Raw genomic sequence first — 47,477 nt, 5'->3', positions numbered from 1 at the left:
GATCCGTCAGCCCCTCCAGGCCGCTGTCGTTGTAGCGCGTGAGGATCTTGTAGCCGGTCTTGCGCGAGATATCGAACTCCCGGCAAAGCACGGCCATCTTCTCGCCGTCCAGCAGCCGGGCGATGAACTTCAGCCGCTCATCCATGACGTTACACTCCTTCCAAGGCACCTTGCTCTCCTTGCAAAGGGCCGAAAGTGTAACCCATCTATCCGGAATGAACTGTCACCCATCTCTCGGGAAGGGCACCAAAGACTCTACGCGGGCACCACACATGACGTAGTGGGTTTGCCGTGGTTGTGACTGGTCGGCTAACCCGTACGGAGCTGCGGCAGCGACACCTCTGGGCAGTGCCGCTGCCGTTGTCGCAGCTAGGCGGCTATCCCACCGCGGCCTGATTTGGTACCACTCATCCAGGGCAGCGGAGCAAGCGGCTCCTGCAGGATCTTGACGGATCTCGCGAAGCCAGCGACGGCATCGCGCGCGACCGACAGTGGTATCTGGCCATCGTAAGCACGCTGGCAAGCCCGGAAAGCCGTTTCGAAAATCGGGCCCCGCCGCTCCCGCGGCCACTCGTCCAGGAAATCGAAGGCATCCTCAAGACTTCCTATTTCTTGAATGAACTGGCCATCCTTGACCAACACCGGTCGATCGAACGTCCTGTCGTCCATGTAGTCCTCCATTCGGTTGAACGAATTGGTTTGCCGATTCAGGTTTTCACCAGACGGCATGCTCAGGCTCCGCGAACATGCCGCCATCCCCACATCTGGGCGGAACGCCGGCATACGCGGGGACCGGCGGCGGATCATCGTCATCGTCATCTCGCCAGGGGTACCGTATCCGCCTGGCTTCGTTGCGACGTCGGTCTGAAGGCGGACTGCGTTCAACCGGTGGCCCGGCCGGCGGCTTGCGCCCGATCTCGTCCAGGGTGTGGAGCGCACGAAGAATCTCGCTGAACTGCGCAATGGCACCGCTGTCCAATTGGCGTAGGCCGGGATTGTCCGGAACCGCATTGGCGTCCGAAGCCCAGAAGGCGAGCAAAGCCCTCTTTTCGTCGATCGTCATTTCTTCTTTCAGGACGTCCTCCGGCGTACGCACGGCAGCGAATCCCGCAACGTGATCAGCCAGTTTGGATTCATGAAAACAGTAAGCTTGCGATCTCATCTCCATTCTCCGCGATCTGTGCCTCCCGGCCGAGCCGGGAGGCGGACCACAGACTGAGGTTCCGGTATCAGGCCACCTTGCGTTGCGGCTCTGAATCTATGGACTGCTTGTTGCCGCTGTCCTGAAGCGGAACCGCTCTGGCTTCGGAGCCGATCTCGATGCGCCGAGGCTTGAGTTCATCGGGCACTTCGCGGACCAGGTCCACCGACAGCAGGCCATTATGGATATTGGCCGCCTTGACCTTGACGTGGTCCGCAAGTTTGAACACCTGCTTGAAGTTTCCTGTCGCAAGGCCGCGATGGAGGATTTCCCGATTTTGCTGATCGGGCTTCCTCTGTCCGGTCACGGACAATTCAGGGCCGTTCTGCACAAGCTCGACTTCGTCAACACCGAAGCCGGCGACGGCCATCGTGATACGATAATCGTTGTCGCCATTCTTCTCGATATTGTAGGGAGGCCAGTCGGAGCGCACGCCGTTTTCGAGCATGTCGAACAGTCGGTCGAAGCCGACCGTGGTGCGGTATAGAGGGGAATAATCAAAGCTTCTCATAGCCATATCCTCCGTGAAGCAACATGGGTCGCGGCAGCGCCGCCGCGACGAACTATGTCGAGCCGAAGCCTCGACGGAAAACGATCTGGGAATCGCGTTTTTCTTGTTCAAGAGGTCGCCCGAATTTTTTTCGGAGCGGCACCACGGTCGTTCATGATCGACATACGTCCGACTTTCGCGGCGAATTTTGCGGCGAAGCGTTCGGTTCGAAGCGGGAATATGGTTTCTGTGATGGATCGCCTGCCCGTGCAAGTGCGCGCCAGGTTCGGCCTCTGGTCAGGAGCGGTCTTGCACACGCCCCGCCACCTCTCGCGTGATGAGAGGGTTCTAAGCAGCCGCGCGGCGTGCGGAGCGGACTTGCTCGGTGAAGACCGGCGCAACCTCACGGGCAACTCAACGTGCAATCCGGACGCCTCTCCATCCACGCTCACAAAGCGCCTGAGCTCGCTCTGCAGCCGCACGCCGGTGTGTACCAGTGAAAGACATTTCTTTGCGTCGAAAACGAAACTATCGGGAACGCAGCGAGAAGCGCGGCGTTGGGATCGTGAAGGGACGGCCGTCCCTGCCACCGTAAGGCCGGCATCGGACAGGCAGTTATCGGAGTATCCATTATGCGAACTCTCATCGTCATTGCGGCGTTTTCGCTGCTTGCCGGCCCCGCGTCGGCAGCCGATCACCTTTTCACCGCCACGTCGGCCGGCGGCCTGACGACCTCGAGCCAGCCGTTCATGAACGGCATAAACAACAGTGCGCCGACGGCCGACGCCGTGCCGGGCCAGGGCAGTCCGCTGTCGGGCGACGAGCATACCGTACCGGCCACTGATACGCAGACCGGTGCCTCACTCAGGACCCCGCCGTCGGTGACTCAGGGTAAGACGGCACCATCGGCCAAAGCCCGGTAACAGCCCTGTCGCCTGGCGAACGCGCAAGGCGGCACCCATCATCGGCGAGTGCCGCCCTCGGGTCCTAAGCGGACTGCACCGCCCGAAGGTTGATCGTCACTCGCAGCCGCTGACCGGAATTGGCCAGGCGCGCGGCACGTTTTTTCTGCCCGATGGACTGGCTCCAACTGGTATTGCTCTGCGGCGCGGGCTCTATGGCCTGGACCTCAATACGCTGTCGGCAGGCGGTGGCGGTCTGCTGCTGATCCCGGCAGTGACCTTCCAGCAGGGGCGCAAAAGGCGATCAATAGGCCATCTCAAAGGATTCGCCCGCGACGATTTTCTCTAACAGCCGCGTTACGGCGTGGGAGCCGCCGTGATCTGCAATCCACCTGCTTACCCGGCAGGCAGCTTTCGCGTACAGGCTGGCCGATGCCGCACTTTCAATCCAGGCGCTCCTCGTCGTCGGCAGCGCGCCATCCGGTTCAACCAGGCAACGATCGGGCGATGATACTGGCTTCAGGTAGCGGTCGTCATCCGAAACCAGGACCGCAACGCCCTCATCAAACCATTGCGGCACATCACGACGGAAAGTCTTGATCAGCCCGATCCGGATATGAAGTTCGATGTGCGACATCTCGTGTGATGCAATGGTAACGGTCACGCCTTCGGGCGAGAGGAACAGCGCGAGATTGAGGACAGCCATGCCGCGCGATTTGCCTCCGCCGATCTTGCGGTAACAATTGTCGTAACCGCAGACGAAGATCTCGGGATTACTTTCTGTCGCCCCGTAGAACTGGCGAAGCCGTTCGCGAGCGATGGCGATTGTCTCAAGCGCTGCTGCCTGCTGCTGAGGCGTCATCCCCTCCTCGACATAGACTTGACCCGAGGCCTTTTTGAACCCCAGGCAGCTCGGGCACGCTACAGCGGCCGCCGTGGGATATGCGACCGCGAGGCCGGCGGCTGTCGTCACAATCAGAAGGATTGCGAGTGCGGTTGCTTTCATCGATCTTGACACCATGCTCCTTCCAGTCCCGCGCGGGTATGAGCTTATACAGTGGCTTTCGCGGCGATGCGGGTTGGCGAGCCATCACGAAGCACAGAAAGCGGAGAGCGCTAGGACCCGGCCGCATCGCCGACGCCGGACGAAACGGTGTTCAACTGAGAACGCGCGAGCAGATAGAATGCGGTGAGATGTGAGATCATCTGCAACGGCATATAGATGATCAGGAACGCGTACATGGCGCCGAGCTCGCCCGCGACTGCAGGAAGATTGACCTGGACCGCGTGGTAGGAGTCGAGGGCAATGTCCGCCACCCCAACAAGGTTGAAGGCGAGCACGAACAGCCAGAACAGCGGACGCATCCTGATCGCGAGCAGCGCCAGCATGGATAACGCCCCGGTCGCGAAGTTGCCATAGGCCGCGAACGTGGCGAAGCCGCCAGGCAGGTTGGGGCCGACGACGCCGGGAAGGAGAAAGGCAAGCCCGATGACGCGGAAGTTGTGCACGGCCGCAATAGCTCGTTGCGCATCGAAGTGATCCATCGCGTTGAGCCTTGGCCAGATGTACGCGCCGAAGAAAAGCAGCCACGGGACATACCCCAGGACGAGATGGGTTAGGAACACGGTTTGCGGCGACATGTGAGCTCCTATAAGCTGGTTTCGTTCGTCAATCCGCCGGCGGCCTCGAACGTTGCATTCGGTGGCCGAGCAGCCTTCCTCGACTAAAGGGTCCGAAGGAAGTCGATCATTGCGGCGTTCACCTGCGGCGCACGTTCTTGCTGGGTCCAATGACCGCAGCCCGGCAGCATGACTGCGGGCCGGAGCTTGGGAACCATTGCCGACTGTTTGGCGATGATCGGTTGAAATAGCTCCACGATCATGTCGTGTTCGCCCGCAATGTAGAGCGCCGGAACAGTCACCACCGCCTGGCTGAACGCGGCCATGAGCTCCCAACCGTGATCGATGTTGCGCCACCAGTTCAGAGGGCCGCGAAATCCGCTGCGCGTGAATTCCTCGACATAGATATCGATGTCGGCCTCACTGACCCAGGAAGGCAACGACACCGGATTGGTCAGGAAATCTCCGTTCCGGGGCACCATTCCGGCGGCAAATCCCCCGGCGCCTGCCGGTGGCGGGCTGTCGCCCGAGAGCGAGTAGAACATGGAACGGAAGGTGCGACGCAGGTCGCCTTCGAGCGCCGCCTCAGCCTCCGGGGTCTGGAAATAGAGTTGATAAAACAGGGCGTCCTTGGTGTGTGGCATCAGCGTCGTCGGCGGCCCGGAGTCGCCGAACCCTCGCGAGCGGAACGGCGGGATGAGCGCGACAACAGCCCGGAAACGATCGGGGCGCAGAAGCGCTGTTTGCCATGCTATCGCGGCACCGATGTCGTGGCCGGCGATCACGGCTTGTCTGGCGTCCAGGGCGTCGAGGAGGCCCACCACGTCGCCGATGTTATGGAGAATCGTATATTCCTCCACATCCTCCGGCCGGTCGCTCCGCCCGTAGCCGCGCAAGTCGGGCGCTACTGCACGGAACCCGGCGTTCGCCAGCGCGCCAAGCTGGTGCCGCCAAGAATACCAGCATTCGGGAAAGCCGTGACAGAGGATGATAAGCGGACCTTCCCCCTGTTCGGCCACGTGCAGCCGGATGCCGTTTGTCTCGATCATGCGATGCCTAACGTCGGGCATCGTCGGATCCACCCACGACGTCGGCTCTGGGCCGCCTACGGCGAGTTGAGCGGCAGCGGCTTTAAGTGGCTTTGCGAGAGTAGCGCCGACTGTCAGCGCGCCCCCTGCCAAGAGCACCTCGCGTCGGGAAAATGTCGCGTCTGCCATTGTGTGTCTCTCTCTTGACCGTCGCGCATCTGGAGCATCGACGACGTCGCAGGCTCTCGAATTGCGGCGCGAGTCCAGATTTCCACGGCAGAGGTACCGCCGCTCCCTGCGATCGACTATTGGCGATAACGTCGATGAGCTATGAAGTAGAACTTCACAATCAAGCGCTGAGCGCCGGACTCGCGCCTCGTTCGGGCGTGCCGTGAATCCCGTAATTTTCAATGGACAGATCGATCCAGACCGATCCGACAGGATTGTTGGGCCCGGCAACATCGGGCGCGCAAATGTAAACTTCGGCACCGCTGGGAGGCAGCAGACTTGCGTTGAGGGATATGTGCGGCCGCGTTTGAGATGGATACGGGCTCGGACTGCTTCGCTCAGAGGGGTCGGCGCGCTCCCCTCGCCGCCCGGCCGCTGCGACCGGCTTCTGATAAGTGGTTCCGTAAGCAATTCCGGACGGAAACCGCTCACACCTTTCCTGGAATTGCTCTTCCTGGAATTGCTCTGGTCCTTGCCACAAGGGCCAGTATCAGCACGGCCGGCATGGTCAGCATCGTCGTCTTGGCGCTTATGCCGACGCTGGTGGAGTTGATCAGCAATGCGAAAAAGAGCGGCAGGATCGCGCCACGGCCGCCGACCCGCAGCATCTCGATGAACCAGCTCAAGATGCCCAGCCACAGAACCGACGAGAAGACGAGACCATAGCGCAACAGGTGGCCAGCCCACGCGTTCTCGATACCCTCGCTGAGGCCGTTTATACGTACACTGGTCTCCAGCTCGTCCTGATTAAATCCGATGAGCAGTTCGCGCAGCCCGAAATTGTCGAACAGGCGAAACAACTGAATGCGAGTCGCCGCACTGCCGCTGTCATTGGTAAAACGCGCGAGGAAATTGTCGAAATAGCCGAATTGGTACATTGCCGCGACAGCGACTACGCCAAGCGGTGCAAGAACGAGAATGGCGAGCAATGCGCGCACTGAAATCGCGCCGCCGCGCATCAGCTTCAAAATGAAGAGCAGGCCCATCACCGCCGCCACGCCATAGACAACAGCAAACGAGGTTCGGGCGCCGAGAAGCGGCATCGTCGCCATGCACAGGAGTATGATGGGCAGGCGCCAGCGCGGGCTCAGCCCGCGAACATCTTTCACAGTCATCAGGATCACCGCGTAGACGCCAGTGACCAGCGCACCGGCAAGCGGGTGGCCAAGCAATGCCGTGGCCCGATGATCCCAGGTCTGGACCCGATCCTCAATGATGAAGGGAAACAGTCGCCACGACGTCAAGCCTTCGGTGATCGCAATCAGGCAATTGAGGACCATCAGCATGTGAAGGCAACGGGCAGCATAAAGCCGCAGCTTCTCGCCCGAGTCGCAAAACAGCATGGTAATGACGGCTGCGACCATCAGCGCGTCGATCACGAAGGAGGCGGATTGATCGGGCTTGTAACGGGAGATGAAGTACCAGAGCAGCAGGCAAGCGGCGAGCAGGCTGGTCGATCCGGCGCAACGAACGAGAAGGGAGACCGCGTAGCCGACCGGGTTTCGATTGGCGAGCACCGCTAGGACCAGCGCCAAGCCAAATGTGTAGGTTGCCGGATGGATCTTGGTGACGATCGACCCGCTCGATGAATCATACGGGATGCCGAGAAAGTCGAGCGCATAGTTTGATAGGGAGAATAAAAGTACCGTGGCCAGCAGAATGAGCGGATCGACCAACTGCCGCCAGGACGCAGCGTCGCCTTGCACCTTTAGAGGGAAATCAGCCACGTTCAGCCGATACTCTATTGATCCCATTGTCATTGACTTTCAGTGGCCGCGTCGGACCGATGAATGCCTTTCGCCGCGACGCAATTTCTTGGCCAGGGGAACCTCATGCGGCCTGATCGATAGCCACGTCCTTCTCAACCGACACCACCGAAACATCCATGTCGCCATCGCCGGCCAACGCATTTAAAGCCTGGCGTTCGCGTGGACCAAACACACCGTCCCGCACCGCCAGCACCGACCGGCTGGAATATCCGGCAATCACATCGGCCATGGGACCGGGGCTGGCCTCGAGTGTCCCTCCATTGACAACGATGTGGTCATATTCCTGAATTATCGCGCCAAGGACCGCGTCCACTTTTCCGGGCGACAGGCGCGCGACAGTATCCTTGCGCCCGGCGTTGAGCATCTGAAGTCCCGATTTACGGCCGATCCGGATCGCTTTCGCGACCGGGGATTCACCAATTGCTAGTTCTGCAAGTCCGGCTATGTCGGAAGGTGCATCAGACGCGAGATCGATGAAAATGACCTTCTGGTCGGCCGCCATTGCGTCTCGCGCCAACTCGAACGCGGCCTGACGGGCAAGGGCGGGATCATGGATGGAGACGACTGTTACAAGCCCGCCGGTGATGTCCGCCTTGGCAGGCTCCAAAGGTTGAGCCTGAGGACGCGCGGCGGGCGCGCCGGCAGCCAGATCCCGCAATATCGCGGCAAAGACGCCTATGAACAAGCCCAACAGTCCGGCGGCGATAAGCAGCGGCAACTTAGGTGGATACGAGGACGAACTTGGAACCGCCGCTTCAGCGATGATACGGGCATTGGGCGGCGAAATATTTTCCTGCTCGGCGGTTTCCTTGGCGCGGACCATAAACGCCTCGTAGACGACCTTGCTGGACTGCGCCTTGCGCTCAAGTTCACGCAGTTTGATCAGATCCTGGTTGGTATCGAAGGAAGCTGTCTTGGCGGCATTTAGGTCTCCGGTGACCTTGTTCAGGGTGTCAACAGCTGCGCGATAGTCGTCTTGCGCGGCTTGCACCAGCCGCTCACTTTCCGCACGGATTGTCGCGCGAGCTTGCATAACCTGCCCTTCGGCAGCCGTGACGCGCGGATGACGTGGTCCGAGGATCTGCTGGAGCTCGGCCAGGTTTCGCTGCGCCTCGCCAAGCTGGGTGCGCAGGTCGACCATGGCGCTGTCGGTACCGGTGATGACCGTGCTGACATCTCCGCGCGTCTTCAGCGCGGCCTGCATAACCTCGAACCGGGCCTTTGTTTCGTTGACTCGCGCAGCACTAGCCGACTGGCGAGCCGAAAGGTCCGTCAGTTCGCGATCGCCGAGCAATCGTCCGTCCGATTCCGAAACATTGTGGTCGCGCTTGAAGGCTTCGACCTCTTCCTCCGAGCTATTCAACTCGCTTTGCAATTGTGCGAGGCGGTCACGGATCGACGTGCTGGCGTCGCGTGCGGTACCGGAAGTCGTTTCGGCCTGATAGCCCAAATAAGCGGCAGCCACGGCGTTCGCGAGACGAGCCGACTTGATGGCTTCTTTGCTGGTGACGCTGATCTGAAGCACGTAAGTGTTTTCGGGCCGCACGACCTTGGTCGCTTGCGCCAGCGCTTCAAGCGCAACGACTGAGGGATCTTGCCCGCTTTTGATGGCGGATATGAATTCGGGATCCTTGGCAAGACCGCTGCTCTGGACAACCCGCTTGAGCACCGCTTCCGAGGTGATCACCTCGATCTGGCTTTCCACCAGCGCCATGTCGGAGCCGAAGCCTTGCTGCACCACCTCGTTTTGCATGACCCGCTGCTCACGCGGGTCGATAAGGATGCGCGACGTCGCTGTATACCGCGGCGAAATCAGGAACAACGCCAACAGTCCCAATGCGACGAAGGTCAGCGTGAACGAAAGAACGATCCAGCGCCGGCGGATTAGCGTATCGGCAAGGCCGAGCAAATCCACCGAGGTATCGACCTGCGCTCGCCTGGCGGCAGATCGATCGCGTGAAATGCCGCCCATGGAGGTCGCCATAGTCTCGTCTCCACCGCACTAAAATCATCGTGCGCATATCGCCAATAATCCATGCGCGGATATGCTTAATATCGGGTTACAGGATATCCCTCAGCCGCGATGCCGGAGCCACCCTCATCGGGAAGACGCCGGTCAGGGCGAGGTCTCAGTCCGGGATCTGACTTACATCTGGTCAGCGACGGATATGCTCCCAAGGGGAGGCCGCATGCGGTTCCTCAATCGTGCCGTAATCCGTGGAAGCACCCTTCGAAAATCCCCGTCCGGCATAGGCTGGACTTGCAATTTTAGCTTGTCCGTTGCTTGAAGATTGCATCAGTTCGGCCACGCTGGCGTGCAGTTCGGCGAGCTCGGCATGAATGCTGTGGATTGTTTCAGCGGTATTCTCATCCTGTCTTGGAATATCTCGTTGTCATGAGGAAAGTAGTCCAGTTCCAGTGGGTCGAGGAGCCGTAGTCTGGCAGGCGAGCCGGCAAAATCGTCATCCCCGTAGATCACGCCGGTCTGTGAAGCCGCTAGATTGCCGCTCCTCTTGTGCAGCAAATTGGTGATCAAGGACAGCAATCTCAATTTTTTCTCGCTCGACGGTGGCAAATCTGAGTTTTCACCCGGCCTGGCGGCTGTGTTTCGCGCGTTGGACATTCCGCGATATCCATGAAGATAAAAAGCCTCTCCCAATTGGTATGCCAGTTTGGGAAATAAAGAATTAAAGTGCCGGCTGTCGATTGGCCGCCGAGCAGGCCCCAAGTCCCTACCGCCCATCGGCGGCGGGGCTTAACAACTGTGTGACGTGCTCGACAAGCCGAGAGCGTGCATGGGCCGGCGTCAATGTATGATCGGCGGCATCCAGACGCACGAGAGTGACACCTTGCATGCGCCTCAAACGCTCGCCGTCCGGCCCGAAGTGGCGGGCAATTTCATCCAGGCTCCGATCGTTTTCGGCGCTTACCACCAAGACGCGCGTTCCACGCGCGGTCAGATTTTTCATCCAGGTTTCCACGGATTGGCTTCCCGAACCGCGCCTGCGCCAAAAGTTGGACGTCGTGGATTTCGACAATTCCAGGCCGAAGCGCAGGGCGCGCCCGCCAAGTCTGGACAGGAGCGCTTTCAAGCGCGGTGATCTCAAGGCCGTTCCGTGTGAATGCGGCTCAGCCACATCCGCCCCGCCGGCGCCGTCCTCTGGTTTGAGTGAGCCACGCGCATTGTCCCTGACTTTCGACAGTTCCATGTCCAGGGCATATGAACTGTTCCATGCGAAGCACAATGGATTGACCATGGTCAGCGAGGCAATACGGCGATCGAAACGCGCGGCATGGAACGCCTGATAGGCCCCGGCGCATGTGCCGATCGCGCTGACCTGATCAAATCCATGCTGCTCGAGCCAGTTTACAATACGCAGCATGTCATCGCGGCCCCGCTCATCGTAGAGAAACAGCCGCTTCTCGTCCGGCGTCCCGCTCTGGCCGAGGCCCGGCAGATCGACCCTCAGCGAGGCTATGCCATCTCGGGCGAGTGAACGCGCCATGTCGACCGCGCCACGTGCCCAACCGATATGCGGTATCGCGCCGGCATTGAGGATAAGGGCGACCTGTCCCTGGGGCTTGGCCTGGGCAGGCATGCACAGCACGCCGCAAATCTCCGGCGCGGGCGCGAGCACCAGTGGCCATTCGTTATATCCACCCTCCGCCAGAAACACTGGCGCGGTGGCCACCGGCTCGTGGGAAGCCGCGCCGACGGGCTTTCGGCGCTCGACTGCCCACCTCACGACCATCTCAAGGGTGGATTGCGGGATGTCGTTGGCGGTCGGGTTGCTCATCAGCCGGGCAAAACCGGCAAACGTCTCGATCCGCGCGCTGCCACCGGCTGCGGCCACGCCTTCGGCGAGCGCCGAATGCGACGTGGCGGGTTGTGTCGTCACAAGCAGAATATCCTGGCGCAAGGAACCGGCGAGTTCACGCCACTCAAGCGTCCGCAGATCCGCGATCGTCTCGGCGCTCATCCTGAAGCCGGCGGTTTCGATGCCGTCGAATGGCTCGACCTCAGTGCCGTATGGCGGCAGGGCTGCGTCGATCATTCTTGCCAGGCCTGCCATCTCGCGCACATAGGCCTTGCCCGATATTGGCGGCGCAAGCAGTGCCAGACCGGCAACGTCATCCCGTCCGACTATGGCCGATGGACCAAGGAGAGCACCGAGACGGAAGCCGATCACCAGCACATCGGTTACGCCGGTTTCGGCTTTCAGCCGCCCTATCGCCGTCTCGATGCTCGACACCCAGGCAGCCACGCGATGGGGCTCGGTGTGATCGCCGGTGGCATCTCCACAGCCTGGATAGTCGAATTGCAGAACGGGTAGACCAGCTTGGGCCAACCGCCTTGCCATCAATGTGAGAAAACGCCGGCTGCAAAGGTCTTCGAAACCGTGCGCGCCCGCTATAACCACGCCCCGGCTGCCCCCTGCGGGGTGAACCCAGCCGACAGTCCTTTCGAAAACGATCGGCCTCACGAAATGCCCCTGGCTGCACCCATTTTAGGGAACGGCTCGGTCAGGTCGAAAACAACAGGTCGTTGCGCATTGAGGGCTGTAACGGTCCCGGTAGGCATCGGTGCGCCCGTCAGCGCGACCAGCCGCACTGTTTTTTCGCGACCAGGCAACAGATGAAAATAATCCTCTTCGGCCCGATAATGGGGACCGCCGACATGGACATAATACGCGGCCCTGTCGCAGGCGAGCCGAAGCCGCCAGCAATCGCTGCCAGGTTCGATCCTGGCGCGAAGGCCGACATCGCACCGTTTCGTCATGACATTGGGCAGAACATGGAAGGCTTCCGCCAACTGGGTTCCCTGCGAATCCGTAAACTGCCCCACGCTCAACTCATGCGCAACCGGACCGAAGCGGTAGGCGTAAGAGATATCGAAGAACGCACCGAACAGCTCGAAGGCCGAAACCGTCACGGCATCATGCGCCGCAACCGCGATCTCGCGTTTGCCTGTGACGACCGGTGTCAAACCATAGCGCAGGCAGGTCAGGGTGAGCCTGCCTTCAACCAAGTCCGGTCCATCGTTGATCACATGCACATGGAGGCCGTTCAAGCCTTCATCGCTAAGGATCAGGCGCAGCGGATGGAAGGCCCGCTTCATCGCATGCCAAACCGATTTTGGCCGGCCGGTCGCATCGATCGCGCCCCAGCCGGCGCCGACGGCCAGATCTTTCCAGAACAAAGTCAGTGCACCCGCCGTCGGCGAGGCCGGTCGGCGCCATTCGTCAATCGTGCGCTCCACAATCTCGGCCGTCACGGCACGCGAGAGGTCGAGGTAGCGTGCACCGTCCTGCAGCCTCAACGCACGGGCGTCGACGCCGAAGACGTTTTCCAGATAGTGGTCGCGTACATCCTCGAAATCCCAAGACGCTCCAACGTCCCTCGGTGTCGCGGCTTTCCAGCGTGGGTCATGCACGGGCGCAACGGGCAGGAAGGCGTCCAGCGTCTCCTGATCCGGCACGTTGGCGAAGGCAAGACACTCGCTGGCGAAGCGGACCTCGGCACGGCGTGCATCCTCCAGCGGCCGGCAATAAGCGCCCACGCCGTAATAATGCACCGGTCCGGCTTCAGCGGTGAAGGGCAGGCTGCCGCCATGCGGCGAGGAAGCAACCTGCACGAGATCAGGTCTAATGGCGCCCGCAAGCGGCCTCACCACCGTGTCGAACCATGGCGTCGGGTCCATGGACGCTGGAATTCCCATCATCGACGCCTGCTGGGCGATTTCGCTGCCGCCGCAAATCACAGCAAGCGAAGGCGAGTGCCGCAATCGTCGCAGCAATGCTTCTACCTCCGCCGCCAGCGCAGCGCACCATTCGTCATCCCGGGCGGGATAGTCGAAATTCGCCAGCATCAAATCCTGCCAGACGAGTATGCCGAGTTCGTCACACAGGGCATGAAAGGCGTTGGATTCATAGACGAAGGGGCCGGCGACACGCAGCATGTTGACACCGGCATCACTCGCCAGGCGCAAGGCGGCATCCAACGGCGCCGCGCTCCCGTCCAAGGACACTATGTCCGACGGTGTCCAAACCGCGCCGCGACAAAAGACCGGGATGCCGTTGACGATCAGCCGAAAGTCGCGCCCGTCACGGCCGCGATCCAGCTCCAGGCGTCGAAAGCCGACACGTCCGAGGTTTACCTCGTTACTCCCGATGGTAGCGCTGACACCATGAAGATCCGGCGTTCCATGGCTGTGCGGCCACCAAGCCGCGACGTTGGCGATGTCAAGGCGCGCATTCAGCTTCTCGCCATCGCTGATGAGCGTCGCGGTTTTTCCGGCACAGCTGATAAAGGCGGTTTCGCCACCGACAAGCGGCGTGAAGAGCGTCAGCTCGACATCGAGCTTGCCTGTAGTCCCTTCGAGATCGGAACGCATGTCGACGTTAGCGACGCGCGAAGCCAAATTCTCGCGCACCAGCAGAACCGGCCGCCATGCGCCGACGACGTCGAAGGCCGGGCACCAGCCCGGCATGTGGCCAAGCAGGGTCGTGCGAACGAGCCGCAAGCGCTGATCGTCAATCATGCGCGCCTTCCAGCGGGCCCGCGGACCCTTGAGGCCGTCCATATAGGCGTCAAGACTGCGAAACGCGATGGCAAGCATTTCGCCGCCTTTCAGCGTCAGCGACGTCTGACACGGCGCGAACATGGAGGTGGAGACAAGGACCAATCGATCGTCGATGTAGATTTCGGCAATCGTCGCAAGGCCTTCGAAGACAAGCCGCACCGGCCCGCTGGCTTCAAGGCGACAGCGATACCAGATGTCCTTGTCGTGCAATGGCATCGGTGCTTGCCGATCCCAAAGGCCGCCCGCCTCGAGCGCCGCCGCCGCGGTACCAGGACATGTGGCGCTCAGCCATGTTGCCGAAGGGTCAGCATCGCTCGGCCCGCGCCATGCGCCAGCCGGCGTCAGGGCAAGCTGCCATCCTGCTTCCAGCAACTCAGCTGAATCGGCGACGGAGATCACTGTCGTCATGGATCTGATCCAGGCTACGGCAGGCGAATTCCGCTCGCCGTTCAGGCCGCCTCCGCCAGGGTTGCCATGCGCGCGTCAAGCACGTTGATGATAACATCATAAGCGCTGGCCATCGGTTCCAGCGTTGCCTCCAGGCCATCGAAACGCCCGCGCGCCATGGCCCTGGCGAGTTTGAACTGCATGACCTTGGCGCCTTCGGCGATATCGCCGGCGGCCTTGGCCGCTTGCTCGAAACCCTCGCGGCGATCTTTCCCGAGCCACTCCAGATGGCTGCCGAGAAGCTCGAAATTCGCGCCTAGCTGCCGCAACGTGTTGAAGGAGTAGATATGAAAATACTCCGGCGGGCGGTGGACCAGCATCTCGACATGGCGGCCGAACGCAGCAGCGTAGGATCGCAACGGATTCTGCTTCGGGCGGCGTGACAGGTGATGTGAGAGCAGTGTCGCGGCTGCTCGTGCCATATCTTCCGGCGGCTGCGTGACGCCGAATTTCACGAACTCCGCGTAGGGAAACAGCGGCAACGAGCCGGCCCTCGCAAGGTCCGCGCCGCCGAAGATGCCTTCATAGTCCTCACCACCCAGCGCGAAGACACCATCATTGTGAAAATAGACCATCCGCTGCGTCCGCGGATCGACCTCATTGATACCGATGGTCGTCTTGGAATGGGCCGCGCGATAGGTGATTCCCCTTGTGTCGGGCAGGTAGAAAGCATCGACTTCCACCAGCGGCAGGCGTCCGAGGTCGATCTGTGTCGCAACATGCGTTTCCAGCCGGTCGAAGATCGCCAGTTCCTGGATATCGAGACCCGCAAGCCGCTGCAGATCGGCGATCGGAAACTTGAAGAAAGTGAACTGATCGCCTTCGAAATCCTGGGCAAGGGTAAAGCCGAGCGCGGCCACCGGGTCATGGCCGGTCGCATGCATGACTTCAATCAACAGGTCGACGTAGCAATTTGTCTGCGGCCAGCGTCGTTCGGCGCTGTGCAATTCATGCGGCCTGTAGCCCGCCGGGTCGAGACCGGGGATCACGGCGTTCATGTCAGGCATCCCAGAGAACCGCGCGGACAGCCGGCGGCCAGGCATTAACGTGGGGGCCATGATGACGAAACAGCGCCAGCGCCACACGTTCCAGGCCGAAGCCGACGCAGGCCGAATGGCACAGGCTGCCATCGGCGAACTTCAATCCCCAGGTCTGGCCGAAATGATCCTGGTGATAGTTGAAACTCAGGCAGGCCGTCGGCTTTTCCTGGCTGCTCACCGGTATCAGCAGCTCGAACTTCAGCCCCTGGTCGCGCTGGTTGTTGGCCAGCATCTTGCCGCCGCGGCCGAAGAACGGGTCGTTGGCGAGATCCAGCTCACAAGGCAACTCCAGCGACTCGATCATCGCCTTGCCACGCTCAAGCCAGCTCTGGCGAAACGCATGCACATGATCGGCCGTACCGATGCAGACGAATTCCCGCATTCGGAAAAGCTGCATGCGGGCCGGGTCCTGCGATGGCTCATGCCGGAAACAATAGGATGAGAGTTCAAACAGGAGACCGTCCATCGGAACCGGTCCGCGTGCGGCGACCGTCGGATAAAGCGGATAGCAGGCGGCAGGCGTCAGCGCCAACTCCGTTGGCTGCTGCAGTTCGGTCCAGTCCTGGCCGGCATCCATCATGCCAAGCAGCTTGGCATGGCCGCGCTCGTCGCCCATGAACGAGTGCACGCACCCGGCAAGCTGCGGAAAGCTTTTCATGTAGCCGCTTTTTTCCAGCGTCGCGCGGCTCATGCCTGGCGGAAAGTGGATACGGGTAGGCTTGTCGACCGCGCCGAGGCGCGTGACCAGGCGCTCGAAACGTTCGATGACTTCCTCGAACATGCCGGAGCGGCCATAGAGGCCGTCGACGCCGGTCTCAAACAGGATGCCGTTATCGAACAGCTTGTCGAGCAGGTCCTTTGAGGTGAATGTCCCGGTATCCATCTCAACCTCCCAGTCTGGCATCGAAGCGGCTCATCAGAAGCAGCGTCGACGTGTTCGCATGAATGCGGTCGTTCGAAATCATCACTGTAGCCGAAGTGATGTCGCGCAGATGCCGGCCGACGCTGAACGGAGTGCCGTTCTTATAGCCAAGGATGCCGCAGATCAGCATTGCGAGCCGCACGATTTCGCCCGCCTTTTCGCTCGCGGCCACCTTCAGCGCGTTGATTTCAGCGGCAAAGCCTATCGAGGAGAGATCGTCCTCATTGCGTTCGGCGATCTCGAAACGGCGGATGGCGGCAACGAGATGTCCCTTCATCTCCTGCAGCTTGGCGGCTGCCTCCGACAGGCGGAGCGCGCCTGGCGGCGTCAGGTTTGGCTGCTTGCGGGCGGCTTGCTTGACGAAGGCCTGGGCACGCGCGAAGGCATCGGCCGCAATGCCAAACCATGTCGCTGCCCAATAGATGTGCGAACTCGCCAGCATTGATTGGGCAGCGATCTCCGAAAACGGGTTGGTGAATATCTGCGCGGCATCGCCGGTTGCGGTCAGCAGAAAGCCGTCGGAACAGGTGCCGCGCATGCCGAGCGTGTCCCAAACGGACTTGCGCTCCAGCGTGCGGTTGGCGTCGGCGGGTATGACGATCATGGACTGGTCGGTGCCGGCTGCGTCCGGTGCCCGGCGCGCTGTGGCCAGGATGGCGTCGGCAAAGGCGCCGTAGGAAATCACGGTCGCGTCCTTGGTCAACGAGAAGCGGCCATCGATGACGTTGAGCGCGCAGATAGAATTGCGAAGATCGCCACCAATGCCCGCCTCGGAGGTAGCGGATGCCATCAGCAGCTGCTCGCTGGCAATGCGACGCATGTAGGCACAATGCCATTCGCTGCCAGTCCCATGGCTGGCCAAGCTCGCAATCTGAATCTGGTGCATGCCATAGATCATCGCACTGGAACCGCAGGCCTGCGCCAGCTGGACGATCAGGTCGGCAACAGCGGCATGGCCCATTCCCTGGCCGCCGAATTCAATCGGCACAGCCACGCCAAGAAGGCTTTCCTGCTTCAATGCATCGAAGACTTCGTGGGGGAAACGGGCGTCGCGATCGACGGAATCGGCCGCCTTGGCCGCAACCTCGGCAACACGGGCCATGCGCGCCGTTGGGGCGTCACTGTGCATGCCGGCAGGGGCGACGCCAATTGCTTTCGCGACATTCATGGTCAGACTGCCTGCTTCGCAAGTTTGGAGACCGCCTCGGCGATGTTGGCAAGCGAGGCGAATGTGCGCCGTGTCAACATTTCCTCTGGAAATTCGGTGTCGAATTCCTCCTCGATCGCCAGCATGATCTGGACGGAGGCGAACGACGTCATCCCCGCATCATAAAGGTTGTCATGATCGGAGAGTGTTTCGATGTTGAATGAAAGCGCCTCGTTGCGGGCGAAAAGTGCACGAATACGATTGATCATCTGTCCAAGTCTCCCTGTCTGGAAGATACGCTTCAACTCTAGCGGCGCAGTTAATGCGAAATCGTATCCGCGATTATGCTTAACCAACGACTTCCAGATCCATTATAATGCCAATGTTTCACCCCGACGCACCATCAGGCATCCAAGGATGCCGACTTGGCGGGCGCAGTGGAAAGGTCACGATCGCGAAGCAACGTGCCCTTTTCACCGCACGTCCGGCCAATGGCGAAGCGGGTGAACCCGATATAGACCACCGTCTGCAGTGACCAGGCGATCGCGCGGGCTATAACGATGCCGAGAGCGCCGCGATCTTGCAGAAACCACGTTGCGATGATGAATGTCAGCGCCCATCCAGCCGTGATCGAAAGCCCGGTCCACATATAACCGGAGGACACCGGGACCTGTCCGAGCGGCAGGGCGGCGGCGATCATGGCGGCCGCGAGCACCACGATCATGAAAATCGGCCAGTGCTGGGCGGGATCGAGCTTGAACAGCACAAGGAACCAGTTGCCGAAGGTCATCATGACCACGACGAAGCCTATGGCTATGGCTATATTGGTGCCGATGCCCATGCCAAGCACGTTGATCACACGCCGGCGGTCGGCCTCGCCGAAGCCGGTCGACAGCATCGGGATAACCACTTGCACCACGATCTGCGGCACGAACAGCAGCAGCGTCTCCAACTGCATGGCAATGAAGTACAGGCCGACCTGGGCAAGACCGTCGGGATTGTTGACCACCATCGCCGTGCAGATCCAGTTCACCGGCTCGTACAGCAGGCTGGCAAGCAGCGCCGGCACCGCATAGCGTGTAACCAGCCGCCACTGCGAAAATGCCTCCCGGAACGCAATCTCAATACCGCGCCGCCGAAGCGCTGCCACTACGGCCGGATAGGCGATGAGGCATCCACCCAAGTAAGCGCAGCCCAAGGCGATAAAGCTGCCCGAGAGGCCGTAAAAGTAAAGCCCGACAGGCACCAGCGTGATCATCAATCCACCAAAGATCACGTTGAGGCGAGCGATGGTCCTGAAGGCCTGGATACCGCTCAGGATGGCCGTCTGGACCGTGTTCATCGCGTTGACTACAATCACAGGCGCGATGATCTGGAGATAGAAAGCGAGCTCCGGTTGCTTCAGCAGCCGACCGGCGATCTCATGCGCGAACAGGAAGATCATCAGGCCGATCAATGCCGCGGCGCCACCGGTGAGGAGGAATGCCATGCCGGCCAGGCGGCCCGCCGTGGCGGGGTCGTTTATCGAGTAGGCGGCGATATTGCGCGTGGCCATCAGGCTCACACCAGCGGATGCCAGCAGGCTGCTCGACATCAATGTGCCGTAGGTCACTCCGAATTTGCCGACGAATTCAATGCCGAACCAGTGTGAAATCAAAATGGTGGTGATCATCGGCGTCAGCCGAACGATCACCGTTCCAAAGGTCGACCAGAGCAGCCCGGCGCTGAATACCCGAATGTCTGCGGATCGACCGATCAATGTTCTGAGCGACGCAATCAATTCTCGTCCTGTCGATTGGATAATTCTCGCCGATCGCTAACAGGAATGTATGAGCTAAGCGATTACCGCCGAGGCGACCGGTTCGAAAGGTTAACGAACTCTCTGCGCTTGCCTCTCCGCCGCCCGAGAAAACGCGATCCATAGGGTATGAAGAACGTCTGTCTGAGGTATTATAGAGGATTGCTAGACCATTCCTTAAGTCGTGCGGGATAAAGTAGATTTGGAACCTGGCATGCATACCCAACAGTTTTCTCAACGCAGATTGCCAGCAGCCGGCGCCAAGGGTCGCGAGAATGAACTCACGGTTGAACACGGCAGCCGATGGAGAGGCACAGGCTGTCCGGTCCGACAGACCTTGTGGTCGTTTCGAGGTCGCGGCTTTTACCAACCCTTCGGATATCGAGCGCGAATGGCGCCAACTCGAGTCGACCGGCGTGGCAACGATCTTTCAGCGCTATGATTGGGTCGATGCCTACGCCCGGCATGTGCTGCCAAAGGAGAAAGCCACGCCAGCCGTAGTGTTGGGGCGGCTCGACGGCAGTCCGGCCTTCATCCTCCCGCTGGCGACCTCGACGTTCGGACCCGTTCGCGTCGCGACCTGGATCGGCGGAAACCACTCCAGCTACAATTTCGGCCTGTGGAGCCACGAAGCCGCGGCGGTCATGGCCAGCATGAGGCGCACCCAGATTGAAGCCATGTTGCGCGCCGCGCTCGATGGAGTGGACTATGCGGTGCTCAGGAGAATGCCCAGGATCCATGACGACATGGCTCAGCCGCTCGCCGCGCTGTCGCGCGGCCCATCGCATACGGAAGGCTACTCCTTCGCTCTTGCCGGGGGATTTGCGGCTGTGTTGCAGAAAAGAAACGGCGGTTCGCGCCAACGCAAAATCCAATCGAAAGAGCGTAAAATGCGAGAGGCAGGCGTGCTGGAATACGGCACGGTTCGGTCTCTCGAGCGCGGCAATGCCGCTCTCGACTTCTTTTTCGAACAGAAAGCCTTGCGCCTTGCCGAGCAAGGCCAGCTCAACAGCTTTGGTGCCCCAGGGGTGACGGATTTCTTCCGCGACCTTCTCGATCGCTCCCGGCACATGAGCGAGCCGTTGCTGGAAATGGCGGAGCTTCGGGTGGGCGGCAAGATCTGCGCCGTCATCGGTTCGGCGATACATCGCAAGCGGGTCAACGTATATTTCATGACCTTCGCCAGGGATGAATTGGCGCCACAAAGTCCGGGCCAAGTGCTGACTTTCAGGCAAATCGCGGAGTGCTGCGAACGCGGCATGGCCGCCTATGACCTGGGCGTCGGCTTCGAAGACTTCAAGACCCATTGGTGTGACGTCATCCATGAACTGGATGATGCCTATGTGCCGCTCACATCACGCGGCAAAGCCGCTATCGCGGCGATCCAGCTTGGTCGGGCAGCGACGGATCAACTGCGTCGAAACCCATTTCTGTGGCAGCGCCTTAAATGGTTGAGGGCATATTTGGCGCGCCATGCGGTCGCAGGGAACAGATGACGGTCTTGGCCTCGAAACAATCCATCGCGACCGCTGACGTGATATCGCCACAGCAAAGTCCGCTGGCTGGAGTCCGCGTCCTGTTCGTGGCGCCAGACGACTACCCGGCATTCCGTGTCGATCTGGTGGAACTGTTTTCAAACCATCTGGTTGGCCGTGGGCTGACGATTGACTGGAGCCTGAGGCCTTACACGGATGGTCCCAAACGCGTCGACGTGCGCGGCGCCGAGCGGTTCTATATCGCTCGTCGCCAGATGACGGAGAAATTCGGTTCGCTCCGTTATATGATGGCGGAAACCCGGCTTCGCCTGAAGCTGGCTTGGCGGGCAACGCGTGGCGAATACAACCTGATACAGATACGCGATCAGCCGCTGTGGGGCATCGTGTACGGCATCGCGGCCAGGATCTCCGGTACGCCCTTCGTGTTCTGGATGAGCTATCCCGTGCTGGAAGCGCGCATGCGTATCGCGCTTCACAATCTCGTGCCCATGAGTCTGCCGGCCCGATTTGTTCGACTTGCCTATGCCGTTATCGGCAGCGCCCTCTTCTACCGGGTCGTGCTGCCGCTGTCGGACCATGTCATTGTCCAATCGAAAAGGATGCTTGAGCGCGTTGCCGAACGAGGCATACCGACGAAGAAGATGACGCCGATACCGATGGGGGTCACGGTTGAGCGCTATAATCCCGCGTCGATCCCTGCCACTGACGACCCGCGGCTCATCGGCAAAAAGAGCATGGCTTATATGTGCGCCGATGTTCTGAACCTGACCACCCGCCTGACATTCGAGGCATTGGCCCTGCTGGTAGCCAACGGTTACGACACGGTGCTGGTGATCATTGGGGCCGTTGCGGCGCACGAGCGTGAACAACTTGCCTCTCAACTCGACAGGCTCGGCCTGTCCGAGAGGGTGATCTTTACCGGACGTCTTCCCCTGGTCGAGGCGCTGGGCTGGGTAAAGCGTGTCGACGTCTGCCTGTCACCGTTCGAGATGGATGCGGCCCAGCAGGTCGCCACGCCCACAAAGCTGGTTGAATATATGGCCATGGGACGGCCGATCGTTGCCACCGTCCACTACGATCAGAGCGAGGTGGTCAACCGCAGCGGCGCCGGTATCGTCACGGCATTTTCGGGCGAAGCAATCGCGGAAGGTGTCGCGCGATTGTTCGACGACCCGGTAAAGGCCCGGACGATGGCCGCCAAAGGGCCCGTGTGGGTCAAGGCCAACCGTGACTACGCCCGTCTGGCAGACGAAGTTGAGCGCGTCTATACCAGCCTGCTTGCCCGATAGTGGTCGCGGGAGTTGAGGCTCTGACTCTTGTTTTTACACAATCTTGGACGGACCCGAGCTTCTCCTGGAATTGTGCTGGCAAGCATCGCTGCGGCGGTCTCAAGGCGGCGATTGCTTTCAGCATGTCGCGGCGGACAGGACTCGGTCGACCTGCCGTAAGCTTCTGATTTTATGCATGTCGTTATCCCGGAACCGAGGACACTTCCGGGCGACATGCATTAGCCTGGCATCCCCAATGCCTCGACGATCGAAGGATCGATCCGGTTGTCGTCGGCCCGCTGAATACCAAATTCCCGGCCGTTGATTTCCCAGAGCGCCCAGCCAAATCCCTGCGTCTGCGCAATGCCTGTCACATCCGAAAGCCAGGCCCGGCGATAGGTCGGCTCGGCTCCCGTGAAAATCCGATCGCGCCGCGTCACCCCGCACTCGCCCATCACGATGCGATTCCTCGCGATGCCGTTACGATCTGCCCAGTTCGCCACACGCACGAAGTCTTTCTCGATGCGGGCGCGGTTCCAGCCGTCGGCCAAGAAACCATCGAGAATCCGACGCGCATCGGCCATGGCAGCCATCTTTGCAGCCTGGTCAAGCGCAGTGTTGGCGGCAATGCGAGCTTCTATTTTCGCCGATATCTCGTCGGGCGAGACAGCGTCGTAAGGATAAGGAAGATCGACGACGTAGGGCGAAGAGGGGGCGTCCGGCGTCCCAAAATCGATGCCTTGATGGGTGAAGCTGAGTGGCATGTAGTAGTGGTAGGAAAACAGCGTATTGCTATCGATGAATGGTGATGGATCCAGATCCGTAAGCCCACTGATGCCGCCATAGTCGGCGCCGGTCAGCAGGATCGGCAGATCGACCGCCGCCCGCCGCGCCGCATCGTGCAGAACCAGCTGCGCCGCGCCCCAGACTTGGACCTGGGTTCGATGACTCGCCTCCCCGACCACCGGCTCATTCATGAGTTCCAGCGCGACCCGCTCCGACCGCAGTTCACCCAGCAGAGCCGCCAGCCGGCTGATCATCGCGGTGTATTGAGCAAAAAGCGGCACCTCCAGATCCGCCAGGATTGACTGAACCGAATAGGCCGGCACCTGCTCGACCGGATGGCAATCCACGATCACCGAAAGCCCGAGCTCCTGGAAGAGTTGCAAATTGTCCATGAGCTTCCGCTCCAGCGCGTCCCTGTCGCTGCCCTGCAACTGAATGAACGGGCCAACGTCCAAGGTGAGTCGAATAAAGTCGAATCCGGCCTGCGCAAAATCGCGCACCAATTCGGCTGGGAAGGCGTTTCGGGCCGTTTCGAACGGGCGCGCCAGATAGTGTTGTGGATCGCCGTCGCGCAACGCTCCCCAATTCATCATTGTATGGATCGAACCGCCGTGTTGAAAACGGGAATTCGTTTTTGGCGCCGCGGCAGCACGCACCGACAGGGCCGTCAGCGCGGCAATCGAAGCTGACAGAAGCTGGCGTCGTGAGAATTCCATATGGCGGCGCTCCTGCGAGGCCCTGCAAGCCCGCGCCTATAAAGATACGGTACCCGGCCGGTGCGCGCGAGGACAACGCGACAAAGATGCCGATTAAGGTTAGCGGAGCCGTCTACCCGATAGCCTGCTGATGTTAATCTCAAAGCAATGGCAGTCCGTTAGAATCTGCTCCATGTTGAGACGTTTGACCTGGTATGCACGACGGCTTGCCGTGATGGAACATGGCGAGGTCCGTCATCGGTTTCGTGAGCAGTTGGAGCGCAGGCGCGCGCGGCGCGAGCGCCACAACTGGTCCGACTTTGCAACGGCCGGTGCGCGACCCAAGGTGTTGCCGCTGTTTGCGCCCCTGTTCGAAGCGGACTTGCCGCTGCCCGTCGCACAGCAACTGCAGACCGCCGCTGCCGCGTTTCGCGCCGGCCGGCTGAGACTGCTCAATCGCGATTGGCCTGTATCGATGCTGGACAATAGCGGCCGGGTCGATCCGGTGATCTGGCGGCTGGACCCGGTGAGTGGCGCAAGCTGGCCTGGCGCCGAGCGATCGACCTTCGACATCAATTTCCGCTTCGGCGAGGAGCATGGAGACGTCAAGTACGTGGCCGAGGCAAACCGGCTGCATTTTCTGGCGGCGCCGGCAATCCATGCCCGCCGGGAAAACGACGCAAGCCTTGCCGACGCCATACTCGGCTCCGTCTTCTCGTGGATGGAAGCGAATGTTCCCGGCCGCGGCATCAATTGGTATTCAGGCATCGAGGCCGGCTATAGGCTGATCTCGCTGTCCATCATCATAGCGTCGCTCGATCCATGGATCGACCGGGCTGCCGGCGAGCGGCTGGCATCCTTTGTCTGCGCTCACAGCCTCTGGCTCGCCAGGTTTCCCTCACTCCATTCCTCGGCCAACAATCACCTCGTCGCCGAGGCGATGGGCCTTGTGCTTGCCGCGCGCATGCTGCCGGACCACTCCGACGCCTCACGCTGGTTGACACACGGTCGGACGCATCTTGAAGACAGAGCGCTGGCCCTGTTCCATAAGGACGGCGTGGGCAAGGAGCAGTCGCCGGCCTACAGCGCTTTCACGCTCGAAATGCTGCTCATCGGCTTCAGCGTCTTGGGCGGCGCCACAGAAACCGCACGTAAGCGCATGGCTGAAGCCGCCCGCGCCTTGAACTTCTTTCTCGATGATGCCGGCCATACGCCGTTGATCGGCGATGACGACCAGAGCCGGGTCCTGTTGGCATTCGGCAGCGACGAGCCGCGTTATGTCGCGTCCATCGTCGGCGCGATTGCCGGTTTTCTGGATCAGCCCGAACTCGGACCCGCTATACGCGACCCGCATTGGCGGGATGCTGTATTCGCCACCCCATCGTTGACGCCAGCGCCTGCCGACGGCGCGGTTACCCTTGAAGAGGGCGGCTATACCATCCGGCGCGGTGCCATAAAGGGCCGCCGTGTCCATTTTGTCTTCGATCACGGACCGCTTGGGTTTGGCGCCTTGGCCGCACATGGCCACGCCGACGCGCTCGCGGTATGGCTCTCGCTGGATGGTCTGCCGCTGCTGGTCGATGCGGGCACGCATCTTTATCACTCGGAAGGCGAAAGTCGCCGGCGCTTCCGGGTCAGCGCCGTACACAATACCCTTACAATGGACGGCGTCAGCCAAAGCGAGCCGTCAGGTGCTTTCAACTGGATGCCACGGCGTGCCCAAGCAACATTGGACGCCAGGTCGCAAGCGTCCCGGCTGAAAGTATCCGCCTCGCATGATGGCTACATGAGGCGCTTCGGCGTCATTCACCATCGGGATATAGAAGAAACCGCCGAGGGTTTTCTGATCACGGACCGGCTGGTTGGCACGAAGCCGTCCGGGACGGTCGAGATCGCTTTCCTGATTTCGCCGGAACTCAGCGTGTCGATCGAGGGCAATTGTGTGGTGGCACGCCGCAACGGCCGGTCGGAACTCAGCATCGTGGCGCCCGAAAGCGCCGAGATCGAGATTGTACGCGGCGACCAAGCATCCGGACGCGGTCTGCGGTCGGCTGGATTCGGGCTCCTCGATGAGGCGGCAACCGTTGTTTTCAAGGTGCCTGGCCACCGCATGCGGTGGCAAAGCAGATTGCTGATCGGTTTGCTAACCTGACCTTTACTTGTCTTTTTTATGTTCTTCGAAAACAAGCGTGAAGGTGGCTCGATCCGCCTTTCGAAAGAAAGAACAGGACGGGCGAGCTATGAAGGTTTCCATCTTCGGGTTGGGATATGTCGGTACTGTTTGTGCTGCGTGCCTGGCCGAGCGCGGGCATGACGTCATCGGCTGCGACGTCAGCGAGGCCAAGGTCGATCTCATAAACAGTGGCCGAAGCCCTATCATCGAGAAAGATGTCGGCGAACTTGTCGCTGCCAATGTCGCGTCGGGTCGTCTAAAGGCCTCATCCTCGACCGAGGAAGCCGTGATGAACAGCGACTTGTCGTTGCTTTGCGTCGGCACGCCCTCACGCCCCAACGGCTCACTGGATCTGTCGGCGGTTCAGGCGGTATCGCGCCAAATCGGATCGTCTCTTTCCAGAAAGGCGGACTATCACTCGGTCGTCGTTCGCTCGACCGTGCTGCCGGGGACGTTGTCCGACATCGTCATTCCGGCGCTGCAGGCAACTGCATCAAGGAAACTGGGCGAAACGTTCGGCGTGGCCTCAAACCCCGAATTCATGCGCGAGGGATCGGCGGTCGCCGATTTCAATAATCCAGCCAAGACCGTGATCGGCGTTGACGATGAGATAACCCGGGATCGGCTGTTGGAGCTCTACGCAGGCCTGCCTGGCCGCGTTGTCGTCACAGAGCCCCGGTTGGCTGAACTGGTCAAATACACAGACAACACCTGGCATGCGCTTAAGGTCGCCTTCGGCAACGAAATCGGCAATATCTGCAAGGCGGCGGGCGTTGACAGCCATGAGCTGATGGAGGTGTTCTTCGCCGACACCAAGCTGAATATCTCGAATGCCTATCTTCTGCCCGGCTTTGCGTTCGGCGGCTCCTGCTTGCCGAAGGACGTACGTGCGATCAACGCCTACGCGATCCAGAACGATGTGGAAGCACCGCTGCTTAAATCCCTGCTGCCGTCGAACAAGCAGCAGGTCGAGCGCGCACTGGACCGCTTGCTGAGCTATGGCAAGCGCAAAATCGGCTTCCTCGGCTTCTCCTTCAAGGCAGGCACCGACGATTTGCGCGAAAGCCCCTATCTGGAACTTATCGAGCGGCTTGTCGGGAAGGGCTGCGACATCCGCATTTTTGACCCGAACGTGTCGTTGGCAAAGCTGATGGGCGCCAACAAAACATACCTAATGAACGCGATCCCGCACGTTACGCAGCTGATGGTCCCCTCGCTCGACGAGATGGTGATGCATTCGGACGTTGTCGTGGCCACCAGTCGTTCGCCCGAATATGAAACTGTGGTTGACAAGATGAATGCAGACCAGACGCTTCTCGACATGGCCAGGCTGCCGAACACGAACCGGTTTGCGGGGACCTATGACGGCATCAACTGGTAAGCGCATCCTCATCATCGTCGAAAACCTGCCTGTCCCCTTCGACCGCCGCGTCTGGTCAGAGGCAACCACGCTGGTGAAAGCCGGCTATCAAGTGTCGGTGATCTGCCCGAAAGGCAAGGGCGCGACGGCGCCCTACGAGGTGATCGACGGCGTCCATATCTATCGCCACTCGCTGCCGCTCGACGCCGAGGGCTTCCTTGGCTACGTGCTGGAGTACAGCACCGCGTTGTTTTGGGAGTTCCTGCTGTCACTCAAAGTGGCGCGGCAGCACGGTTTCGACGCGATCCATGCCTGCAACCCACCAGATACGATTTTCCTCATCGGCGGGTTCTACAAGTTGTTCGGCAAGAAGTTCCTGTTCGACCATCACGACATCAATCCAGAACTCTACGAGGCCAAGTTCGGCAAGCGCGGCATCGGCTGGAAATTCATGGTCTGGCTGGAGCGGCTTTCGTTCCGAACCGCTAATGTCTCGATCGCCACCAATGAAAGCTACCGCGACATCGCCATCAGACGGGGGGGCATGCCCCCCGAGAAGGTGCACATCGTGCGTTCTGGCCCGAATCTGGACCGGGTCAGAGAGGTTGCGCCCGATCCGAAATGGCGCAATGGTCGCCGCTTCGTCGTCGGCTATGTCGGCGTCATCGGCAAACAGGAAGGGCTCGACCTTCTGCTCGACTCGGTCGACCACCTGGTGAATGCCAAAAGGCGCCAGGATATTCAGTTCGTGATCTGCGGCGGCGGTCCCGAGCTTGATGCCATCAAGGCGGATACAGTCGCGCGCGGGCTCGGCGAGTACGTCACCTATACGGGTCGCTGCCCGGACGAGATTCTGTTTTCCGCGCTCTCGACAGCCGATGTCTGTGTCAATCCCGACCGGCCCACGGCGATGAACGACAAATCGACCATGAACAAGATCATGGAATATATGGCGCTTGGCAAACCGATCGTGCAATACGACCTGCGGGAAGGCCGCTTTTCGGCGCAAGGCGCCTCGCTCTACGCAACCTGTACGGAGCCGACCGACTTCGGCGACAAAATCGCCGAACTCCTCGACGACAGCGAGCGCCGCGCGACCATGGGCGCGTTAGGCCGTGAGCGGGTACGCAAGGAACTCGCCTGGAGCCACGAGAGTCCGAAGTTGCTGGCCGCCTATGACGCCTTGTTCGGCACGCCTTCCAGGAGCCAAATCCAGAAGCCAAGTTCGGGGTCCGACCCGGCCATGTGCAGCGGTCAGGGCTAGCCGCGATGTGCGGAATTTTTGGGTTCCACGCCCGATCACGCTTGCCTCTCGCCGAAACGCTGGATGGGGCCACGGATCGGCTGGCCCATCGCGGTCCGGACGGGCGCGGAACATTGATCATGCGGAGCCCGGATGGCGAGTGGCAGGCCGGACTCGGTCATCGTCGGCTGTCGATCCTTGATATCGAAGGCAGCCCGCAGCCGATGCATTCGCATGACGGCCGATATGTCATCGTCTACAATGGCGAGGTCTACAATTATATCGAATTGCGCGCCGAACTCATGGAACGCGGACATCGCTTTGCCACGCAAGGCGACACCGAAGTCGTGATCGAGGCCTGGCGCGCCTGGGGCGACGACTGCCTGCCGCGCCTCAACGGCATGTTTGCCTTTCTGCTTTGGGACAGCGAAACCGGCCGCCTCTGTGCCGCGCGCGATCCTTTCGGCAAGAAACCGCTCTTCCTGGCTTCCGGGGGCGGCTTCCACGCCTTCGCCTCCGAAATCGATTCGCTGCGCCATTTTCCAGGTGTCGACGACCGTCTGGATCAGGATTCGCTGCGCGAATTTCTCAGCTATCGCTATGTCCCTGGACCGGCCACGTTCTTTCGCGGCATCTCCAAGGTTCCGCCAGGAACCTTCATGGTGGTCGATGGCGCCAACATCCGTGCGGAGCGCTATTTCACGACGCCTTTTTCGCGCACGTCGCCCACCGTCGAAAGCTTCGACGAGGCGGTGAGGCTTTTTGGCGAGAAGCTTGATGAGGCGGTACGGCTCAGACTGCGCTCGGATGCGCCGTTTGGCGCATATCTTTCCGGCGGGCTCGATTCCTCGATGATCGTTGCGCTGATGAGCCGTCACATGGGCAAGCCCGTGGCGACCTATTCAGTAGGGTTCGATGTGCCCGGCTCCTCCGAATTACCCTATGCCAGGCAAGTCGCCGACACCTTCGGCAGCGACCACAGTGAGCTCGTCGTGAACATGGATGCGTTCACGTCGGTGTGGGAGGAGGCGGTGCTGCGGCGGGGCGCGCCGGTATCCGAGCCGTCGGACCTGCCGGTTCTGCTTTTGTCACGGCTGGCGAGCCGCACCGTCAAGATGGTGCTTACCGGCGAAGGCGCCGACGAGCTCTTGGGAGGCTATCCCAAGCATCGCGCCGAGCCGTGGGTTTCCATGTACCAGAGTCTGGTGCCGGGCGGCTTGCACGAAGCCCTTGTGGGTCCTGGCGCACGCGCCCTGCCCTATGCGGCGCGGCGACTGAAGATCTTGGCCGGCGTCGCCGGCATTCGCGATGCACAGGCCCGTATGGTGGCCTGGTTCGGCGGAGCAGACGGCGGACAAGCCGAGGCGCTCTATTCCGGTCCGCCCCAATCGCGCGATCTCGATCCGCTGCCGTTCACGACCGATGGCGAAATCAGCCCGCTCAAACGCATGCTGCATTTCGATCAGACGTCATGGCTGCCGGACAATCTTCTCGAGCGCGGCGATCGCATGATGATGGCGGGGTCGATCGAAGGACGCATGCCATTCATGGATGTCGGCCTGGCCGAACTCGTCGCCCAATTTCCCGATGCTTTCCTGACCGGCGCGCCAAAGGGCAAGCGCGTGCTGCGATCGCTTGCAGCGCAATTGCTTCCCCGCCAGATCCTGGAGCGCAAGAAGGTCGGCTTCCGGGTACCTGTCGAGCAATGGTTCCGTACCGGCATGTCGGATCAGCTTCGAGATCTGCTGCAGAGTGACAGCGCCACAGTGCGCAATGTCTGCAATGCGCGCGAGATAGATCGACTGATGAGCGAGCACCTGGGTGGCGCTCACAATCACGAGAAGATACTGTGGGCGCTTGCCAATCTGGAGCAGTTCTTCCGGGTGTTCCGGCCGACGCTTGATGCTGAACAGCCGCAAGCCGCTCAGCGACGGGTCGCCAGCGCCTTCCGATAGGCTCCCTGAAGACCTTCGATCATGGTTTCGAGGCGGAAACGCGCGTTATAGATATCGCGCGACGCGGTTCGAAACGCTTCGCGGCGCGCGCCGTTTTCAATCAATTGCGCAAGGGCATGCGCAAGCTCTTCCGCATCGTCCGGCTTCACGCTTAGACCGTTCCGACCTTCCCTCAATACGTCGGGCACCGAGCCGACCGATGTCGCGACCAGGGCTGCGCCCGCACACGCACCCTCCAACAGGCAAACCGGCAAGACCTCATTGCGTGACGGCAGGACGACGATATCGGCCTGCCGATAGAGCGGCAGGATCGTCTCGAGCGCCAGCCAGCCGGTGAATTCCACCTGGCCGAAAAGCCCTGAACTTATGGCGCGGTCGCGGAAGGCGGCGACATCGCCGGCACCCGCGAAGGTCGCGCGCCATTGCGGCAGATCCTTCGGCAGCAGCGCAAGTGCCTGAAGCAATACCCCAGCGCCTTTGGCCTCGGTGAGGTTGCCGGCAAACAACAGTCGAACGGGCGCATTCTCCTCGCGCGGTTGCGGTGCATCAAAAGCGAAATCGGCGACGCCATTGGCCACGACGTCGAAGCGATCCGGCGGCATGTGATAAAAGTGGGCGACGAAGTCTCGCCAGTAATCGCCAAGCACGATGATGGCGTCGGCTCGCTCAAAGACAAGGCGCAAGACACGGACCCAGCCGCGTCGCGCATCTCCGGGCTTGGGAAAGGCCGAGCCATGAAAGTGGACGACCGTGGCCGCGCCGGCCAATCGCGCCATGGACTGCATGACCCATTTCCTCCACGACGATGCATTCGTCGCGGTGTTGAGGTGGACGATGTCATACCGGCGGGTTGCCAGCAGCCAGCCATAGCGGATCAATGCGAACGGGAAATGTGCCAGCCAACCGACACCGGACGCGTCGCCACGCGAGGCCAGGAAATCCATCTCGATCGCACTGCCGGCCGTCGAACGAAGCTGTTCATCAACGTGAGAAAACAGCGTCTCGATCCCGCCACGGCCTTTCAGGCCCCGCGGAACTACACAAAGGACCCGTATTCGATCCAAAAGGTCACACAACCCTTCGAAGCGCCGACCTGGGCGCGGGTGCACGACAGTCGATGACTTCAAGATGATCGCTGCTGTTGAGAGTATGGATCATCGGATAAGGTCTCTTTGCCGAAGCAAGAATGGGCACTGGTAAGGTCAAACGCACCTTCGTCTCGTCCAACTCAACAAGGTCGGCAAGTCCGAGCCCGCCGCCATAATTGTCCGTGCCGTTCTGCAATGGCAATATGATGCGATCGCCCATACGCACAAAACAGCCTCCGGGCCGGGCTGCGGCGCGATCGATTCTCACCGGATTGCTCCGGTGCGGGAACCATGGTCCCTCCAGGGCCTGCGCATAATAGACCACGAGCGTATCCGAGGCGCTGCCGTAGCCGTCGCGTTCGGTCGCGAACAGCCAAAGCTTGCCGCCATGCTCCAGCAAGGTCGCATCGAAAAGTTCGCGATCCGGAATCAGGACCGAGTGCCGAACCCACCGGTCCGGGAACGACTCAGCCCGGTATAGAACCAGATCTCCACCCGAACCGCCCTCGGGAAGCATCCAGATCTGGCCGCCATGACTGAACACTTGCGGATAGGACAGGTGATAGGGTTCCTCGATCACCACACGCGGCACGGTTGGAGCGCCGTCTCGGAAGACCTCGGTCACGGAAATCACCGCTTTGGTACTGGCATGGCAAAAGTCTTCAATGAATATGAAATATCGCCCCTGCCATTCGAACGGAAACGGATCAGCATAGAAACGATCGCCATCATCGGGCAGATCGATCCAAGGTTCTCCGGCCAGGAGACCCGTGGCCGCGACGGTCTGACCATTGTGAAACCGGTAGCTCACCCGCCAACGATTGAGGCGGAACCCCAAGCGCCTGGCGGCCCCTGCTGTTTGCCGGGGTATGGTTGAAAGAAGGTAGGTACCGATCAGCTGTCCATTGGTTGGACACTGACGCGCGCCCCCTGTCGGTTCGGATCGGGCCTTGTGGCCCTTGAGGAAATGATCCGTCGTATCCACCAGCAGTGTGCACATGCGCGCCAGAATGTCATTGAGCCCGCGAAGGATCGAAAGCCGGCTGTCGACCATGGGGGCCGCGCGCGCGATGCGTTCACCATCCAGAATGATTTCGATATCGGGAAGGCCGCCGGCCATCAACACCCGGGCTGCTTCGGCAATTGACGCGGAGCCCGCGAAGCCCGGGCGAAGGCCGGGAGAGGCAATAGGCAGCATGACGCCGGTCAGATCGATACGCAGTTCAGCGTCAGGCCGGGACCGAGACAGTTCCACGCCCTCGACAGGTTCAAGAAGGTCATGGCCCCGAATCTGCACTGCCTTGCGCTCAAGGCGCAGAATATAGCCAAGCGGCCATTGTACCCCGGGCGCCGCAACGCCGACCAGCGCAACGTCATGACCTTTCTCGGCCAGCCGCTTGGCGACAAGCATGTGCACCGAACACACATTGTCATCAGAAACAAGTATATCAATTCTGCTCATCGGGATTCCGTCAGCGAAGGTCGAGAGACTATGAGAACCAGTTGCTAAGTTCGGCTTAATACCGCGGGCTCGGTAAGGTGTGTTCGGCGGTGTGCCTTCTGCCGACCACTGAGACGTGCGACAGCATGGCTTTCTCACTCGGTGCCAGGTGGCAAATGGGTCGAGCCATTCCGACGGTCTCACCAGCAGGCTTGCGCATGGAAGTCTCCCGAGCAATGCTGCGGCAGTGGAGAAATCATGCGGAAAGTCCTGATAGCGGTACTGCTGGCCGCGGCTGCACTTTATGCAAATTGTGCCCTGGCATTGGACAGCAGCGGAACCCCCGTCGTCGTGACGCCACTCGCATCACGCACGACCACTGCATCAGGTCAGCCGATCACGCTGCCGCAGAAGAACGTGCAGGTGCTGGTCTCGACCTATGACATCAGGCCCGGCGCGACCTTGCCGGTCCATCGCCATCCCTTCCCGCGCTACGCTTATGTCGAGGCCGGAACATTGAAGGTCACCAACGTCGAGACCGGCAACAGCAACGTCCACAAGACAGGTGATTTCATCATCGAGATGATCGGCCAATGGCATCAGGCCACCAATATTGGTGATGGGCCGGTCAAGCTCCTGGTGATCGATCAGGTCGAGGAAGGCGCCAAGAACACGGAATTGCGCCAGTAGCCACCAAGACTATGCCCGCGCCCGAGGGCGGGAAGGCAATACCTCGCCCGCCCTCGCGCGGACCATTCGAACCAGGCGCCTAGCCCCAGGCGCCAACCGGCTGCCGGGTCGTTGCGTTCAGCCTATTGAAGGCGTTGATCAGGGCGATATGGATGACCAGTGCGGCAAGCGCCTTCTCGTCATAATGCCGGGCCACTTCGTCCCAGACATCGTCCGGCACTGCGTCCGGCCGGTCGGCGAGCCTGGTGCCGGCTTCTGCCAGCGCCAATGCCGCGCGCTCGGCGTCGGTGAAATACGGCGTCTCCCGCCAGGCCGCCAGCGCAAAGATGCGCTCGTCCTTTTCTCCGGCCTTCTTCAATTCGCGCGCATGCATGTCGACGCAGACGCTGCAATTATTGATCTGGCTGGCGCGCAGACGAATGAGCTTGCGCGTCACATAGGCACGTCGGCCGCCTCGGTCGACTTGTCCAGCGCCAGCAGCGCCTGCACCGAACCGGGGATGAGCATCACCGGGTTCTTGATCCTTGCTTGCATGATCCTTCTCCTTTTGAATTGTTTCTCCGGGCGTGTTTTCCCGGCCCGGACGCCTCGCATCCAGGATTCGAACTTGATAAAACTGTTGGCTGCCTGCCGTGGATCAGGCCTGTGTTGCGGTAACCTGTTCGAGCCGTTCGAGAATGCGCGGCCAGCCGCTTCCCATGCCGATATAGCCACGCTCGTCGGCCGGCCGGAATCCCGACTGCTCCATTCGCACCCGGGTCGCCACACCCTCGGGCGTCAGTGATCAGGTCACCACGGTTTTCAACCCGCTGTCCGATTCCGTCCCATCGCCCCAACTGTAGGCCAGCAGCCGCGGCGCCTCGACTTTCAGCACCACGCAGTTCGTCACGCCGGACCATCCAGGAACTGGTGTCGCACGCAGTGTGAAGCGATGCCCCTCTTGCGCAGCGAAGTCATTCTGCATGAGCCATTCGCCGACGAGCGCTGGCACGGTCAGTGCCCGCCATATCTTTTCCGCCGAATATGGAATCAGCCTTTCGACGACAATCGATTTGGTTTCCGTCATGCCTTGCTCCTCTCGTTGTTGTCGTCGTGCCACGCACGCGCAATCAATAACCCGTCAGCTATACATTACTCATAACCATGCGGTTATGCGATTGTCAAGAAAGGAATCTGCTATCTGGTCCAAATGGCGGCATAGGGTTCACGCTTTCGCGTCAGCCGTCCTGGTGCTAGGCCTCTCCACGACATCATGAACTGGATTGCCCCGTGACCGTGGAAACTCGCCCGCCGCTGATCGAAATCTGTGTCGAAGGCATAGATGGCCTGCTCGCCGCGCAGGCCGCCGGCGCCGACCGGGTCGAACTCTGCGCCAGTCTGGTCGAGGGCGGCATCACGCCGAGCCTTGGCACTGTGCACGCCACGCTCGATCAGGCGACCGTCCCGTTCCACGTCATGGTGCGGCCACGCGGTGGCGATTTTCTCTACAGCGAGACTGAATACCGCTCGATGCTGGCCGACGTCACCGCGCTCCGCGAGCTCGGTGTGCCCGGCGTGGTGTTCGGCTGCCTGAACGCCGACGGCACCATCGATGAGAAGCGAATGGGCGAACTGACCGAGGCCGCAGGGCCCTTGAACGTCACCTGCCACCGCGCCTTCGACATGACGCGCGATCCGGCCGAGGCACTGGAAGCGCTGATCCGCTGCAAGGTCGGCCGCGTGCTGACCAGCGGCCAGCGCGACACGGCGATCGAGGGCTTGCCGTTGCTGGAAGAGCTGGTGCGTGAGGCCGGCGACCGGATCATCATTCTCGGCTGCGGCGGGCTCGATCTCGGCAACATTGCCGAGGTGCGCGCAAGGACCGGCCTGGCCGAAATGCACTTCGCCGCCCTCAAGGACGTGCCGAGCGCCATGCGCTACCGCAATCCGAAGGTCGGCATGGGCGGGTCCGATCTCGACCGCGAGTATCGCAACACACTGACCGACACACCGCTGGTGGCGGCGACAATCGCGGCGGCCAAGGCATGACCTCTCCCATAGACCGCATAGCGCAGGACGACGAAGCCGCCATACTGGCGCTCAACAACGAGCACGCCGCCGAATTGTCGTGGCTCGAAGCCGAACGGCTGTCCTTCCTGCTCGGCGAGTCCTTCTATGCCCGCCGCATCGGCGATCTCGAAGCCTTCATCATGACCTTCGACCAGGATGCGAATTACGACAGTCCGAACTTCGTCTGGTTCCGCGAGCGCTACGAGCGCTTCATCTATGTCGACCGCGTCGTCGTGGCGGCGCACGCAAGAGGCCGCGGCCATGCTCGCCGGCTCTATCGGGACCTGTTCGACCAGGCGGAGAGCGCCGGCCACACACTGGTCACCTGCGAGGTCAACACCGACCCGCCCAACCCCGCCTCGGATGCCTTCCACGCCGCTCTCGGCTTCGCCGAAGTCGGCGACGCGGTGATCCATGGCGGCAAGAAGGCGGTGCGCTATTATGTCAGGCAGATCGCCGCCTGATCCGATGGCGCTCGGCGCTCATTCACCAATTGCGGTTGAGCCATTCGCGCGCTGGGCGCTCGATGAGGTAGTAGCTGCAGAGCGCGCAGGCGAAAACCCCGGCCAGCATCGGCCATGGATTGCTGCCCTGCTCGTAGACGAATTTGTAGAAGGGCTGCTGCCACAGATAGAGCGAATACGACCACAGACCCAGTGTCGTCATCGGCAGGGATGACAGCCATCCGGACAAGAACCGCGTGCTGAAATCCAGCGCATTGATAGCAGTCGCCAGCAATGGCACCGCGACCAGGTAGTGGATCGGTGTCGGTACTGAATCCATGAACAGGAAAACCGCGCCAACGGCCGCCGCAACGGCGACATAGGGCCCCTTCAACAAGGCCGGCAGCTTGCCGTCGGCCTTGAGCAGGCAGACCGCGGCCGACAGCAGGATCGAGGCGATGTGCACATCGGTGCGCCAGTACGTGGCTTCATAATCCATGTGCAGGAACCAGTAGGAAACCGCGCCATTGGCCATGGCCAGCAAGGCCAGGACCAGCAGCAGCGGGACGACACGGCTGCGGCTGCCAACGATTGCGCTGATCGCCGCCAGGATGATGTAGGCATGCTCTTCGATACAGAGCGACCAGATGTGGTCGAGTGCGCCGGCCCGGTTCAGGAGAATTCCGGCATAGTTGTAGGTGAATGTCAGCGCCGTCAGGGCCGCCTTCCATTTGAAGACGATGAACGTGCCTGAGAGCGCGATCATGGCGACGACGACAAAGACCAGAAGCGCCGGATAGATGCGCGAGAAGCGGCGTTTGAAGAATTTCTTCAGCGGATAGCGTTCGATGAACAGGATTTCGGCCATCAGCCGGCCGCTGAGCACGAAGAAGAATTCGACGCCCAGAACGCCCAGATTGATTCCGGGAACGGGAAAAAAATGCCCAATCAGCACCAGGGCGATCGACAGACCGCGCCAGCCGTCGAGATAGGCCAGCCTTGTCCTCGCCGATCGGTTGACGATCGTTTGGGACAGAACCAAATGGGTCGCGGAAATTTCGGACATGCCGATCCCTTCGCATTGATATGCGAAAGGGCACGGCTGCACGCATTCCGAACCCGGCTCGCATTCTCCGCCCGCCCCATACTGCAGTGCAATATAAGTTTGTGCAAGTGCGAGATTGGCGCCGGTGCATTCCCGGGCAGGCATGGGTCAGAATCGTTTCAACCAAACATGGGGATGCGGCGGCCGGGAACCGGGCAGCTACAGGCGCCAGGAACGAAAAAGGGGCCGTGACGGCCCTTTCCTTGTCCGCAATCGATCTTGTGTCAGGCGTTGGCTGCCGCCACCGCGCGCTTGGCCATGACCGCGATCAGGTTGGCGCGGTAGTCGGCGGAAGCGTGGATGTCGCTCATCAGGTTTTTCGCCGGCACTTTCACGCCATTGAGCGAAGTGGCATCGAAGCTCTTGGCAAGTGCCGCCTCGATCTCCTTCGAGCGGAAGACGCCGTCATCGCCGGCGCCGGTGACGGCAACGCTGACGCCATCCTTGCCCTTGGCCACGAACACGCCGACGATCGCGTAGCGCGAGGCCGGGTTGCGGAATTTTTCGTACGCAGCCTTTGCCGGCGCCGTGAAGGAGACCGCCGTGACGATCTCGCCATCCTTCAAGGCCGTCTCGAACAGCCCCTTGAAGAACTTGTCGGCTGATATTTCGCGCTTGTTGGTGATGATGGTGGCGCCCAGCGCCAGAAGTGCGGCCGGATAATCCGCCGCCGGATCGTTGTTGGCGATCGAACCGCCGATCGTGCCTTTGTGGCGTACCGCCGGATCGCCGATCAGCGACGCCAGATGGGCAAGCGCCGGGCAGGCCTTGCGCAGCTTCTCGTCATTGGCGACGTCGAAATGCGTGGCGGCGGCGCCGATCGTGACCGTCTTGCCTGACACCTTGACGCCCTGCAGGTCCTTGATGCGTGACAGGTCGACCAGGTCGGAAGGGGCCGCCAGCCGCGTCTTCATGGCGGGGATCAAGGTCATGCCGCCCGACAGCAGCTTGGCGTCGCCGCTTTTCACGAGCTTGGCGGCTTCAGTGACCGAGGCGGCACGGTGATAGTTGACTGCGTACATGGGATCCTCCCCTAAGTGGTCAGGCAGTAGTGAGTAGTCAGTAGTCAGTAGTGGGAACGCCGCCGCCGGAGCTGGACAAGGTGCCCTTTTTCGCTACTCACTACTCCCTACTCACTCATTTCGCGGCGCGGATCGCGGCCCACACGGTCGACGGTGTGGCCGGCATGGCGATATCGGCGATGCCGATGGCGTCGGTGATGGCATTGATCACCGCCGGCGGCGAACCGATGGCGCCGGCCTCGCCGCAGCCTTTGATGCCGAGCGGATTGCTCGGACATGGCGTGTTCGACGTCGAGACCTTGAACGACGGCAGGTCGCCGGCACGCGGCATGGTATAGTCCATGTAGCTCGCCGTCAGCAGCTGCCCGCTGGCGTCGTAGTGAGCGCCTTCCAGCAGCGCCTGGCCAACGCCCTGGGCAATGCCGCCATGCACCTGGCCTTCGACGATCATCGGATTGATGATGTTGCCGAAATCGTCCGCCGCCACGAACTGGACGATCTCGGTCGTTCCGGTTTCCGGATCGATCTCGACCTCGCAGATGTAGCAGCCCGCCGGGAAGGTGAAGTTCGCCGGATCGTAGAACGCCGTTTCCTTCAGTCCTGGTTCCATGCCGGCCGGCAAATTGTGCGCGGTATAGGCGGCCAAAGCCACTTGGAACCACGGCAGGCTCTTGTCGGTACCGGCGACCTTGACTTCGCCATTCTCGATGACGATGTCGCCCTCGTCGGCTTCGAGCAGGTGCGCGGCGATCTTCTTGGCCTTGGCCTCGACCTTGTCGAGCGCCTTGGCGATCGCCGACATGCCGACCGCGCCCGAGCGCGAGCCGTAAGTGCCCATGCCCATCTGCACCTTGTCGGTGTCGCCGTGGACGATCGACACCGAATCGATCGGCACCCCAAAACGCTGGTTGACCAGTTGCGCGAAGGTCGTCTCGTGCCCCTGGCCATGGCTGTGCGACCCCGTCAGCACCTCGATGGTGCCGACGGCATTGACCCTTACCTCAGCCGATTCCCACAGGCCGACGCCGGCGCCAAGCGAGCCGACCGCGGCCGACGGGGCGAGGCCACAGGCCTCGATGTAACAGCTCATGCCGATGCCGCGCAGCTTGCCCTTTTTGGCCGCGTCCGCCTTGCGCTTGCCAAAGCCGGCATAATCGGCGGTCTTCATGGCCGCGTCGAGCGAGGTCGCATAGTCGCCGGCGTCATAGTTCATGATCACCGGTGTCTGGTGCGGGAAGGTCGTGATGAAGTTCAGGCGCCGCAGCTCGGCCGGAGACACGCCGAGTTCGCGTGCAGCGGCTTCCATGGTGCGCTCCAGAAGATAGGTGGCTTCTGGCCGCCCTGCCCCGCGATAGGCATCGACAGGTGCCGTGTTGGTGTAGACGGTGCGTACATTGGCGTGAATGGCCGGGATGTCGTACTGCCCTGACAGCAGTGTCGCGTAGAGATAGGTCGGCACACAGGACGAGAACAGCGACATGTAGGCGCCGAGATTGGCGATGGTGTCCACCTTCAGCCCGGTGATCCTGTTGTTCTTGTCGAAAGCCATTTCCACGGTCGAGACGTGGTCGCGGCCATGCGCGTCGGTGAGGAAGCTTTCGGTGCGATCGGCGACCCATTTGACCGGCACGCCGGTCTTCTTCGAGGCCCACAGGCAGACGATCTCTTCCGGGTAGATATAGATCTTGGAGCCGAAGCCGCCGCCGACATCCGGCGCGATCACGCGCAGCTTGTTTTCGGGTGCGACGTTGTAGAAGGCGCTCATCACCAGCCGCGCGACATGCGGGTTCTGCGATGTCGTCCAGCAGGTATAGCGATCCTCGGCCTTGTCGTAATGGCCAAGAGCCGCGCGCGGCTCCATCGCGTTCGGCACCAGCCGGTTATTGACGATCTTCATGCGGGTGACATGCGCCGCCGCCTTGACGGCGGTATCGGTCGCCTCGGCATCGCCGATCTCCCAGTCGAAGATCAGGTTGTTCTCGGCCTCGGCATGGACCTGCGGCGCGCCCTTTTCGAGCGCCTTGGTCGCGTCGACGACGGCCTTCAGTTCCTTGTAGGTGATGTCGACCGCCTCGGCCGCATCGCGTGCCTGGCCCTTGGTTTCGGCCACCACCACCACGACCGCATCGCCGACATAACGGACCTTGTCGACGGCCAGCGGCGACCATGCGCCCATCTTCATGGGCGAACCGTCCTTGGAATGAATCATCCAGCCGCAGATGAGGTTGCCGATACCATCGGCCTTGAGCTCCTTGCCGGTCAGCACGCCAATAACGCCCGGCATGCCTTGAGCCGTTTTCACGTCGATCTTCTTGATCTGCGCATGCGCGTGCGGGCTGCGCACGAAGGCTGCATGCTTCATGCCGGGCACCACCATGTCATCGACATAGCGGCCGGCGCCGGTGATGAACCTTTTGTCTTCCTTGCGCGCGACCCGAGCGCCAACACCTTCGATGCCCATGCAGAGATTCCTCCCGAAAAAGTGAATAGGAAGCAGTGAGCAGTAAGTATAGCCGCCGGTTCAGACCGACTACTGACTACTCACTACTCGCTCTTCTCTCACGCCGCCTGTTTCGCCTTGTCCTTGGACCCATTCGACATCGTCTTCGATGCGGCGAGGATCGCCTTCACGATGTTGTGGTAGCCGGTGCAGCGGCAGATATTGCCTTCGAGTTCTGCACGAACCGTGGCCTCGTCGAGGCCTTCGGGATGACGGTTGATCATGTCGATTGCGGCCATGATCATGCCTGGCGTGCAGAAGCCGCATTGCAGACCATGATGTTCCTTGAAGGCCGCCTGCACTGGATGCAGGTCGGCGCCGTCGGCGAGGCCTTCGATCGTAACCACGGTCGATCCGGACGCCTGGGCCGCGAGCATGGTGCAGGACTTGACCGCCTTGCCGTCGACATGCACGACGCAGGCTCCGCACTGCGAGGTGTCGCAACCGACATGGGTGCCGGTCAGGCCGAGATTCTCCCGCAGGAAATGGACGAGCAGCGTTCGATCCTCGACGGCACCGCCGATCCGCTTGCCGTTCACCATCAACGAAACGTCCGACATAGCCCCTCCCTGGGTGTCAACCTTGGTCATCAGGTTGCCGACGCGCCGCTGGCACTTCGGCCATGCGTTAGTCGTACACCGCACAACGCACAAAAAACAACACGAGGGAAAAGTCGGATCATTGTACTTTCGGCCATGGCCAAGGGACCAAAGTGCATTTTCCCGGCCCCATTGCCAAAACGCCTCCTGGCGGCAAGAATGCCTTCGTCGCCCGCGCGCCAGAAGCACTTGAAAAGCCGCGCACAAGAAGGCGTCGGAGGAAATGCGGGAGAACGCCGCTGACCAGTTCACTGACGCGCTACGCATGCGGGTTGTCGGCGCTGACCACGGACGAGCCCGACCCGGACGTCTTCGCACGCGCGGTAGCCGCCGAGGCCGCTGCCATCGATGCCGGCTTTGCCCTCGTGTTCTTTTCCCAAAGCCTAGTCGAGGCAAGCACCCTCTCGCAGGCGCTCACGACGTGCGCGCCGGGGCTCCACCATGCCGGCTGTTCCACCGCCGGCGAGATCACGCCGCAGGGGCTCGAGGAAGGCCATATGCTGGCGATGCTGCTGCCCTCGGCGTCCTTCACGGCGGTCAGCACCATGGTCGACAATTTGTCGACATCGGGCATGGACAGGATCACCGAAGAGGTCGAGGCCCTGCGGCGCACGCTGCGCGCCCGGCCCGGCGGCGAGCAGACCAGGAACACCTTCGCGCTCTGCTTCATCGACGGGCTGTCCTATGCCGAGGAAGCGGTGAGTTCGGCCATCCACTGGGGTCTTGACGACATACCGCTGCTCGGCGGCTCGGCCGGTGACGATTTGAAATTCGAGACGACGCGTCTGATCTCGAACGGTGCCGTCACTTCGGACAGCGCCATCATCGTGCTGATCGCCACGGAAATTCCGTTCCACGTCTTCAAGACCGACAACTTCGTTCCCACCGACGAAAAGCTGGTGGTGACCGCGTCCGACCCGGATCACCGTATCGTGCGGGAGTTCAACGCCACCAATGCGGCGGAGGAATATGCCGCTTCCGTCGGCATCCTCCCGCAGACCCTGACGCCGCTAAGCTTCGCCTCGCATCCCGTGGTGGTGAAGGTGGGCGGAGAATATTACTGCCGCTCGATCCAGAAGATGCACGCGGATGGCTCGCTGTCGTTCTTCTGCGCCATCGACGACGGTGTCGTGCTGTCGATCGCCCAGCCCGAGGACATGGTGGAAGCGACACGAGCGGCATTGCGCGAGGTCAAGGAAAGGCTGGGCGGTATCGATATGATTCTTGGCTTCGACTGCGTGCTGCGCCGGCTGGATGCGCGCAACCGGCAGGTCTTTCGCGACATTTCGGAGCTCTACAGGGTCAACAATGTCATCGGCTTCGGCACCTACGGCGAGCAATATCGGTCGATGCACCTGAACCAGACTTTCACCGGCATCGCCTTCGGTGACCGGCAAGCGGCTGAATAGGCGCAACAAAATGCCGCTCAGGGACATAAACGATCTCGACAGGCTGAAGAAGATCAACGCCGCCCTGGTCAGCCGCGTCGAGCGCTCGATGGACCAGCAAGGCAATGCCTTTTCGTTGTTCCAGACCGCGATCTCGCTGGAAAACCGGGTGCGCACGCGCACCGAGGAACTGCATTCGACCTTGCGCAGGCTGGAACAGTCGAACATCGACCTCAGCGCCGCCAAGGAGAGTGCCGAGCTGGCGAACCTGTCCAAGACAAGGTTCCTCGCCGCCGCCAGCCACGACGTGCTGCAGCCGCTGAACGCCGCCCACCTCTCCGTCTCGGCGCTCGCCGAGGTGCAGACCAGCGAAGAGGGAAAAAAACTGGTTCGGCAGGTCGAGCGCTCGCTGGAGACGATGGAAGACCTGCTGCGCACCTTGCTCGACATTTCCAAGCTCGACGCCGGCGTGGTCCAGCCCGACATCGGCGATGTCAGCCTGGAGGCGTTGTTCTCATCACTGCGCTCGGATTTCCAGCCGGTGGCGGAGTTGAAGGCGCTGTCGCTGAAATTCCGGCCGGTCAATGCGGTGGTCCGCTCGGACAGGACCTTGCTGCGCCGCATCCTGCAGAACATTCTCTCCAACGCGCTGGGCTATACCCGTTCGGGCGGCGTGCTCGTCGGCACACGCCATCGCGGCGACACCATCCGCATCGATGTCGCCGACACGGGCTGCGGCATTCCCGAGGACCAGCGCGAAGCGGTGTTCGAGGAGTTCCATCGCGGCACCTCGCCGGCCAACGCCGAACTCGATGGCGGCGGGCTTGGGCTCGGGCTCGCCATCGTGCGCCGCATGGCCGGCGCGCTCGGCCACCCCGTGACGTTTTCATCCAAGGTTGGCCGCGGAACCATCTTCCACATCGATGTCCCCGTCGGCCTCGGCGCGCCGGCCGATGCCATCGCCAGCGCCGCCAGCCTGGAACGACCGCGCGGCTACGGCCTGTTCGGCACCAAAGTGCTGCTGGTCGAGAACGATGCCGAGGTGCTGGAGGCCATGACCTTCCTGCTCGAACGCTGGCAATGCCTGGTGCGGGCCGCGACGTCGACCGACGATGCGCTGGACATGCTCGGCGATACCGATTGGGTGCCCGACATCGTCATCGCCGACCAGCATCTCGACGGCGGCGACCTCGGCACCGCCACCATATCGGAAGTCCGCGACTATCTCGGCCGCGCCGTGCCGGCGCTGATCGTCACCGCCGACAGTTCCGAAGCCGTGGCCAAGGCAGCGCGTGCCGGCGGCATCGAACTGATGCGCAAGCCGTTGAAGCCGGCGCAACTGCGCGCGCTGCTGGCGCATTTGCTGGCTTAGAGTACCCAGCGGAGGACTAATGGCTCAAAAACCGGCCTGATCGCGAAACAGCTCGGCACTGTCCAGCTTCGACACCTCGATCACCGCTTGCGTGCGGCTGTAGACGTTGAGCTTGCGCAGGATCTCGGAGACATGCGCCTTCACCGTGGTCTCGCCGACCTGCAGCTCGTAGGCGATCTGCTTGTTGAGCAGGCCCTGGCGCAGCATCTGCAGCACGCGCAATTGCTGCGGCGTCAGCTTGGAGAGGCGCTGGAGCATGTCGGCGCGATCGGTACTGTCGGCGCCCGGCGGCAGGCCCTGATAGGTTTCCGGCACATAGATCGCGCCGTCCATCACCGAGCGGATGGCCGCGGCCAGATCGCTCTTGCGCGCCGATTTCGGGATGAAGCCGGCAGCGCCGTAGGACAAGGCCTCGGAGATGATTCTCGTCTCCTCATAGCCCGACACGATCACCACCGGCAGGCGCGGATAGCGGGTCCTGAGCTGCAACAACCCGTCGAAGCCGTGCACGTCGGGCATGCTGAGGTCGAGGAGCGCCAGGTCGAAAGGCTTTGCATCGGCCAGCAGATCCAGCGCCTCGGTGATCGATCGCGCTTCGACCGTGTCTACCTCGGGATAAGCCATTTGGACGGCGCTGTGCAGCGCCTCGCGAAACAGCGGATGGTCGTCGATGATAAGAAACCGGGCACGATCGGTGGGAGGGGTCATAGGGCTCGTTCCGGTTTACCGGGTACACCATAGTCTCCTGACCATGGCCGGATTATTGGCAAATAGTCTATCGCCTGTTGACGGGATTCATCGCAGCAAAAAGATCGGAAGCCCTGAATTCCTTATCCAGCCGCGGCAAAGCCCATGCTTTATGAAAAGCGACGCCTTGCCCGACCCCCGAAATCGGCCGAATGTATCGCCATCATACGCAGAGATCGCCATGACCGCCTTTGTCCTTCCCGTCCCGCCAACGCCTTCTGTCGCCATTGCGGGATCCGGCGAACGCTTTGCCGTGCGGCGCATCTTCTGCGTCGGCCGCAATTATGCGGCGCATGCGCGCGAATTCGGCAATGACGAGCGCGATCCGCCTTTCTTCTTCACCAAGCCGGCCGACGCGGTGGTCGATTCCGGCACTCATATCCCCTATCCACCGCTGACCGAAAATCTCCACTTCGAGATCGAGCTGTTGGTGGCGATCGGTAGATCGGGCTTTCGCATTTCCCGCGACAAGGCGCTGGACCATGTCTGGGGCTATGGCGTCGGCATCGACCTCACCCGCCGCGATCTGCAGGATGCCGCCAAGAAGGCGGCGCGGCCCTGGGACTGGTCGAAGGCGTTCGACCGTTCCGCGCCTTGCGGCCCGCTGGTTGCCGCGCGGAAATCCGGGCACCCGGCGAAGGGCCGTATCTGGCTCGCCATCGACGGCGCGGTGAAACAAGATGCGGACCTCGCCGAGCTGATTTGGCCGATCGCCGATATCGTCTCGATCTGCAGCGAAGGCGTGGAATTGCAGGCCGGGGACCTGATCTTCACCGGCACGCCGGCCGGTGTCGGCGCGGTCAAGCCGGGCGAAACGATATCAGGCGGCGTCGATGGCATCGGCACGATCGAAGTGACCATCGGCCAGCCGAAGCCATGAGCAAGATTGTCCTGCACAACTACTTCCGCTCATCCACCTCGTATCGGGTGCGGATCGCCCTGGAGATGAAGGGGGTGGGGTATGACTACATCCCGCATCACCTGCGTCACGGCGAGCATCTGGAGGCGGCCTATCTCGCGGTCAATCCGCAGGGGCTGGTGCCGGCGCTGATCTGGAGCGACGGCATGCTCCTGACGCAATCGCTGGCGATCATCGAATTTCTCGACGAGACCATACCTGAACCTCCGCTATTGCCGAAAGACCCGCCCAGCCGGGCACGGGTGAGAATGCTGGCGCAGATCATCGCCTGCGACATTCACCCGGTAAACAATCTGCGCGTGCTGACCTCGCTGCGCACGCTGTTCGGCGCCGGCGACCAGGATGTCGCCAACTGGTTCCGGCATTGGGTCAATGAAGGTTTTGCGCCACTCGAGCAATTGCTGACGGCTTCGCCCGAAACCGGCGCGTTCTGTCACGGCGACACGCCAGGGCTGGCCGACATCTGCCTTGCCGCGCAAGTCACCAGCAATGCCCGCTTTGGCGTCGATATGATGCCCTATCCGACGATTTCGCGCATCAATGCCGGCTGCATGGCACTGCCGGCCTTCCAGAAAGCCGCGCCACAGAACCAGATCGATGCCGAGTAGAGAAGCCACCGATGCCGACGAGGCAAAGGCGCTGGCCATATCGAGGCGTATGGCTGCCTCTACGTGCTGGAGGAAGATGGCGAACCGCCATTCGCCCACTCCGTTGGCATCGCGGGATCGATTTCCGCTTGACCGGTCAGGGAATCGGCTATCGTTTCCCACGTGAGTGCAGTCTCAGGGGTGGAGTGATCGATGAAAGCCGTCGTCTTCGAGAAATTCGGCGAAGCGCCGACCATCCAGACCGTGCCCGATCCGAAGCCGGCTGCCGATGGCGTCGTCATCAAGGTCGAGGCGACCGGGCTGTGCCGCAGCGACTGGCACGGCTGGATGGGCCATGACGCCGATATCCGCCTGCCGCACGTGCCGGGCCATGAACTGGCGGGAATCGTCGTCGCCGCCGGCAAGCACGTCACCCGCTGGAAGGCGGGCGAACGCGTCACCGTGCCGTTCGCCGTCGGTTGCGGCCACTGCTTTGAATGCACATCAGGCAATCATCAGGTCTGCGAACATCAGTCTCAGCCTGGCTTCAACGCCTGGGGCTCGTTCGCCGAATATGTCGCCATCGAACACGCCGACACCAATCTCGTGCGCCTGCCCGACGAAATGGAATTCGCCACCGCCGCCAGCCTCGGGTGCCGCTTCGTCACATCGTTCCGCGCCATCGTCGACCAAGGCCGGGTGACGCCGGGCGAATGGGTGGCGGTGCATGGCTGCGGCGGCGTCGGCCTGTCGGCGATCATGATCGCCAGTTCGATGGGCGCCAATGTCATCGCCATCGATCTCACCGAGGAGAAACTGGACTTCGCCAAAAAGATCGGTGCCGTGGCGACCATCAACGCCTCCACGACGCCGAACGTCGTCAAGGCGGTCAAGCAGATCACCAATGGCGGCGCCCACATGTCGATGGACGCGCTCGGCCACCCCACGACGTCCTTCAACTCGATCGCCAACCTGCGCCGGCGCGGCCGTCACGTGCAGGTCGGCCTGATGCTGGGCGAGCATGCCCGCCCGCAAGTGCCGATGGACAAGGTGATCGCCTTCGAACTCGAAATCCTCGGCAGTCACGGCATGCAGGCCTATCGCTACCCCGCGATGATGGAGATGATCCGCCACGGCAAGCTCAAGCCCGAACTGCTGGTCGGCAAGAAGATCAGCCTCGACGAGGCGCCAGCAGCCTTGATGGCGATGGGCGGTTTCGAGGGCATCGGCATCGGCGTGGTGACGAAGTTCTAGGTGTGGAGCCTCAACAGGTTGTCCTTGGTCAGGCCCAGGCGACTGATTGGCGGTTTGGACTTTAGGCTCCCGTGCGGACGGTGCCAATTGTACCGATGCAGCCATATGGGCAACTCGGCGGC

40 protein-coding genes and 4 pseudogenes are annotated in these 47,477 nt (G+C 61.4%); 15 read left to right on the top strand and 29 right to left on the bottom strand.

Features of this window, described 5'->3' with window-relative positions:
* The 4 genes from O7A61_RS11825 to O7A61_RS11810 all read right to left on the bottom strand — a co-directional run.
* Nucleotides 1-169: helix-turn-helix domain-containing protein (locus O7A61_RS11825; RefSeq protein ID WP_442921064.1), on the bottom strand; the 169-nt coding region annotated here is incomplete at its 3' end.
* 200 nt (nt 170-369) lie between these two features.
* Entirely contained in the window at nt 370-669 is a 300-nt protein-coding gene (locus tag O7A61_RS11820; protein WP_027144010.1) for a DUF982 domain-containing protein, read from the bottom strand.
* A 46-nt stretch (nt 670-715) separates the two neighbouring features.
* Complete coding sequence (locus O7A61_RS11815; protein ID WP_337129932.1) at nt 716-1,162, bottom strand: hypothetical protein; 447 nt, start codon at nt 1,160-1,162, stop codon at nt 716-718.
* Between the two features lie 67 nt (nt 1,163-1,229).
* Nucleotides 1,230-1,712 carry an Hsp20 family protein gene (locus O7A61_RS11810; RefSeq protein WP_140711422.1) on the bottom strand — a complete coding sequence of 161 codons (483 nt, stop codon included), beginning with the start codon at nt 1,710-1,712 and terminating at the stop codon, nt 1,230-1,232.
* Nucleotides 1,713-2,323: 611 nt separating this feature from the next.
* Here O7A61_RS11810 and O7A61_RS11805 point away from each other — a divergent pair.
* Complete coding sequence (locus tag O7A61_RS11805) at nt 2,324-2,614, top strand: hypothetical protein (protein WP_140502754.1); 291 nt, start codon at nt 2,324-2,326, stop codon at nt 2,612-2,614.
* Between the two features lie 283 nt (nt 2,615-2,897).
* Here O7A61_RS11805 and O7A61_RS11800 read toward each other — a convergent pair whose 3' ends face one another.
* The 14 genes and pseudogenes from O7A61_RS11800 to O7A61_RS11735 form a co-directional block, all read right to left on the bottom strand.
* Complete coding sequence (locus O7A61_RS11800) at nt 2,898-3,599, bottom strand: hypothetical protein (protein WP_337129931.1); 702 nt, start codon at nt 3,597-3,599, stop codon at nt 2,898-2,900.
* Between the two features lie 110 nt (nt 3,600-3,709).
* Nucleotides 3,710-4,234 (bottom strand): hypothetical protein, encoded by a 525-nt coding sequence (locus O7A61_RS11795; protein ID WP_337129930.1) that lies wholly within the window; start codon nt 4,232-4,234, stop codon nt 3,710-3,712.
* Nucleotides 4,235-4,317: 83 nt separating this feature from the next.
* Nucleotides 4,318-5,430, bottom strand: a complete 1,113-nt coding sequence (locus O7A61_RS11790; RefSeq protein WP_337129929.1) for an alpha/beta fold hydrolase — start codon at nt 5,428-5,430, stop codon at nt 4,318-4,320.
* Nucleotides 5,431-5,620: 190 nt separating this feature from the next.
* Nucleotides 5,621-5,698: pseudogene (locus tag O7A61_RS11785) on the bottom strand (L,D-transpeptidase); the annotation flags it as partial.
* Nucleotides 5,699-5,897: 199 nt separating this feature from the next.
* Complete coding sequence (locus O7A61_RS11780) at nt 5,898-7,229, bottom strand: VpsF family polysaccharide biosynthesis protein (protein ID WP_337129928.1); 1,332 nt, start codon at nt 7,227-7,229, stop codon at nt 5,898-5,900.
* A 70-nt stretch (nt 7,230-7,299) separates the two neighbouring features.
* Nucleotides 7,300-9,222, bottom strand: coding sequence for a GumC family protein (locus O7A61_RS11775; protein WP_337129927.1), 1,923 nt, complete (start codon nt 9,220-9,222; stop codon nt 7,300-7,302).
* Between the two features lie 312 nt (nt 9,223-9,534).
* Entirely contained in the window at nt 9,535-9,861 is a 327-nt protein-coding gene (locus O7A61_RS11770; protein ID WP_337129926.1) for a hypothetical protein, read from the bottom strand.
* 109 nt (nt 9,862-9,970) lie between these two features.
* A complete protein-coding gene (locus O7A61_RS11765; RefSeq protein ID WP_337129933.1) occupies nt 9,971-11,659 on the bottom strand; it encodes an alpha/beta fold hydrolase in 1,689 nt (562 codons plus the stop codon).
* A gap of 59 nt (nt 11,660-11,718) precedes the next feature.
* Nucleotides 11,719-14,229, bottom strand: a complete 2,511-nt coding sequence (locus tag O7A61_RS11760; RefSeq protein WP_337129925.1) for a glycosyl hydrolase 2 galactose-binding domain-containing protein — start codon at nt 14,227-14,229, stop codon at nt 11,719-11,721.
* 41 nt (nt 14,230-14,270) lie between these two features.
* Entirely contained in the window at nt 14,271-15,266 is a 996-nt protein-coding gene (locus O7A61_RS11755) for a DUF1839 family protein (protein WP_337129923.1), read from the bottom strand.
* A gap of 1 nt (nt 15,267) precedes the next feature.
* Nucleotides 15,268-16,191: an amino acid--[acyl-carrier-protein] ligase gene (locus O7A61_RS11750; RefSeq protein ID WP_337129922.1), complete on the bottom strand. Its 924-nt coding sequence runs from the start codon at nt 16,189-16,191 to the stop codon at nt 15,268-15,270.
* 1 nt (nt 16,192) lies between these two features.
* A complete protein-coding gene (locus O7A61_RS11745) occupies nt 16,193-17,398 on the bottom strand; it encodes an acyl-CoA dehydrogenase family protein (protein WP_337129921.1) in 1,206 nt (401 codons plus the stop codon).
* Nucleotides 17,399-17,400: 2 nt separating this feature from the next.
* The gene (locus O7A61_RS11740) at nt 17,401-17,733 is read right to left on the bottom strand and encodes an acyl carrier protein (RefSeq protein ID WP_337106329.1); all 333 of its coding nucleotides are present in this window, start codon (nt 17,731-17,733) and stop codon (nt 17,401-17,403) included.
* A 47-nt stretch (nt 17,734-17,780) separates the two neighbouring features.
* Nucleotides 17,781-19,157, bottom strand: a complete 1,377-nt coding sequence (locus O7A61_RS11735) for an oligosaccharide flippase family protein (RefSeq protein WP_337129920.1) — start codon at nt 19,155-19,157, stop codon at nt 17,781-17,783.
* 305 nt (nt 19,158-19,462) lie between these two features.
* Here O7A61_RS11735 and O7A61_RS11730 point away from each other — a divergent pair, with 305 nt between their 5' ends.
* Entirely contained in the window at nt 19,463-20,671 is a 1,209-nt protein-coding gene (locus O7A61_RS11730) for a GNAT family N-acetyltransferase (protein WP_337129919.1), read from the top strand.
* Complete coding sequence (locus O7A61_RS11725) at nt 20,668-21,960, top strand: glycosyltransferase (RefSeq protein WP_337129918.1); 1,293 nt, start codon at nt 20,668-20,670, stop codon at nt 21,958-21,960. Before O7A61_RS11730 ends, O7A61_RS11725 begins: the two co-directional genes overlap by 4 nt.
* A gap of 218 nt (nt 21,961-22,178) precedes the next feature.
* Here the strand turns inward: O7A61_RS11725 and O7A61_RS11720 are convergent, their stop codons facing one another.
* A complete protein-coding gene (locus O7A61_RS11720) occupies nt 22,179-23,441 on the bottom strand; it encodes a glycoside hydrolase family 5 protein (protein WP_337129917.1) in 1,263 nt (420 codons plus the stop codon).
* 172 nt (nt 23,442-23,613) lie between these two features.
* Between O7A61_RS11720 and O7A61_RS11715 the strand changes: the two genes are divergently transcribed.
* From O7A61_RS11715 to asnB, 4 genes are all read left to right on the top strand, one after another.
* Nucleotides 23,614-25,572 (top strand): heparinase II/III family protein, encoded by a 1,959-nt coding sequence (locus tag O7A61_RS11715; protein WP_337129916.1) that lies wholly within the window; start codon nt 23,614-23,616, stop codon nt 25,570-25,572.
* A gap of 88 nt (nt 25,573-25,660) precedes the next feature.
* Entirely contained in the window at nt 25,661-26,974 is a 1,314-nt protein-coding gene (locus O7A61_RS11710; RefSeq protein WP_027144026.1) for a nucleotide sugar dehydrogenase, read from the top strand.
* Entirely contained in the window at nt 26,955-28,217 is a 1,263-nt protein-coding gene (locus O7A61_RS11705) for a glycosyltransferase family 4 protein (protein ID WP_337129915.1), read from the top strand. The genes O7A61_RS11710 and O7A61_RS11705 overlap by 20 nt, the downstream gene beginning before the upstream one ends.
* 5 nt (nt 28,218-28,222) lie before the next feature.
* A complete protein-coding gene (gene asnB / locus O7A61_RS11700; protein ID WP_337129914.1) occupies nt 28,223-30,151 on the top strand; it encodes an asparagine synthase (glutamine-hydrolyzing) in 1,929 nt (642 codons plus the stop codon).
* Here asnB and O7A61_RS11695 read toward each other — a convergent pair.
* Both O7A61_RS11695 and O7A61_RS11690 read right to left on the bottom strand, forming a co-directional pair.
* Nucleotides 30,121-31,095, bottom strand: coding sequence for a glycosyltransferase family 4 protein (locus O7A61_RS11695; RefSeq protein ID WP_337129913.1), 975 nt, complete (start codon nt 31,093-31,095; stop codon nt 30,121-30,123). The genes asnB and O7A61_RS11695 overlap by 31 nt on opposite strands.
* Nucleotides 31,096-31,219: 124 nt before the next feature.
* On the bottom strand, nt 31,220-32,701 hold the full coding sequence (locus O7A61_RS11690; protein WP_337129912.1) for a glucosamine inositolphosphorylceramide transferase family protein: 1,482 nt from the start codon (nt 32,699-32,701) through the stop codon (nt 31,220-31,222).
* Between the two features lie 237 nt (nt 32,702-32,938).
* Between O7A61_RS11690 and O7A61_RS11685 the strand changes: the two genes are divergently transcribed.
* On the top strand, nt 32,939-33,370 hold the full coding sequence (locus O7A61_RS11685; protein ID WP_337129911.1) for a cupin domain-containing protein: 432 nt from the start codon (nt 32,939-32,941) through the stop codon (nt 33,368-33,370).
* Between the two features lie 79 nt (nt 33,371-33,449).
* Here O7A61_RS11685 and O7A61_RS11680 read toward each other — a convergent pair.
* Both O7A61_RS11680 and O7A61_RS11675 read right to left on the bottom strand, forming a co-directional pair.
* Nucleotides 33,450-33,904 (bottom strand): annotated as a pseudogene (locus tag O7A61_RS11680) (carboxymuconolactone decarboxylase family protein).
* A 103-nt stretch (nt 33,905-34,007) separates the two neighbouring features.
* Nucleotides 34,008-34,436, bottom strand: a pseudogene (locus O7A61_RS11675) (SRPBCC family protein).
* 203 nt (nt 34,437-34,639) lie between these two features.
* On the opposite strand from O7A61_RS11675, the gene O7A61_RS11670 reads away from it, so the two are divergent.
* Together O7A61_RS11670 and O7A61_RS11665 are read left to right on the top strand one after the other, a co-directional pair.
* On the top strand, nt 34,640-35,398 hold the full coding sequence (locus O7A61_RS11670; RefSeq protein ID WP_337129910.1) for a copper homeostasis protein CutC: 759 nt from the start codon (nt 34,640-34,642) through the stop codon (nt 35,396-35,398).
* Nucleotides 35,395-35,883 (top strand): GNAT family N-acetyltransferase, encoded by a 489-nt coding sequence (locus O7A61_RS11665; RefSeq protein WP_337129909.1) that lies wholly within the window; start codon nt 35,395-35,397, stop codon nt 35,881-35,883. Before O7A61_RS11670 ends, O7A61_RS11665 begins: the two co-directional genes overlap by 4 nt.
* Before the next feature lie 22 nt (nt 35,884-35,905).
* Here the strand turns inward: O7A61_RS11665 and O7A61_RS11660 are convergent, their stop codons facing one another.
* From O7A61_RS11660 to O7A61_RS11645, 4 genes are all read right to left on the bottom strand, one after another.
* Complete coding sequence (locus tag O7A61_RS11660; RefSeq protein WP_337129908.1) at nt 35,906-36,928, bottom strand: acyltransferase family protein; 1,023 nt, start codon at nt 36,926-36,928, stop codon at nt 35,906-35,908.
* Between the two features lie 263 nt (nt 36,929-37,191).
* Nucleotides 37,192-37,989: an FAD binding domain-containing protein gene (locus O7A61_RS11655; protein WP_337129907.1), complete on the bottom strand. Its 798-nt coding sequence runs from the start codon at nt 37,987-37,989 to the stop codon at nt 37,192-37,194.
* A gap of 115 nt (nt 37,990-38,104) precedes the next feature.
* Nucleotides 38,105-40,450 carry a xanthine dehydrogenase family protein molybdopterin-binding subunit gene (locus tag O7A61_RS11650; protein WP_337129906.1) on the bottom strand — a complete coding sequence of 782 codons (2,346 nt, stop codon included), beginning with the start codon at nt 40,448-40,450 and terminating at the stop codon, nt 38,105-38,107.
* A 98-nt stretch (nt 40,451-40,548) separates the two neighbouring features.
* Nucleotides 40,549-41,049 (bottom strand): (2Fe-2S)-binding protein, encoded by a 501-nt coding sequence (locus tag O7A61_RS11645; protein WP_337129905.1) that lies wholly within the window; start codon nt 41,047-41,049, stop codon nt 40,549-40,551.
* 311 nt (nt 41,050-41,360) lie between these two features.
* Between O7A61_RS11645 and O7A61_RS11640 the strand changes: the two genes are divergently transcribed.
* A complete protein-coding gene (locus tag O7A61_RS11640) occupies nt 41,361-42,497 on the top strand; it encodes an FIST signal transduction protein (RefSeq protein WP_027144038.1) in 1,137 nt (378 codons plus the stop codon).
* 10 nt (nt 42,498-42,507) lie between these two features.
* Nucleotides 42,508-43,848, top strand: a complete 1,341-nt coding sequence (locus tag O7A61_RS11635; protein WP_337129904.1) for a hybrid sensor histidine kinase/response regulator — start codon at nt 42,508-42,510, stop codon at nt 43,846-43,848.
* Between the two features lie 24 nt (nt 43,849-43,872).
* On the opposite strand, the gene O7A61_RS11630 is transcribed toward O7A61_RS11635, so the two are convergent.
* Nucleotides 43,873-44,556 carry a response regulator transcription factor gene (locus tag O7A61_RS11630; RefSeq protein WP_337129903.1) on the bottom strand — a complete coding sequence of 228 codons (684 nt, stop codon included), beginning with the start codon at nt 44,554-44,556 and terminating at the stop codon, nt 43,873-43,875.
* Nucleotides 44,557-44,776: 220 nt separating this feature from the next.
* Between O7A61_RS11630 and O7A61_RS11625 the strand changes: the two genes are divergently transcribed.
* The 3 genes from O7A61_RS11625 to O7A61_RS11615 all read left to right on the top strand — a co-directional run bounded on the left by O7A61_RS11625 (nt 44,777) and on the right by O7A61_RS11615 (nt 47,355).
* Entirely contained in the window at nt 44,777-45,475 is a 699-nt protein-coding gene (locus O7A61_RS11625) for a fumarylacetoacetate hydrolase family protein (RefSeq protein ID WP_337129902.1), read from the top strand.
* Nucleotides 45,472-46,122, top strand: a complete 651-nt coding sequence (gene maiA / locus O7A61_RS11620; protein ID WP_337129901.1) for a maleylacetoacetate isomerase — start codon at nt 45,472-45,474, stop codon at nt 46,120-46,122. The genes O7A61_RS11625 and maiA overlap by 4 nt, the downstream gene beginning before the upstream one ends.
* Before the next feature lie 192 nt (nt 46,123-46,314).
* A complete protein-coding gene (locus O7A61_RS11615) occupies nt 46,315-47,355 on the top strand; it encodes a zinc-dependent alcohol dehydrogenase family protein (protein ID WP_337129900.1) in 1,041 nt (346 codons plus the stop codon).
* Here the strand turns inward: O7A61_RS11615 and O7A61_RS11610 are convergent.
* Nucleotides 47,352-47,477 (bottom strand): annotated as a pseudogene (locus tag O7A61_RS11610) (IS481 family transposase); the annotation flags it as partial. The gene O7A61_RS11615 and the pseudogene O7A61_RS11610 overlap by 4 nt on opposite strands.

The sequence above is a fragment of the Mesorhizobium sp. Cs1321R2N1 genome, assembly GCF_037179725.1.
Classification (GTDB): Bacteria; Pseudomonadota; Alphaproteobacteria; order Rhizobiales; family Rhizobiaceae; genus Mesorhizobium; species Mesorhizobium salmacidum.
This window is presented reverse-complemented; position numbering and strand designations above follow the sequence as displayed.

Bases quoted from the DNA above. Each gene is read 5' to 3' on its own strand.
- O7A61_RS11820 (WP_027144010.1), bottom strand. From the start codon at position 669: ATGGACGACAGGACGTTCGATCGACCGGTGTTGGTCAAGGATGGCCAG.
- O7A61_RS11815 (WP_337129932.1), bottom strand. From the start codon at position 1,162: ATGAGATCGCAAGCTTACTGTTTTCATGAATCCAAACTGGCTGATCAC.
- O7A61_RS11810 (WP_140711422.1), bottom strand. From the start codon at position 1,712: ATGAGAAGCTTTGATTATTCCCCTCTATACCGCACCACGGTCGGCTTC.
- O7A61_RS11805 (WP_140502754.1), top strand. From the start codon at position 2,324: ATGCGAACTCTCATCGTCATTGCGGCGTTTTCGCTGCTTGCCGGCCCC.
- O7A61_RS11800 (WP_337129931.1), bottom strand. From the start codon at position 3,599: ATGAAAGCAACCGCACTCGCAATCCTTCTGATTGTGACGACAGCCGCC.
- O7A61_RS11795 (WP_337129930.1), bottom strand. From the start codon at position 4,234: ATGTCGCCGCAAACCGTGTTCCTAACCCATCTCGTCCTGGGGTATGTC.
- O7A61_RS11790 (WP_337129929.1), bottom strand. From the start codon at position 5,430: ATGGCAGACGCGACATTTTCCCGACGCGAGGTGCTCTTGGCAGGGGGC.
- O7A61_RS11780 (WP_337129928.1), bottom strand. From the start codon at position 7,229: ATGACAATGGGATCAATAGAGTATCGGCTGAACGTGGCTGATTTCCCT.
- O7A61_RS11775 (WP_337129927.1), bottom strand. From the start codon at position 9,222: ATGGCGACCTCCATGGGCGGCATTTCACGCGATCGATCTGCCGCCAGG.
- O7A61_RS11770 (WP_337129926.1), bottom strand. From the start codon at position 9,861: ATGTCCAACGCGCGAAACACAGCCGCCAGGCCGGGTGAAAACTCAGAT.
- O7A61_RS11760 (WP_337129925.1), bottom strand. From the start codon at position 14,229: ATGACGACAGTGATCTCCGTCGCCGATTCAGCTGAGTTGCTGGAAGCA.
- O7A61_RS11755 (WP_337129923.1), bottom strand. From the start codon at position 15,266: ATGAACGCCGTGATCCCCGGTCTCGACCCGGCGGGCTACAGGCCGCAT.
- O7A61_RS11750 (WP_337129922.1), bottom strand. From the start codon at position 16,191: ATGGATACCGGGACATTCACCTCAAAGGACCTGCTCGACAAGCTGTTC.
- O7A61_RS11745 (WP_337129921.1), bottom strand. From the start codon at position 17,398: ATGAATGTCGCGAAAGCAATTGGCGTCGCCCCTGCCGGCATGCACAGT.
- O7A61_RS11725 (WP_337129918.1), top strand. From the start codon at position 20,668: ATGACGGTCTTGGCCTCGAAACAATCCATCGCGACCGCTGACGTGATA.
- O7A61_RS11720 (WP_337129917.1), bottom strand. From the start codon at position 23,441: ATGGAATTCTCACGACGCCAGCTTCTGTCAGCTTCGATTGCCGCGCTG.
- O7A61_RS11715 (WP_337129916.1), top strand. From the start codon at position 23,614: ATGTTGAGACGTTTGACCTGGTATGCACGACGGCTTGCCGTGATGGAA.
- O7A61_RS11710 (WP_027144026.1), top strand. From the start codon at position 25,661: ATGAAGGTTTCCATCTTCGGGTTGGGATATGTCGGTACTGTTTGTGCT.
- O7A61_RS11705 (WP_337129915.1), top strand. From the start codon at position 26,955: ATGACGGCATCAACTGGTAAGCGCATCCTCATCATCGTCGAAAACCTG.
- asnB (WP_337129914.1), top strand. From the start codon at position 28,223: ATGTGCGGAATTTTTGGGTTCCACGCCCGATCACGCTTGCCTCTCGCC.
- O7A61_RS11695 (WP_337129913.1), bottom strand. From the start codon at position 31,095: ATGGATTTCCTGGCCTCGCGTGGCGACGCGTCCGGTGTCGGTTGGCTG.
- O7A61_RS11690 (WP_337129912.1), bottom strand. From the start codon at position 32,701: ATGAGCAGAATTGATATACTTGTTTCTGATGACAATGTGTGTTCGGTG.
- O7A61_RS11685 (WP_337129911.1), top strand. From the start codon at position 32,939: ATGCGGAAAGTCCTGATAGCGGTACTGCTGGCCGCGGCTGCACTTTAT.
- O7A61_RS11665 (WP_337129909.1), top strand. From the start codon at position 35,395: ATGACCTCTCCCATAGACCGCATAGCGCAGGACGACGAAGCCGCCATA.
- O7A61_RS11660 (WP_337129908.1), bottom strand. From the start codon at position 36,928: ATGTCCGAAATTTCCGCGACCCATTTGGTTCTGTCCCAAACGATCGTC.
- O7A61_RS11655 (WP_337129907.1), bottom strand. From the start codon at position 37,989: ATGTACGCAGTCAACTATCACCGTGCCGCCTCGGTCACTGAAGCCGCC.
- O7A61_RS11650 (WP_337129906.1), bottom strand. From the start codon at position 40,450: ATGGGCATCGAAGGTGTTGGCGCTCGGGTCGCGCGCAAGGAAGACAAA.
- O7A61_RS11645 (WP_337129905.1), bottom strand. From the start codon at position 41,049: ATGTCGGACGTTTCGTTGATGGTGAACGGCAAGCGGATCGGCGGTGCC.
- O7A61_RS11635 (WP_337129904.1), top strand. From the start codon at position 42,508: ATGCCGCTCAGGGACATAAACGATCTCGACAGGCTGAAGAAGATCAAC.
- O7A61_RS11630 (WP_337129903.1), bottom strand. From the start codon at position 44,556: ATGACCCCTCCCACCGATCGTGCCCGGTTTCTTATCATCGACGACCAT.
- O7A61_RS11625 (WP_337129902.1), top strand. From the start codon at position 44,777: ATGACCGCCTTTGTCCTTCCCGTCCCGCCAACGCCTTCTGTCGCCATT.
- maiA (WP_337129901.1), top strand. From the start codon at position 45,472: ATGAGCAAGATTGTCCTGCACAACTACTTCCGCTCATCCACCTCGTAT.
- O7A61_RS11615 (WP_337129900.1), top strand. From the start codon at position 46,315: ATGAAAGCCGTCGTCTTCGAGAAATTCGGCGAAGCGCCGACCATCCAG.